The sequence below is a fragment of the Shewanella sp. P1-14-1 genome (assembly GCF_001401775.1).
GTDB classification, from domain to species: domain Bacteria; phylum Pseudomonadota; class Gammaproteobacteria; order Enterobacterales; family Shewanellaceae; genus Shewanella; species Shewanella japonica.
In genome coordinates this window covers 1-57,671 of sequence record NZ_LKTL01000010.1, presented here as the reverse complement: position 1 = coordinate 57,671, position 57,671 = coordinate 1, and the positions used below count along the sequence as shown (strand labels likewise).

Below are 57,671 nucleotides of genomic sequence, written 5' to 3'. Positions count from 1 at the left end.
GATAAAGAATCAGCTAGAAGTGACTCATCTTTGAAATCAACACCAGCGCCAACATGTTCAATGAATCCAGCTGGCATTTTGGCAATATCAGCAAATAAGGTCATATCACCATTGGTTGATAATAATGCACAGCCCAATGTGACAGGTAGACGTGGAACGTCATTGCCACGGATGTTAAGTAGCCAGCAGAAAGAATCTAACGCAGCAATCAATGCCATATCTGCGCCTTCTTTAGCGACTAGTGCACCAATCTGTTGACGTTTTTCAAGGCTATTTCGCCCGGCGCCTTCATGGCTAAATAGGGTAATAGGTTCACTAGGTAATACTGGGCGGTCATGCCAATGAATATCAATTGGGTTTTCTGCAACACTGATTAGCTCAAGTCCCGCTTTGGTAAGTTTATGCTCAGCTTGTTGGTACCAAGCTAATGTATGCAGTCGAGTGTCGATTCCAACACGTTTACCTGAGCCTAATTGATCAATGAGCCATTCAACTTGCGGGGTATCGTATAAGCTTTCGTAACTAAATAGTTCGCCATTAACCTGTTGCTTAACTTGTACGGTATAGCGACCATCAACAAAAATTGCCGCAGAATCTTTTAAGACAATTGCCATCCCAGCAGATCCAGTAAATTCCGTTGCCCATAGTAGGCGCTCATTTCGCTCAGGGACATATTCTCCGAGGTATTCATCAGCTCTAGGAATAATAAACGCATCGAGATTATGTTTAGTTAGTTCTTCACGAATGGCCTGTAGGCGCTGATTAATAATGTCTGACATGATAACTCCGTTGGAGAGGGCTGATTGATTCAGTCTTATTGATGAAAGGCGATTATCGCAATTGCCCGAGGCGCTTTGCAAGTTAAAGACTATATTGGGCAAATGTTACATGAGCGATAAACCAGTAAATACTGATATGAATTTATATTGTATACATTTTCAAATTGCAGTTTACACTAAGACAAAAATCTCATCACCCTTAACTTTTTTTGGAGTCATTTATGACGATTGGAGTTGGTACTCAAACTCAAGAGCAAGCGCTGGCAAGTTTATCGGACATGACAGAGGATGTAGTTAGTATTGCACTTGTGGAATTTGAACAACGTATTGCTAAAGCGCAACAGTTAATGCAGCAGCAGGGCATAGAAGCCATTTATGTTAATGCTGGTACCAATTTATACTATTTTACTGGGACTAAATGGTACGCCAGTGAGCGCATGGTTGGAGCCATCATCCCAGCAACAGGTGATGTTGAATATATTGCACCTGCGTTTGAGCTAGATACTTTAGAAGGCTTCATGGCGATTAAAGGTAAGGTAAATACGTGGCATGAAGATGAAAGCCCTTACGCACTTTTTGCCAACACAGTCAGCCAGATGGGTATATCTTCCGGTAAAATTGGCATCGATGAGTCAACTGCGTTTTTCATTTTTGATGGCATGCGATTAGCGAACTCTGAGCTTGAATACGTCAATGCTAAAAGCATTACAGCTGGCTGCCGGATGATTAAGTCAGCATCAGAGCTTGCTTTATTACAACGTGCCAAAGACATGACTTTGGCTGTTCATATTGCAGCAGCTAGCATATTACGTGAAGGGATCACGACTGCTGAAGTGGAGCAATTCATTCATGAAGCGCATAAAAAGGTTGGCGCCTCTGCTGGTTCTTATTTCTGTATTGTGTTGTTTGGTGAAGATACTGCTTATCCTCACGGGGTTAAGTCGCCTAAATCTCTTGAGGTAAATGATACGGTACTTATTGATACTGGCTGTCAGCTACAAGGCTACAATTCTGATATCACTCGTACTTATGTTTTTGGTGAGCCTAATGAGCGCCAACGTGAACTATGGCAGCTAGAGCAACAAGCTCAGTTAGCTGCTTTTGAGGCTGCTCAAATTGGTAAAACCTGTGCGAGTGTCGATAAAGCCGCGCGTGAGGTCATTGTAAATGCGGGGTTTGGCCCTGGTTACGATGTACCAGGTTTACCCCATAGAACTGGTCATGGTGTTGGACTAGACATCCATGAGTGGCCTTATTTGGTATTAAATGATCATACTGAACTGACTGCTGGAATGTGCTTTAGTAATGAGCCTATGTTATGTGTGCCGGGAGAGTTTGGCGTGCGCCATGAGGACCATTTTTACATGACCGAAAAGGGAGCGGTTTGGTTCACTGAACCCGCTAAATCAATCGATGATCCTTTTGGCCTAGCGTAGATTTAGTTATCATTTGATTAAATCGACATCAGGCAGTAAACGTTGATATTTACCTAATGCTGAAAAACGCCCATTAGCAATGACTAATGGGCGTTTTGTTAAGTGTTAGAGTGATAATTGAGTTAATACTTTGATTTAGTTGAACGCTTGATTTAGTTGATCGCGAGTAATTCAACTTCAAAAATTAACACTGAACCGCCTTCAATTTTACCTGCCGCGCGGTTACCGTAAGCCAAGGTGCTTGGTACAAAAAATTTAAATTTATCACCAACTGTCATTAGCTGAACACCTTCAGTCCAACCTGGAATTACACGATTAAGTGGGAAATCGATACTTTGACCACGCTCCACTGAGCTATCAAACACTGTGTCATCAATCAAAGTGCCATGATAATGCACAGTAACTGTGTCCGTTGCTTTAGGATGCTCAGTTCCTTCACCTTTATGCATGACTAAATATTGAAGCCCTGACAGTGTTGTTACAACCCCTTCTTTTTTCTGATTTTCTAGCAAGAACGCATCACCTTTAATAATGTTTTCTTGAGCTGCTTTTTTATTATTTGATTGAGTAAAAAAGTAAAAGATGAGTCCAGCGATGACGCAAATAGCCAATAAGACTTTCATAGTAAGTTCTCGTGTGTATTCTGGTGGATTGTCGTTTTACGCATGTTACTGATTGATAGTGCTGGGGTAAAGTTTCACGCTTGCTTAAGGTGACTTTGCGTTAATTTATGCCTGTGTGTCTTAACTGCAAGTAACACATGCTTATAACTAATAAAATATTTAGAACAATCATCACCCAATAAATCCACTTAAAGGGCGTTTTTTGCGTTTTATGGCGGAAATATTGCTGCGCAAGAACGCCCGCAGGCCAGGCGCCAATGAAGGCTAAAATATATAAGGTACGCTCTTTCACTCGCCATGTTTGCTTACTGGCAGCACGTTTATCATGCCAAGTCACGGCGGCACAAATCAGGTTTATGAGCAGCACGTAATAACCTAAATAGCTAGATAGGCTAAAGCTTGCAATGATGAGTGCTAGGCAAGATATCAATCCAAATAGTTTCATTGGTGCTCGTTTGGTTAAATGTTCAAGGCGATGTTAATAAGGGGTACTTTACATAAGGGATGCCATAAAAGGGCTATTTTAAACAAGAGCCGCTTTAAGCAAGAACTATTTTAAAAATTCAGCATAAATTTCTAAATCTATTTCATCACCGACAATCGGTATATAACTGCTCATGTTAAAGTCAGAACGCTTAATGCGAGCTATTGCACTAAACCCTACAGTGTACTTACCTGTCATCCAATTATCTGCGCCGCCATGAAAGGTTGCTTTGAATGTGACAGGTTGATTGACCCCTTTAAGCGTTAAGTTGCCTGTAAAATTAAATTGGCTCTCAGATATTGGAGTGACTGTATGGCTTGCAAATATCGCTTGAGGAAAAGTTTCAGAATCAAACCAAGTGGATTCTTGTAGGGTCTCAGCTAAGTCTGGATTGTTGATATCAACAGATTGAATATCGACTACAGCGGTTAAGCTCGCTGCGGTCATATTGTCTGGGTCAAAAGTCAGTTCAGCATCAAACTGATTAAAACGCCCCACATAAGTCGATAAACCAAGGTGCTGAATTTTAAAGAGAAGTGCAGCATGATTCTTATCGAGTTGATATTCACCGGGCTGCAGTGCAACCAGTTCAGATTTAACATTGGGGGCCACCCAGCTGACGCAGCTTGATAACATCAATATTGCGCCGATTGAGCATATAAGCGACTTGTTAATAATCCATTTATTCATAAGGTAGCTCACAGTGAGGTCATCTTGCTTTGACTATGGCGAACTCGATTTCGCCATAATGCTTCTAATGGCCCTTGCTTGAAGAACCGCAAATACAATGGGGCAAACACTAGCTGTAATCCAATAATTATCCCAGCAATAAAGACGTAATCAATTCTATTCAGAATCAAATGTAATTCAGGTGCATAGTATTGAATAATATAGCGAAATAATATCACGCCAATAACGGATTGGATAATGTAGCAACTCAAGGCTAGTTTACCGACATCTTGCAAACGACTTAATGCATGTGGACTGTTTTTGCACAGGTTAACAATCAAATGGATATAAATCATCGCCATGGGAATGGCGCTTATTATCACTGTGGTTGCGGATAGCTCTTTTAGCACCGGATTAGATGAAAAACCCAATAAAGTATCAATAATAGAAAATATAATGGTCCACGTAATGCATTTTAGTAACGTGACTCTATCTAACCCGTGTTCAAATATCCCTTGCCTGTAAAGCGCCATTCCCCACATCATCAAACCGCCAATAAACCAAATGAGTGTAAAGGGCGTTATGATAAGCATGAATCCCACTTGAATAAGCTGCAATATGACGGTGTTGAGATAGCCAGCTGACCATTCTTGTAATTGCTCAAGGTGCAGTTCGGAGCCCCGAAAGTACAGATCATCTTCAATTGTTAAACTAAACAAAGCGACTAAAATAAGTGAAAGAGCAACAAATTGAGTTGCGCGCTTTTTGAGTATTTCGAGATCGCTATTGATATAATTAAGCGCTAAAAAAGCGCTGATACCGTAAGTTAATAATATATCGCCAGCCCAAATAAATACGCCGTGCATTAGCCCAATTAACATAAGCCATAAGAGGCGTTTTTTCATTAATGGGTAAGCAGGTAGACTTTGCGATTCATAGCGCTGAAATTGCACCAATAAACCTGCACCAAATAAGATGGAAAGAAGGCTTAAAAATCGGCCTTCCAGAAATACATTACTAACTACCTCTGTGAATATATCCATCTTTGGCTGAATTAAATGCGGGGCATAACCGTAAAAACTATCATTCATAAAAAATATATTCATGAATAAGATGCCAAGAATAGCTAATCCCCTTAAGGCGTCGATATTATGGTTACGGTTTCCATGGCTTTCGTTGATGGTATTGACTTGATTTGGGCCAGTATTGGTGACGCTGGTAGGCGTACTAATATGAGCTGCAGAATCCATTTCGCTATTCATATTGTTTTTGTGTGGTGATCGATGATTAAAAGCCTAACAGTCACTGAATCAAAAAGATAGCAACAGCTAGGCTGTAATAGAAAGGCTTATTTTTGTGGTTTTTCAGAGATCCACAATTTAATTGTGCCGCGAACAACCACATTACCATCGGTGTCATAGGCATTGACAGGAACCAGTAAGTCACCAACTTGCCATTGTTCGGGTGTGACTTCTGCAACACATAAAATATCACTGCCTGCCTTGGCGGTATAATCGACTGTCATTCCTTTTGGGATCCAGCGTAGGTGCTTAGGTATCGATGCTTCGGCCATCACACCCATTGCCATTTCTAAGCCATTACAAATAGCAATCACATGTACAGTTTTAATATGATTGTGCACCGCTTTGCGCTTTTTGATTAAACAAGCACAGCGATTGACTTTTAGTTCAGTAACGAGAGGCTTTACCGTGGCAAAATAGGGAGCCATTCGTGACACCATAATCGAGAAAATTTTATTCCCGAATGGGTATTTGGTTACTTTGTTATATAAAGCTAATACATGGTTAGGCTTGTTGCTCATATCGATCCTTCTCTTATTAGAATTATTTTGACATCTGGTCTGATGAGTTGGTTTGGGTTAGTTTAACATCCTTGTAACGCCTTGCACATATGCCAATGAAATTGAAAAAAGATTAATGACAGAGATTAGAGAATATCGAGGTATAATTTATTTAAATTAATGATGAGGTTTGAGAACTTTACTCATAGGCCTAGGTCATAGGACGCATCAAGAACATCATACAAGCTACCACTGAGTCAAAGCGCATGTTTTGACAAGGTAATGCAATTTTAAATAATTAAATTCAGCGTTTTATTAAGGATTAGCTTTGCAGCAACTATTAAATTTTTTCAAAGGAATGGCGATGGGCGCCGCGGATGTTGTACCGGGCGTATCAGGCGGCACGATTGCGTTTATCACAGGGATTTTAGATCCACTTTTAGACGGTATTCGAAAGATCAATCCGTCTTTGTTTGGAGTGATAAAACAACAAGGTATCAAAGCGGCTTTTTTACATATTAACGGTCCATTTCTAGTCGCTGTTTTTGGCGGTATTCTGACCAGTATTTTTACACTGGCTAAGCTCATTTCATGGTTACTGACAAATCACCCAATCCCTGTGTGGTCGTTCTTTTTTGGGCTTATTCTCTTTTCTGTTGTGCACATGCTCAAACAGGTGAGCAGGATTAATTTGATACGTTTTATTTTGTTTGTACTCGGTGTGGCGTTCGCTTGGTTTATCACCGTACTTAACCCTATTGAACTTGATGTCAGTTACCTTACCTTTTTCTTTGCAGGCTGCATTGCCATTTGCGCCATGATTTTACCAGGGATCTCAGGTAGTTTTATTTTATTACTTCTAGGACTTTATCCTGCGGTATTAGCGGCAGCTAAAAGCTTTGATGTGCTTATGCTTGCGTGTTTTGCATTAGGCTGCGTAGCAGGTTTATTGAGTTTTAGCCATGTATTGTCTGCCATGTTACGTAAGTTTCATGATGAGACATTGCTATTTTTAACTGGATTGATGCTGGGCACCTTAGGGAAAATCTGGCCATGGAAAGAAGTACTAACTTGGCGTGAAAATTCGAAAGGTGAGCAAGTCCCTCTAACTGAGCAAAATTTATCACCGATGCAGTTTGAGCAGTTAACTGGGGAGTCGTCACAACTGCTTGCCGCTATTGCCTGTTTATTAGTCGGTATTGGACTGGTGTGGGGCTTGGAAAAATTTGGTAAGCATTCTGCTAAGTAGGCAGACTAATATTGAGAATTAGCCCGTAATGGGCTAATTCTCGCTAATGTTACTTTGAGAATAAATTAATTTTACTTTTTATTATAATTTAATGAGTTAAAGACTAATATTTAAAGACACAAGTGATCTCAATAGCATGACATGACGTAATGCTTATTAAGCCACAAGGAGTTGTATCGTGAACAAAGAAATCTTTAACCCTGAAAAAATTCAAATTGGTATTAGCAGCTGCCTATTAGGTCAAAAAGTGCGTTTTGATGGCGGCCATAAAAATTCTAACTATTGTAATATCGACCTAGCACCATTTTTTGACTACATCAGTGTATGTCCTGAAATGGCGATTGGAATGGGGGCTCCACGAAAAAGTATACGTCAAGAGCGTGATGGCGATAAAATCTTCGTCAAAAGTGCAGACGGTTCAATTGATGTTACTGATAAATTAAACGAATACAGTGAAAAACGAGTTGGCGAGCTCGATTTTATTGGCGGATATATTCTCTGCGCTAAATCACCGACTTGCGGTATGGAACGTGTTATCGAATATAAATACGGCACCAATAACGGGACTAAAAGTGGCGTTGGTGTTTTTGCCAAAAAGCTGATGGACAAATATCCTCATCTTCCAGTTGAAGAAGAAGGGCGTTTACATGACCCTTTACTTAAAGAAAACTTCATTACTCGTGTTTATGCATATCATGAATGGCATTGTTTACAGGCTGAAGGTTGGACAAAGCACAAACTGATGCAGTTTCACGCTCGTTACAAGTATTTACTTATGGCGCATAGCCCGCAATGGTATCGAGATTTAGGTCCGATATTAGCCAACATAGAAGATCTAAATGAGTCAGCTCAAACTTATTTTGAAGGGTTTATGACGGCGCTGAAACTTATCGCATCACGAAAAAATCACACCAGCACACTGCAACATATTCAAGGATACTTTAAAAAGCATCTGTCAAAAGAGCAAAAGCAAGAGTTGAGCGAATCAATTATGAAGTACCGTGAAGGTGTGTTGCCTTTGTTGGTACCAATAACCTTGATTAACCATTACTTACGTGAGTACCCAACGCCTTACATTGAAGGCCAGGTGTACCTAAATCCTCATCCTGAGGCATTACGACTACGTTACGCCTACTAAATTTATCTCACTGATAATATTAATAATTGTTCCTATTGAGATAGAGGCTTAATGATGAAAACACTCATTTGGTTTAGGCAAGACTTGCGTCTTGCTGACAACCTAGCGCTTTGTGAAGCATTTGCTTACGCGAAATCTGCGTTATCAAGTCCAACAAAAGCGAACAACGAACAAGTCGAAGCTTTGTACGTTGTCAGCACAGAGCAATGGCGCCGCCATGATGTTGCTCCTATTCAAATTGATTTTATTGAACGACATGTCAATATTTTAGCCAAAGGGTTAGCAACACTTGGGGTTAAACTTCACGTAGTGCACCTTCCTTTATTTGATGATGTTGTTGAGTGGATGCCATCGTTTTTGGCGCAACACCAAATAGAAAAAGTGTTTGCGACTCAAGAACCCGAAATTAATGAACGTCAACGTGATGAGAAGCTGCTTAAATTAGGACTTCCAATTGATTTTGTGGCTCAAGATTGCATTGTTAACGCTGGTTGCGTGAACAACCTATCAGGGCAAATGTATAAAGTTTTTACTCCCTTTTCTAAAAAGTGGCGTGAGATCACTGCAGGTATGGCTATAGCACCGCTTGCTGTTCCGAAACCAATTGCTGCGGCCTTACCCGAGCCAAGTGCAATTGTCTTTGATGCAGAAAAAAAGTCGAGTCATCTTTGGCGTGCAGGGGAAGGAGAGGCAAAACGCATTTTAGATCAATTTTGCTCGCAGAGTATTCAAGATTACCATTTAGAGCGAGATTTCCCTGCTTTAGACAGTACCAGTAAATTATCCCCCTATTTAGCGATTGGAGTGATTAGTGCTAAGCAGTGTTTAGTCTCTGCCCTTAATCGATTTCCTGAAGCGCTGGTGGACGACACCAGTCCTGCGAAAACTTGGATTAATGAACTGGCATGGCGTGAGTTTTATCGTCATTTATTAGTGGCTTTTCCAAGGCTATCAAAAGAAAAAAGCTTTAATGAGAAAGGAGATTCCGTTCAATGGCGGAATAACATTGAAGAGTTTTCTGCTTGGTGTGAAGGACGAACAGGTTACCCGATTGTTGATGCTGCCATGAGGCAACTTAATCAAACTGGTTGGATGCATAATCGATTAAGAATGGTGGTGGCAAGTTTTTTAACCAAGCACTTACTCGTAGATTGGCGGTGGGGAGAGCGCTATTTTAGACAACATTTAATTGATGGTGATTTAGCCGCGAATAATGGTGGTTGGCAATGGTCGGCAGGAACAGGTTGCGATGCACAACCTTATTTTAGAGTGTTTAACCCGATGAATCAAAGCAGTAAGTTCGATCCCGATGCGAGTTTTATTAAACACTATGTACCTGAATTGAAAGATGCGCTGCTAAAAACAATTCACCAACCTACCTTTACTAAAGACACTCAAATGTTTGATGATTTGTTTAGTGATAAGCAAGCCAAGTCAGTGAACTATCCTTCGCCTATTGTTGAGCACAGCTTTGCACGCAAGCGAGCTATAGAAGTATTAAGTTCGCTAAAGCGTTAATGCCTTATCTAATTTTTATCAATACAAGCCACTTTTAAGTGGCTTTTTTTGTTGTTAACACTGCCTTTTCAAATCTAACTTAAACCAAAGTCATCAAGATAGTTCATTGCCTTTATTTGCGAGAGATCACAGTTTCAACTAGGTTAGTAACACTGACCATTTTTAATGATTGCTGGAATAGAATTAACAACATACAATAAACATATATTTTAAATGCATCTTTAAAGCGATTCCTCACGTTAAGTTAAAAGGTTTGAATATCATGCTAAATATTGACGATCCGGCAGAAACTGAAAATACCGCAGCAATATGGCGATTAGCATTTAGGCCTTTTTTCTTAGGCGGTGCGGCGTTAGCTATGCTTTATATTCCATTGTGGTTAATGGGTTGGTACATTCCCGAATACAGTTTGTTTAATAGTCAATTTTGGTCAAATGTATTGCCTTTATGGTGGCATCCACATGAACTGTTATTTGGCTTTGCAATGGCTATCGTGTGCGGTTTTTTACTGACGGCAGTACAAACTTGGACTAATCAACCTAGCTTGAAAGGGCCTATGTTGGCTTTAACATTTACCAGTTGGTTTTTAGCCAGACTATTGTTGTTATTGCCTTTTGATATTCCACTATTTTTACCTGCTTTTTTTGATAGCGTGTTTTTAGGCATTGCTGCCTTCACCATGTGGCGGAATGTTTATCGTGTGAAGCAATGGCAAAATATTGGTTTTTCTATCATGCTTACAGTGGCGCTTGTGGTTAATCTTGTGAGTTATTACGCATTACAAGAACGTAATTTCATTTTAGCTAATCAAATTTGGCAAGGAATGTTATTTTGGTTGGCTTTGTTGATTACGATAGTAGGTGGTCGAGTCATTCCTTTTTTCACGGCGATGAGAGTAAAGCTGCCAAAAGCTGAACCAATTTTTGCCATTGAGAAAAGCTTACTTGTGTTAATGATTACGCTTGTTATACAAGCCATTTTTGAAATCTTTCCAATAGCGGTTGAGCAAGTGCTATTGCTAAGTGCTGGCGTATTGCACTTAGTCAGAATCAGCCGCTGGTTACCGCACAAAACAGTGAAAGAGCCAATGCTATGGTCATTACATCTATCTTATCTATCCTTGCCTATTTCATTGTTGGGTTTAGGTTGGTTTATCAATGATGAATTTGCCTATCGGAGTTTATTGCACCTGTTTGCCATTGGCTGTTTAGCTTCATTGTGCTTATCAATGATTTCAAGGGTGTCACTTGGACATACCAGCAGAAACATTTATCAAGGTCCAAACATGGTATTAGCATTTGCGTGCCTACCTATTGCAGCTTTATTTCGAGCGGTGATGCCGCTATTTATGCCGGCTAATACACAGGTTTGGTTATGGATTGCGGGTGGCTTTTGGTTTACGGCCTTTGCGCTATTCGTTTGGCATTATAGTCCTATTTTATCTCGTCCAAGAATTGATGGACGACCTGGTTAATAGCCTGATGAGCTATGACATTTTATTACGTTGGAAGGAAAAACTGTGAATAAGCAATTAGCTTTGTTTAAACAACATAACAGCAAGGTGTTGGGGATGACTAAAAAGTGTGTAGCGAGTTTTGTTGCTGTATTGGGCTTAGCTTCATGCTTCGCTGCAAGCGCCAAAACAGATATCAATCAAACTAAGTTTCCTGACCAATATAAAACTTGGGCCGAAACAGAAGAGCAAACAGAGCGAGAAGATATGTTAGCAAGTTACCCTGCTAACATTATCTTATGGGCAGGCTCTTCATTTGCCAAAGAGTATCACAGTCCCCGTGGGCACCAATTTGCGGTTGCAGATGTCACCCTCACATTACGCACTGGCGTGCCACCTAAGGAAGGTGAAAAAGGCACGTCAGCAAGCTGTTGGACATGTAAAACACCTGATGCACCTCGTTTAATTAAAGAGATGGGGTTTGAAGGGTATTCAGCGTCTAACTTTACTGACTTAGGTACGGAGATTAATAGTGTTGTTTACTGTACTGATTGTCATGTAGATGGCAGTGCTGAACTCGCACTACCTCGTCCGCATGCTCAAAATGCAATGAGCAAAACAGGTATTCCGTTTGAAAAACAAGATGCATCAATGCAAGGGGCACAAGTATGTGGTCAATGTCATGTGACTTACTACTTCCAACCTGAAAAAAGTAACGTCGTTAACATGCCATGGATTTTTGGCAGTGATACTGACAACATTTTAAAATACTACGACACTCGCCGATTTTATGAGTGGATCCATCCTATTTCTAAAACGCCGATACTCAAGGCGCGTCATCCTGAGTTTGAACACTGGAGCCGCAGTAAACATGCAGAGGCGAATGTGACTTGTATTACTTGCCACATGCCAGTTGAAGAAAATGCAAAAGGTGAAGAGTTTACCAACCATAAAGTTGATAAAGCATTACCGCACTTTGATAAGACATGTATAGCGTGCCATGAAAGCAAAGAAGCGATCACAGCCCAACTTGATGCTGATAAGCATGAAATTGAAGCAATGGCTCGTGAGGTTGAAGGCTTGTTAGTGAAAGCCCATTATGAAGCGAAAGCAGCTTGGGATGCTGGTGCTAATTGGGAGCAAATGAATAGTGCGATTATGTCTATTAGGCATGGTCAATGGCACTGGGACTTTGCGATGGCTTCACACGGTTTATATGCCCATAACCCAGACGAAGGCCGTATGCTGCTGAGCCGAGCAACATCTCAAGCTAAAATGGCAAGAGCGGTACTTGCACAAGTATTAGCAGGTCTTAAAGTGGACAAGGTTGAGTATCCAGATATTAGCTCGAAAGAGTCAGCACATGCCGCTGTGGGAATTAATGAAGCTAAACTAAGTGAAGCTAAACAGATGTTTATTAAAGATGAAGTTGAAAAGCATTGGAACCCAATTGCTGTAAGAGGCTATCAATAAGCTATTCAGTCAATTTTGGCAAGCTGGTGAATCAATACTAAGTTGATCATTTAGCTGAATAGCATTAGTAAAAAGCACCTAGGGTAACCTAGGTGCTTTTTTTTGATCTTTAGAAGCTAATTCAACGTACTTAAGGGTATATAAAATATTTAGGTTTTGTTTGATTATTTTTAAGACAAATCCAGTAACTAAGCTTATTATCAATAGATAACTATTCGTTTTAATTGCTTTTTGTTTACTGTACTTCAGCTTTTAAAAATTAAACATGATGTTTAGTGAAATGGTTCAAGGAGAGTTAAATGCACAGTAGCACTAATACCGTTAGTGAGTTACCTGAGCCGATGAATTTCGATACGCCTGTTCAGGCGCAAATTGTTGATGACTTCATTAACATGTATCAACAGCTCAATAAGAATACTTTGCACCTTCTGAATCAGGTCTACAGTGAGAATATCGTGTTTCAAGATCCACTACATAAAGTAGAAGGATTAGCTGATCTGACCCAGTACTTTGCGAACATGTATGCCAATGTTGAGGCTATCAACTTTGATATACAGCAAGTAAGTGCCTCTGCAAGCCAAGCTTCAGTTTTTTGGATCATGACTTACCAGCATTCTAAGCTGAATCATGGCCAGCCTATTAATGTTGAAGGCATGAGCCATCTGCAATTCACAGATAAAATCTATTCTCACCGTGATTACTTCGATCTTGGCCAGATGCTATATGAACCCATTCCACTATTGGGAAAATTGATTCGTATGGTTAAGTCTAGGGCATCGTCATGAAAACCAATACAGCTAAACAGGAAGCGATTTTAATCACAGGTGCAAGTTCTGGTATTGGGCTTGCGTTAGCACGTCATTATATTGAGCTGGGATACCATGTGTTTGCGTGTGGTAGAAATGAGCAATCGCTCAACACCATTGGCGGTGCATATCCGTTGATGTTTGATATCAATGATAAATATCAAATAGAACAAGCATCAATGCAACTTAGCACTATGCTAAATAATAAAGGATTAACGCTAACAACCGTTGTTCTCAATGCGGGGAGTTGTGAGTATATAGATAATCCGCTTCAATTTGATGGCGCTTTATTTGAAAGAGTGATTAACACTAATCTGATTGCAATGGGGTATTGTTTACAGTTTTTTTTACCACTTATTGCTGCTCATGGCCGTATCGGTTTAATGAGCTCAAGTGCGACCTATTTACCTTTCCCTCGTGCGGAAGCTTACGGCGCGTCAAAAGCCGCTGTCAATTACCTTGCAAGTAGCTTGCGGTTAGATTTAACGCAACACGATATTGGAGTCAGTGTGATATGCCCAGGCTTTGTATCAACGCCACTAACTGATAAAAACGATTTTTCGATGCCGATGAAAATCTCTGCGCAACAAGCGGCTATTGATATTTTTAGTGGATTGAAAAAAGGTCGTGATGAGATTCATTTCCCTAAACGTTTTACCTATATATTGAAATGTTTAGCTTGTTTACCTTCGGGATTGATTAACAATTTACTTGCGCCTAAAGCGCAGAAGCACTCTTAAAATGGTTAAAACTGAGATTTTGACCTCTAGAACAGTATAAATGGTCTAAAACAATAATAATCATAAAGGATTAATATGAAAAAAATTGCAGTGGTTGGATCAGGTATTTCAGGGTTAACATGTGCTCATTTACTCAGTCAATTACATGAAGTGACTGTATTTGAAGCGAATGACTATATCGGTGGGCACACGGCAACAATTGATGTCGAGGTGGGAGGGAAACCCTACGCTATTGATAGTGGTTTTATTGTATTTAATGACCGTACTTATCCAAGATTTCAGAAATTAATGGCACGTTTAGATGTAAAGTCTTTGCCTACAGAAATGAGTTTCAGCGTTCAAAACACCCAAACAGGTTTAGAGTACAATGGCCACACGCTTTGGAGCATGTTTGCTCAGCGTCGTAACTTATTAAAACCTGATTTTTATCGATTTCTAGCTGAAATCGTTAAGTTTAATAATCAATGTAAAGCCATTTATGATGCAGAAGACTATCAAATTGACACGTTAGGCGAGTTTTTAGATAGCCAAGGGTTTTCTGATTTTTTCAGTGAACACTACATTTTACCTATGGGCGCCGCCATTTGGTCTGCCAGCATTAACGATATGCGTGCCTTCTCGTTACGATTTTTCATTCGATTCTTCCATCACCACGGATTGTTGAATATCAGCGACCGTCCGCAGTGGTATGTACTTGAAGGTGGCTCTCGTAGTTATATTCCTGCACTTATTGAACCATTCAAACAGCGCTTGTTTCTCAATTCTCCGGTAACGTCAATTGAACGTAAGCATGATGGGGTCAATATAAAAATTAACGATGGAGAAGTGCAGTACTTCGATGAAGTCATATTGGCTTGTCACAGTGACCAAGCGCTAGCTATGCTAACTGACGCTTCTGAAGATGAGCGTCAAGTTCTGGGGGCGATGGCTTATCAAGATAATGAAGTTGTATTACACACCGATGTGAACCTATTGCCAAAGCGAAAAGCAGCATGGGCAAGCTGGAATTATCGTTTACAAGGGGTTGATGCGAGTGATATTGCGAATAAACCCGCCAGTGTGACTTACAATATGAACATATTGCAGCGTCTTCCTAAAGATGCCCCCACCTTTTGTGTCACCTTAAATCAAACTCATTTGATTGATGAGAGTAAAATTCTTCGCAAATTTAACTATGCTCATCCGGTATTTAATGAAGCGAGTATGGCAGCTCAAAAAGAGCGAAGCCGAATTTGTGGCGTGCGTCATACTCATTTTGCTGGTGCATATTGGTATAACGGCTTTCACGAAGATGGTGTGCGCAGTGGCTTAGATGTATGTAATAACTTCGGTATTAGCCTATGACATCAGTGGTAGAGTCTGACAAATTCCATAGTGGTATTTACCAAGGCGAGGTAAGCCACAGACGGTTTACGCCTAAATCTCATTCTTTTGAATATGAGATGGCTTTGATGGCAATAGATTTAGATGAGGTTAACCAACTAGAAAAAGTCAGTAAAATTTTTGGTTTGTCTAAATGGAGTTTGCTGAAGTTTAATCCAAGTGATTATTTAAACAATCTCACTAGCCAATTTTCTAATGAAGCAGTGATTGAATTAATGGCAGATTGTGATGTTATGTCTCCTGAGGCTGGTTTAAAGCATCGAGTGCTTTGGACCATTACACAGTTGGGGGCAAGCACTCAATGTGACTCGGTTATCTTTGCTGGGCAAATCAGGCATTTTGGCTTTTACTTCAGTCCTGTTAACTTTTACTTTTGCTATCAAGACGGCAAACCTATCTATATGCTCGCAGAGGTGAGTAATACACCATGGGATGAGCGACATTGTTATTTAGTGGACCTGCAAGATACTCAACACACTGATAAAGTGTTTCATGTTTCGCCTTTTCTTGATCTTGATATGCATTATCAATGGAAAATTACCCCACCCAGTAAGCGACTTAACGTCACGATTCAAAACCGAGATGACGCTAATAACAAACTATTTGATGCGAGTCTTTACTTAAAGCGTCGAACATTTACTGCCGCAAACATTCGCAAGATGTTGATAGGGTTTCCTATTATGACAGTGAAAATAATGTGGGGTATTTATTGGCAAGCTTTAAAACTGTTTGTAAAGCGGATCCCGTTTGTGGTTCACCCGCAAACTTAAATTAAACCAAATGACAACTTGTTACGTATATCAACATCATAATGATAAACAGATTAACGTAGGACGCGGAGAGTGATATGGAAAATACAGCAACAGGTGCCAACTTAGCTCAAGCAACTATTTCCGAAGGTTTTGCCAAGAAAATTTTATTAAAAGCATTAACGCACCTTTCTGATGGCTATCTAACGATTGTGAGCTCCGATGATCAAGCTAGCGCAGAACAAAGTGTGAGTTTTGGCAATTTTGATTCAGATTTACATGCCACTATCCAAGTCTCTCATCCTAGTTTTTACAAGCAAATTATTTGGGGTGGTTCAATTGGCGCTGGTGAAGCCTACATCCAAGGGCATTGGTCTAGTCCAGACTTGACTAAAGTGGTTCAATTGTTTGCTCGAAACCTTGCACTTTTAGACAATATTGAGCGCTACTTTTCATGGTTTAGTGTTGGTGTTAATCGCATCAAACACGTATTCAACCGTAACTCTACATCAGGCTCTAAGCGTAATATTCTAGCGCATTATGACCTAGGTAATGCAATGTATGAGCAATTTCTGGATAAAGAAATGCTCTATTCAAGTGCGTTATATCCGCATAACAGCGCCAGCCTAGAAGAAGCGCAACTACACAAATTGCACACCATTTGTGAGCGATTGGATTTAAAACCTGGCCAAACATTGCTTGAAGTGGGAACGGGTTGGGGAGCGTTAGCGATTTACGCAGCGAAACACTTTGATGTCAATGTCACCACAACCACAATTTCAGACGCTCAGTATGAATACGCAGCTAACAGAGTCGAGCAAGAAGGCTTGAGTGATCGTATTACGTTACTTAAACAAGATTATCGATTATTGACAGGTGAATATGACCGGGTTGTATCGATAGAAATGATTGAAGCGGTGGGTCATGAGTATTTACCGAGCTTCTTTAAGAAGCTTGAAACCTTATTAAAGCCTGAAGGAAGAATGCTTATTCAGGCTATTACTATTGCCGATCAGCGCTATGACAGCTACCGAAAAGGTGTTGATTTTATTCAACGTTACATATTCCCTGGTGGCTGTTTACCATCAGTAAGTGAAATGAACAAACATGTTGCAAAACAAACCGATATGGTTGTTTGGTCAATTGATGACATGGGGAAAGATTACGCACAAACATTACTTCACTGGCATCAACGTTTTGATCACGCGCAGCAAAAAGTTAAACAGCTTGGGTACGGTGAAGACTTTATTCGTATGTGGAAGTTTTATCTAAGTTATTGCGAAGGTGGCTTTTTAGAGCGCACAACGAGTGCGGTGCATTTGGTGGCTGTTCGTCCCAAGTATCGTACTGCTTTAGCAAGCGGTGCTTAACAATGAAAAGCCATACTAACATTATTAATGCTTGTGCATTTCAGGTTATTTGGTGGGCCGGTGTATTAGCCGGAAACCAATTAATTGTCATACCCGCATTGTTAATCGTATGGCATTTTGTGGTGAGTCAGCAAAAGAAGTGGGACCTTAAGGTTATGCTGGTAAGCGCCATAGCGGGCTGTTTAGTCGACTCATTGCTGACGGTATTTGGAATATTTGAGTTCGCTTCATTCCCTATTTGGTTAGGGCTACTTTGGGCATATTTTGCTATCTCATTAAATTACAGTCTGGCACTGTTTAACCATTTGCCCGTTGCTATTCAAGCACTGCTAGGTGGCGTATTTGGCAGCCTAAGTTATATCGGTGGTGCTAACCTTGGGGCAGTGACCTTACCTCAAGGAACTGCTACAACGGCGATTGTATTGTTTGTAATTTGGTTTGTGTTGTTTCCATCTTTTTTGCATCTAGCAAAATCTATCGGTCTAAAGCAAGCCAAACACTATTCAAATAACGTCTTTAATCAGCTGTCACAAAGGAGGAAGGAGCATGAAACTATATAGTAGAGCGGCAATGTTAACGTCATCAATAACGACAAAAAAACGTTGGTTAGCCAGTTTTAATATTAAACATGATACTAAGAATTCTTTGCGAACAATCGCTGCGACTTTATGTCTGACTCTGAGCCCATTTTCTTCAGCCGCAGTTACCGCTGATTTTGAAGCTGCAACGACAGCTATAACAGTTCAAGAATCAATGCCTGCGACTAAACAAGATACTAATGAATCAAGTGTGTTGAAAATGGTAGGGCAGGCAGATATGGACTTACTGTGGTTTTCTATTTATAGCGCAAAATTGATGTCTGTAGATGGAGAATACCAACAAGACCAATTTCCGCTAAAGCTTGAGATTGAATATCACCGCGATATTGATGCTGAAGATTTAATTGAAGCGACGGTCGACCAATGGCTGCACATAGGTATCGACAGTGAAGAAATTGTGCGATTGCAACAGCAGATCGAACAAGCATGGCCAGATGTTAAGGAAGGCGATAGATTAAGTTTTATGATGCACAGCCAAGATAAAGGGCAGTTTTACTTCAATGAGCAAGCATTACCAATTATTCAAGAACCGGGTTTTGCTGCCGCATTTTTGGATATTTGGCTTTCGGAGCAAACCAGTAGACCAGAACTTAGACAGCAATTAATTGGAGCCAATAAATAATGACTCAACTAAATAGAATAAAGTCATTTTGCATAGCAACCTTGGCAGCTTTATCTTTAATGTCTTGCTCATCGGCTTCAATCGAGGATTACGATAAAACTACCCCTGTATTGGATTTGCAGCAGTTTTTTGCTGGTAAATTGACTGCTGCCGGCATTGTTCAGGATTTTTCAGGCACTGTGACTCGTAAATTTACAGTCTCGATGGATGCTAGCTGGCAAGGTAATCAAGGTATTATTGACGAGCGATTTATTTATGATGATGGGGAAAAACAAACCCGAATTTGGCATATTACCGATTTAGGTAATGGCCAATATGAAGGAAAGGCTAACGATATTTTAGGTATTGCTACAGGCGAAGCTAAGGGCAGTGCGTTACGTTGGGCTTATGACATGAACTTGATTGTAGATGAGTCAGAATATGAAGTGCACTTTGATGACTGGATGTTCTTAGTGGATGAAAATACTATCATTAACAAAAGCGATATTATTAAGTTTGGGGTAACAGTTGCCCAAGTGACTTTGGTTATTCAAAAGCAACCATAGTTATTAAAAGAGTTATTAAAAGAGTTATTTAAAAGCTAGCTAACTGTCTAAAATATCTATAGCAGATTGAGCAAAACTAAGGTTATTAAGAAGACAATAACCTTAGTAGTATCGCAATCAGCCTTTTAATTTTGAATTATCAGGCTGTTTTTTATCGTAATATTCAAATGGAAACACATTTCTAATTCGTTGGGTTAACTTATCTGATACGTTGGCAGATACGTGTAATCTGACATCACCTTGCTTTTCAGCACGTACTGTACAAGTTAACTTTTCAGCTTTTGCTATGGCTTTACATTCTCTTGAGAAACGCTCAGGTATTTTGCCCGAATGTTTATTCAGTTTCCCTTCTTTGAAATGCATTTCAAATATTGTTAGTCCACGAGAACCTGAAAAAATAAGTTTGTAAGCAATGACAAAAAAAACTAATACAAAGAGGACTTTAAAACCCGATTCAAGCATATATCGATCCTTTTAATTTCAATCCTTTAAAGACACACTATCAATAATAAAGATACTCCGCTGATATAAGATTGCAATCCATTTAGGGCATTAATACGTTGGATGACGGTTAGATCACATCGCTGAAGCACGACATTTGAAGCATCATTGAATACACAATTGATCTTGGGTCGTTATGTCTATGAAACTTAGTTACTATTAACTTATTCGAGTAAGCCATCCCAATTATTGATGAGTCAGTTTTTGAGTGTTGGTTAGGTACTTATTTTCGTTAAAAGGTCATGCTATGCACCGAGTTCAAGATGCCTCTCTTTTTCGTCAACAAGCTTATGTTAATGGTCAATGGATTGATGGGGATTCTGGTTTCACTCAAGATGTAATCAATCCCGCGACCAATGAGCTTGTTGCCTGTGTGCCACAACTTAGTGAATCACAAGTTCATTCTGCGATTAGCGCAGCGCAGCAGGCATTAGCCCCTTGGCAAGCGTTAACGGCTAAAGCACGCCAACAAATACTGCTCAAGTGGCATCAGCTTATACTGCAGCATAGTGACGACCTTGCCAGGATTATGACGTTAGAGCAGGGAAAACCCCTCGCGGAAGCTCAAGCTGAAGTGAATTATGGCGCATCATTTATTGAGTGGTTTGCTGAGGAAGCAAAGCGAGTCTATGGAGAGACAATTCCGGGGCACCAAGCAGACAAACGCATAACCGTCATAAAGCAAGCCATAGGTGTGACCGCGGCTATTACGCCATGGAACTTCCCCTTAGCAATGATTACTCGCAAAGCTGCACCTGCATTAGCCGCAGGCTGCAGCATGATTGTCAAACCTGCACCACAAACGCCATTAACTGCGCTTGCCCTAGCCGAGCTTGCTCATAGGGCAGGAATTCCTAACGGGGTGTTTAATGTGGTTATCGGAGAGGCAAAGAAAGTAGGTCAAATCTTGTGTGAAAGTCATCAGGTAAGAAAGTTATCTTTTACTGGCTCAACAGCCGTGGGGGTTAAATTAATGCAACAATGTGCCCCCACAGTAAAAAAGTTATCACTAGAGCTTGGCGGCAATGCGCCTTTTATTGTGTTCAATGATGCAGATATTGAAGCTGCTGTAGCTGGGGCGATACAAGCTAAGTTTAGAAATGCTGGGCAAACATGCGTTTGTGCAAACCGTATCTATGTGCAATCAGGGATCATAAAACAGTTTACTGAGAAGTTCGTCAAAGCGGTTACAGCGCTTAATGTAGGAGATGGCTTTGATGTAGAGACTGATATTGGACCGCTGATAAACCAAGATGCCGTTGATAAAGCCAAATCGCACATTGCTAATGCCTTATCACTTAATGGCAAAGTATTAGTTGGTGGTCAGCCACTTACAGACTCTGGTCACTTTTTTGCTCCCACAGTGATAAGCAATTGCCAGCAAAACATGTTAGTAGCAAAAGAAGAAACCTTTGGACCCATCGCCCCTATTTTTGAGTTTGATGATGAAGCACAAGTGATAGAAATGGCTAATGATACAGATTTTGGTTTAGCTGCATATTTTTATGCAAACGACATTAGTTTAGTTTATCGGGTTTCAGAGGCGTTAGAGTTTGGCATGGTTGGGGTTAATACAGGGCTGATTTCAACTGAAGTTGCTCCGTTTGGTGGGATTAAGTCTTCTGGTATTGGTCGAGAGGGATCCAGACATGGTTTGGATGAGTACCTTGAAATGAAGTATGTTTGCGTTTCAATATAAAGCGTTTCTCTTTTTATCGAGCGTTTAGCGTTATATGCAGTAGCGCGTTTACAGCAAATAGATTGAATACGTAACACTAACCACTCAATTAACCGAATAATGTTTTATTAATAAAGCGGTTTAAGCGTTAGAGAATGTGATGCATAATTAAACACATCACCAATAACCAATTGAGAGCGATGCTTTTTTCTTTATTCGATATTTTAGCGCTTGTCTGTTTCTTCCTTTGTTGGGTGGGATACACCATTTTTGCTCGAAAAAAAGCAAAAAATACTAACTGTATTGCTCGATGCTTACACCAACACCGAATTCATTGGATGGCAGAGGTTATGACCAAGGAGATCCGCGTAGGTGAAGCGTCTTTATTGGCCAATTTAGAACGAAATATCGCATTTTTTGCCTCGACAACCTTACTGGTCTTAGCAGGTGTGTTAACGCTGTTTGCGCAAGTAGAGCGACTTGAAGACGTCATTAGCTCGATACCATTTGCTGCAGAGCCCAATCATGCATTAGTGCAAGTTAAGCTCGCTTTGCTTGCGGGTATTTTTGTATTAGCTTTTTTTCAATTTACTTGGTCAATGCGTCAATATGGCTTTTTGAATGTGATGATAGGCGCAGCACCCATAGACCCAACAGGTCAAAATAAAAATTTAGCTGCCTATTCCCGACAAATGGCCACTGTAGGTGATCAGGCTGCTCATTCCTATAATTATGGTCTACGCTCTTATTATTTCTCAATGGCGGCGCTGTGTTGGTTCTGGAACCCTATGCTATTGATTGTGGCGAGCTTGCTGGTGGTATATACCCTTTATCAACGAGAGTTTAAGTCTAGAGCGGTCAGAGCGATTACGGCAGCTCAAACTCATTTAGAGATTGCCAAAGCAGTCAAAGACAAAGCTCATGAAAGGTCAACGTTATAAGCTGTGACTATTTGATTGGGAGTGTTGAACTCCATTTTGTTGAAAAATAGACATGAAAAAGCCGCTTAAATTTCTTTAAGCGGCTTATCAAAATTGGTGGCCCCTCCCAGACTCGAACTGGGGACCTGACGATTATGAGTCGTATGCTCTAACCAACTGAGCTAAGGGGCCGACTTAAGTTAGTCGTCACTACCAAAAGCGGAGGGAAGTATACGAAGTTTATTGTTACTTGTCACCACTGAATTTGCCAGAAATTGACTTCTGAGGATCGTTTGGTTATCTGTTAAGCAATATAGGAAGGCTATTGAATAGATATTGCTGATTTATAACAACAAAAAAGCCCGCTTTATGCGGGCTTTTTAATCTTTCGATTATCTTAGTTCTATTAAGACTTACTCGTCTAAGAACGACTTTAAGATTTCTGAACGAGAAGGGTGGCGTAGTTTACGCAATGCTTTCGCTTCAATCTGACGAATACGTTCACGTGTTACGTCAAACTGTTTACCGACTTCTTCAAGCGTATGGTCGGTGTTCATATCGATACCAAAACGCATACGTAATACTTTAGCTTCACGAGCTGTTAGACCTGCTAATACTTCGTGAGTCGCATTCTTTAAACTTTCGCTTGTCGCTGAGTCTAAAGGAAGCTCTAAGGTATTATCCTCAATAAAGTCACCTAAGTGCGAATCTTCATCGTCACCAATTGGTGTTTCCATTGAAATCGGTTCTTTAGCGATTTTTAACACTTTAAGAATCTTATCTTCAGGCATTAGCATACGCTCAGATAATTCTTCAGGTGTTGGCTCGCGACCCATTTCTTGTAACATTTGACGTGAAATACGATTTAATTTGTTAATCGTTTCAATCATATGTACTGGAATACGAATAGTACGCGCTTGATCAGCAATAGAACGAGTAATTGCCTGACGGATCCACCATGTTGCATAAGTCGAGAACTTATAACCACGACGGTATTCAAACTTATCTACAGCTTTCATCAAACCAATGTTACCTTCCTGAATCAAATCCAAGAACTGTAAACCACGGTTGGTGTATTTTTTAGCGATAGAAATTACAAGACGTAAGTTTGCTTCAACCATTTCTTTCTTCGCACGACGAGCTCTAGCTTCACCGATTGACATGCGACGGTTGATGTCTTTAATAGCACGGATGATTAAGCCGGTTTCTTCTTCGATTGCAGCGAGTTTAGTGCTACAACGAACAACGTCTTCTTCAACCATTCTTAAGCCTTCAGCGTAAGGCTTATTACTGTCTTTTTCAGCGTGGAACCAAGCTAAATCAGTTTCATTACCAGTGAAAAACTTAACAAAGTTTTTCTTTGGCATTTTAGCTTGTTCAACACAAAGCTTAAGGATTAAACGCTCTTGAACACGAACACGATCCATCATGGTGCGCATGCTTTTAACTAAGCGATCAAACTGTTTTGGGATTAAACGGAATTCTTTGAAAAGCTCGCCAATCACGAATAAAGCGCCAATGGCTTCAGGGTGATCACGACCTTTCTTTTCGATTACCAATAAGCCTTTTTCGTAAGCTTCACGCAATTGGGTGAATTTTTCTTTGGCTTCTTCAGGATCAGGACCTTTTGGACCTTCTTCTTCATCGTCCTCGTCATCACCGTCATCATCTTCGTCTTCTAGTTCTTCTTCTGATAACTCAGAGCCTACGTGTGTTGCTGTTGGCGCAACATCGTCATCATCTGGGTTAACAAAGCCTGAAATAATATCAGTTAGACGAAGTTCATCAGCTTCATACTTATCAAATTGCTCAAGAATCATCGCAATGGCTTGCGGGTATTCAGATACAGAGCTTTGAACCGTATTAATGCCTTCTTCAATACGTTTTGCGATGACAATTTCGCCTTCGCGGGTCAATAGCTCAACCGTGCCCATTTCACGCATGTACATACGGACTGGATCGGTTGTGCGACCTAATTCGCTCTCTACCGTTGCAAGTGCAGCTGCTGCTTCTTCTGCTGCATCTTCATCGGTGTTGTCCTCAGACATCATCATTTCATCGGCATCTGGCGCTTGTTCATAAACGCGGATACCCATGTCATTGATCATCTGGACAATATCTTCAATCTGATCTGAATCGACCATGTCAGCTGGCAAGTGGTCATTGACTTCAGCATAGGTTAAATAACCTTGCTCTTTACCTTTAGCAAGCAACAATTTAAGTTGCGACTGCGGAGTATGCTCCATAGATATCATCCAAGTTGGGTAACTGAAATAACGACTGGACACTAGCCGAAGCATAAGTGCCAAGCAAATCGTCAATTATAGCTGTATGAACTAAAGTACGCTAGTCCATGACATTGCTTTACTGAACATTTTTGAAATAAAAAATGTGCTTACGCAATGCCTTTCATGATAGAAATCAGCTTCGTTAGCTGAATTTTTTCAGCTTTTGTTAGAGTTTGTTTAAGACTCAGTTCTTGATAGCGCTGTTCAATATATTGATTGTTCAGCCAGATCAAGGTTTGCTTAAACTCCTGAACTAAGTTTTCATCCGCCACTTGGTGGTCCCATTGGGCCAATTTTATCAAGGCACTTTTTTGTTCGTGCTCTCGATACATCTCAAGTAGTTGTGCGCTGTTAAACTGTTGTTCACGAGTTAAGTTTAGCAAATCAATGAGCAATGCAATGCCAGGGATTTGCAAATGGGCTAATGCGGGTTGAGCAGCTAGGCCAAACCCTAATTCAGGACGTTGCACTAATAATGCAATTGCTAATCGCAATGGCGTACCACGACCTTGTAAGCCCTTTTTATTCATAGGCTGCTGTTGTTTAACAGCAAAACCCAATTTTTTCTTTAAATCATCTGCGCTATTCATACCAATTTTATGCGCAAGATTCTCTAAGAGTAAATTCTGTAGAACGGTATCTTGTACTCGTTCAATGAGTGTAATGGCTTGTTTGGCCAGTGCACTTTTATCTGTGCCATATTGGGCTGTTAATGTCTCAAATAAGAATGCGGGCAAGTCGAGCGCATCGAGCATTAATTTTTCAAAACCGTCTTTACCAATTTGACGAACCATCGTATCTGGATCTTCGCCTTGGGGTAAAAACATAAACCGAACCACATCACCTGGTTTTAATAAGGGCAGTGCAGTTTCAAGTGCACGCCAAGCAGCGGCTTTACCTGCTTTATCACCGTCGTAGCAACAAATGACTTCTTTAGCACTACGTACAAGTAACTGAAATTGTTCAGCTGTTGTCGCAGTACCTAATGAAGCAACAGCATAATCTACATCAAATTGGGCTAATGCAACAACGTCCATATATCCTTCAACAATCAACACTTGTTGTGGATCTCGATGACGCTGTTTTAACTCATAAAGGCCGTAAAGCTCGTTGCCCTTATGAAATATGGGCGTTTCTGGCGAATTCAAGTACTTTGGTGTTCCATCGCCTAAAACTCGACCACCAAAGCCAACTACACGACCTCTGCGGTCGCGAATTGGAAACATTAACCGATCTCTAAACCGGTCATAGCGCTTACCGTTATCATTGGCGATTAGCATGCCAGCAGTTAGCAACTTGTCTTGTGCAGCTTGGTTTTGACGGTATCTACCTAATAGGCCATCCCAGCCATCTGGCGCAAAGCCTATTCCAAATTGTTCTACTACTTTTGAAGACAGTCCGCGAAAATCTAAATAGTCGATGACTTTTTGTTTGTCTGAGTGCTGGCGCAATTGACTTTGATAGTAAAGATTGGCTTCTTCCATCAATTGATATAAGTCGCGACTCAAACCTTGATCTTTTTTGGGACCCGTACCTTGTTCTCTTGGTACATCTAATCCCAATTTACCAGCGAGTTCCTCAATGGCATCAACAAACTCCAATCGATCATATTCCATAATAAAATCGATGGCATTGCCATGGGCACCACAGCCAAAACAGTGATAAAACTGCTTATCTTGACTCACGGTAAATGAAGGTGATTTTTCGCTATGAAAAGGACAACATGCAGAGTGATTTTTCCCTGCTTTTTTCAAAGGAACACGATGATCAATCAGATCAACAATGTCTGTGCGAGCTATGAGCTCATTGATAAAGTCACGAGGTATCGCCATAAATGCTATAGGTCTCGCATTACCATGTAGATAAAACAAACAAGCCGCGCAATAATGCACGGCTTATTCAACATTAAAATTTAACTAGTTTAATTTAGCACGAATTTGGCTGCCAATGGCACCCATATCTGCACGGCCTTGAACTTTAGATTTTAATGCTCCCATTACTTTGCCCATATCCGCCATGGATGATGCACCTACCTGAGCGATAGCTTCATCAATAATTGCCGCAACTTCTTCTTCTGTTAAAGGAGAAGGCAAGAAAGTTTCAATAACTTGAATCTCTTCTGCTTCAGATGCTGCTAACTCCGGGCGACCTGCTGACTCATATTGAGCAATAGAATCGCGACGTTGTTTTACCATTTTGGTTAAAACGGCTATTGTTTGTTCGTCAGTCAGAGTTTCGCGGGTATCCACTTCAATCTGTTTAACGGCAGACAATGCCATACGAATAGTCCCCAAACGTGCCTTATCTTTGGCACGCATGGCTTCTTTCATTTGGTCTTTTAGCTGTTCAACTAGGCTCATAATGAGATTAGTATAAACGTACGCGACGTGCGTTTTCGCGAGAAAGCTTCTTAGCTAGACGCTTAACAGCGGCAGCTTTTGCGCGCTTACGTGCAGAAGTTGGCTTCTCGTAGAATTCACGAGCGCGAACATCAGCTAAGATACCTGCTTTTTCACAAGAGCGCTTGAAACGACGAAGAGCTACGTCGAATGGTTCGTTTTCACGTACTTTAATAATTGGCATACGCCATCACCCCTTAGGTGTAGTTAATTTGGCACTACCATCAAAGGTAGATTAACCAAGGCTATTTAAAATGGTGCGAAATTCTACACCGATAATGATGCTTTTGTAAACCCCCTTTATGGGCGACTTTGTGTAATTGGCTTGTCATATTTTGCAGTTAGTCCCTTGATGACTGGAATAACCTCTCATCAAGAGGTAGAATTGCCGCCCTTACATTTTTAGGAAGATGAGCTGCTATGCGGGTTTTAGGTATTGAAACATCTTGTGATGAAACAGGAATTGCTGTGTTTGATGACGAGCAAGGATTGTTATCACATGCTTTATATAGTCAAGTAAAGTTACATGCTGATTATGGCGGCGTTGTACCTGAGTTAGCCTCACGAGATCATGTTCGTAAAATTGTCCCATTAATTAAGCAAGCGTTAAAAGAGGCCAATTCAACGGTCGATGACATTGATGGTATTGCCTTTACCAAAGGCCCTGGCTTAATTGGTGCTTTATTAGTGGGGGCATGTGTAGGTCGCTCTTTAGCCTATTCATGGGATAAACCTGCGATTGGTGTACATCACATGGAAGGGCATTTACTTGCGCCGATGCTTGAAGATGATGCGCCAGAGTTTCCTTTTCTTGCTTTATTGGTATCTGGCGGACACTCGATGCTTGTTAAGGTCGATGGTATCGGCCAATACGAAGTGTTAGGCGAATCAGTGGATGATGCGGCAGGTGAAGCGTTCGATAAAACCGCTAAATTAATGGGGCTAGATTATCCTGGCGGACCTCGCTTAGCTAAGCTTGCATCAAAAGGTGTCGAAGCGGGTTACAAGTTCCCAAGACCAATGACAGACAAACCAGGCTTAAATTTCAGTTTTTCAGGTTTGAAAACATTTACTGCCAATACAATTGCTGCAGAGCCTGATGATGAACAAACACGTGCTAATATTGCGCGTGCGTTTGAAGAAGCGGTAGTGGATACGCTTGCGATAAAATGTCAGCGAGCCCTTAAATTAACCGGTTATAACCGACTTGTCGTCGCAGGTGGAGTCAGCGCCAATACTCGTTTAAGAGAAAATCTCGCGACTATGATGGCAAAGCTCAATGGTGAGGTATTTTATCCGCGTGGTGAATTTTGTACCGATAATGGCGCTATGATTGCTTTCGCTGGTTTACAGCGCCTAAAAGCAGGACAAACCGAAGATTTAGAAGTGAAAGGTCAGCCTCGCTGGCCTTTAGATACGTTAGATGCCATTTAATATTTATAACGTGTAATAGGCTTGGTGCTTTAAATGTAAGCGGCTAAAGTACCCGTAAAAAAACCTAAGCTACGGCTTAGGTTTTTTTATTTGATTTTTTATCTATCCAGTGTGAAGGGGATTAAATCAATTGTGTTCAGTTGATGCTTTCTTTTTTCTCGATAACTTACTTTCTTCACCAATACGTAAGCGCTTTATGTTGTCTTTATGCCTAATTACAATTAGCAGTGACAGCATAGCAACAGGAATGGTAAACCTGTCATCAAGCCACCAAGTATAAACGGGAGCGAGTATGGCGGTTAAGATAGCTGCAAGAGATGAATAACGAGTCAAAAAGACAAAGACTATCCATGTGGCAATTAAACATAATGCTAAATCCCCGCCAATCGGTGCCATAGCACCAAATGCTGTAGCAACACCTTTACCGCCTTGGAAATTAAAAAATATCGGGTAGATATGGCCTAAACAGGCTGCAATAGCGATTAAGCCTAACGAAACGGCATCTTGTCCTAGCACATAGCTAAAATAACTTGGGGCTGCTCCTTTGAGCATGTCAAAAAATAACACTAATGCCGCTGAACTGGCACCACCAATCCTGAGCACATTTGTTGCGCCTGGATTCCCCGAGCCTTCCGTGCGGGGATCTGGCAAACCACGTAATTTACATACGAGAATTGCACTTGAGATAGAACCGGCTAAGTAGGCGGTTATAATCATCAAAATAGTGATTGTAACTGCGCTCAAATTGGTTTCCTTTCACTTCTTAGGGTATCATCGCCCATTAATTTATTTCACTTGAGACGTAACCTGATAATTGGGTTAATACGCTCTGTTACATCGTGACACGTTCAAAGATTACAGCCGTTATCCTACTGCGTAAATCGCTTAGGAAAAAGACGAGATCTATAATAACTGCTATTTGAGTTAATTTTCAGCCTTTTCAGCTGAAATATTTATGAAAAGACGTGTAAACCGTGGAGTTCACATGGATAAAGTATTAATACGCGAACTAAAAGTTGAAACTGTTATCGGTATTTATGAGTGGGAAAAGAAAATACACCAAACATTACTGATAGATTTAGATATGGCTTGGGATAACAAACTGGCTGCCGCTTCAGACGATTATCAACATGCTCTGTGTTATGAAACTGTCTCTAATCGTTTAACTGCGCTAATTACTGAAAAGCCGATAGAGTTGATTGAAACCGTTGCTGAAATGGTCGCTAATTGTTTAATCAATGAATTTAATGTTTTGTGGGTAAAGGTCGCTGTTATGAAACCGGGTGCAGTACCAACGGCAAAATCAGTCGGCGTAGTCATTGAACGTGGTCATATATGATGTCCATCGTTAATGGACTTTATTTAAGTGGTAATCACATTTAATTGACAGTTAACATGTTTCAATTAATCAAATATTCATAATCGCTCTGTATAATTTCGGATGAGTTAATGGCACGTATTTATATCAGCTTGGGCACCAACATTGATCCTGTTGAGCACATGCAGTCGGGACTAATTGACCTACACGAACAATTTGGTCAATTAACCCTATCAAGAATGTTTGAAAGTGAAGCTGTGGGCTTTAATGGCACTAACTTTTTAAATATGGTTGCTGCAGCAGATACTGAAATGAGTATTGCGGATGTGGTTGCCACTTTTAAACGTATTGAAAAACAAAATGGACGTATTCGTGGCGAGAAAAAATTTAGTCCGCGAAGTTTAGATATCGATTTACTGCTTTATGACAACGAGGTTTGCCAATTTCCAATTGAGCTTCCCCGTGGTGAAATTCTTTATAATGCCTTTGTATTATGGCCGCTTGCAGAAGTTGCGCCGAGTTTACAGCATCCAAAAAACACTAAAACATACCAGTCATTGTGGGAAGAGTACGATAAAACGAGTCAGAATATCTGGCCTGTAGAATTTGACTTTCCAGCAATACTGACTCGTTAATTATATTTAAAGGAACAACATGGAAACGCTTCAGGTTATCTTTTTAGCGCTTATTCAAGGGCTAACAGAGTTCTTACCCATTTCAAGTTCAGCTCATCTTATTTTACCTTCGCAGATTTTAGGCTGGGAAGATCAAGGTTTAGCCTTTGATGTTGCAGTGCATATAGGTTCATTGTTGGCTGTTGTTATTTACTTTAGAACAGAAATTTGGGCCATGTTGAAAGCCTGGATTGCCAGTATAACGAAAGGTGTTCACACCGATGACAGTAAATTAGCTTGGTGGATTATTCTAGCGACACTTCCAGCGGTATTTTTTGGCTTCATGGCAAAAGACTTAATTGAGACTTACTTACGTGGCCCTGGTGTGATTGCTATTACGACGGTTATTTTTGGTCTGCTTTTATGGGTAGGTGATAAAATGGCTCGTAATGAACTCACTGAATATCAAACGGGTTGGCGTAAAGCGTTATTAATAGGCTTCGCGCAAGCTATGGCAATTATTCCGGGTACTTCACGTTCTGGTATCACCATTACCGCAGCATTGATGCTAGGTCTTAATCGCGACGCAGCGGCTCGCTTTTCATTTTTAATGTCTATTCCTGTCATTTTAGGTGCGGCTATTTTAATGAGTAAAGACGTGATTTCTGGCGATCTCACCATGGATTACACTGAATTACTATTAGGCGTTGCCGTTTCTTTTGTTGCTGCATATACCTGTATTTTCTTCTTCCTAAAAATCATTAGTAAGATTGGTATGACACCATTTGTGTTGTATCGATTAATGCTAGGCGCCGTATTATGTGGCTTTATTTTCCTGTAAAATAAGCTATCTTGAAAAACGGGTGCTAGCACCCGTTTTTTGTTTCCTACACTTTTTCTTCGAAAAACTCATACCCAATACTGCCACTGTAAGGATGTTTTCTCGTTATGGATTCAATATTAGTTTGCCCGATTTGTGCTGAATCGCTGCAGTTACATGAGCAATCTCAAGGTTATTATTGCAATAACAAACATCACATTGATAAAAATGCTCAAGGCTATTGGTCGTTTGTCACATCGCCTAAATTTAAAGGCAGTTCCGAGAGTAGGCAGCAGCTTAGAGCAAAACGTTTTTTGAAGGCATCAGGTATTTTATCGCCGTTAGTTAAACAAGTATCGAGCGTATTTTCTGACGTAGCGGAAGGCAAAGACGAAGTTAATCATTTGAATTATCAGTGTAATGATGGTTTTTATATTCGATCATTATCAACACTATCAGCACAAGCTGAAGATAATGTTACACATTGGGGCGTATCTGAGGCGGACAATGCCTTATTTGCAGCGAGTAAAGATACCACTCCAGCAAATTTATTGTTAACACCGTTTAAAAAGCTTCCTTTTAAATCTGACGCAATAGATATTGTGACTGTTTTTGAGGCGCAGCTAAAAGGTAAAGAATGTTTACGAGTGTTAAAACCAGATGGCGCTTTATTGTTACTTGTACCAGGCGCGAGACATTTATGGCAGCTGAAGCAAAAAATCTATCAAAATTTGCTTGAAAAACCACAGCAACTCAATCTACCGAAAGATGTTGAAATAATTAACACAACCGAGATTAAGTTTAATGCAGATGTATCGGGTGAACAGGCAATAACTTTATTAGATATGAATAACCTTAGCTGGCGAGTAAACGACGAGTTGGCGCATCAAATTAAACAAACAAGCTTTGAACAACTAGAGTTTGATTATGTGTTACTGCACCTAAAGAAGCGCTGATAGGGTTATGTTGTTACTATTGAATTACTGCTAGTGAAGATGAATGAAATAGCAAAAAAGATGTCGCACTAGAAACAATTAAGGCTTGAAATATTCAATGACGGTTAAGTCAAATCAGTATTATCAAGCCTTAATAATCAACCTAAATAAATAAGCTAATTTTCATGTATTCTTACTTTTTGTAAGAAGAAGCCATGTTGTCGATACGGTCGTTAGCACGCTTAGCTTCTGCTTGTGCGTCCATTGATGCAGCTTTTGCATCTTTAACATCAGCAGCGATTTTGCTTTGATCAGATTTTAAAGAGCTAACTTCAGCAGATAGTTGATCTACTTTGTTACCTAGGTTAGCAACACTTTCTTCAAGAGCAGTAGTGTTAGCACAGCCACCTAAAAGAGCAGTCATAGCAACACCAGCAATCATTAATACTTTCTTGTTCATGGAAAATCCCTTCATTATAGGTTGTATAAATTGCTGAGGTACAATACCCAGCAGCCGTTTAATTATGTCACAGCTTTTAAATTTTGCTATACCAAATAACAATAAAAGTGACAAAAAACATCGTAAATCTAATGGATTGAAGCATATTTACTTATCATTTAGGCTAAAACTGCTTAAAACGGCACCAGATTCAGATTTTAATGGCTTCAACATTTAGCTGATTAGTTTAGGTATTGAATTCATTGAAAGAATACATCAAGGCGCCATTGGTACTAAGTTTGGGCTTGCAAAGTTTGCTTAAATTGCTTTATTGCCTCAATTCTTCGAACCGATAATTGTTGTTTGATCTCTTTACCTTGAAAGCCTGCTTTAATCACCTCTTGTACATTGACTTCTTGTGCAAGAATGAAACACTTTTTCAGGTAATCACTTTGAGGGTAATCAGCATTTTCAAACCCCGTTCTGCCTTGAATATCCGCTTGGCAGCATATTAATAAGTCATCTAAGCGATGTGGTTTACGCCAAAAATCTGCTTTATCAAAAATTTTGATAATGGTTTCAGGCCTTAGCTCATCAGCATTGTGTATATTTTGATGTTGGTCACTACACAATAGTGCAAGCTCTTTGAATTCATTGGGTGTTTTAAGGCGCTGACATAGCTTTTTGATAATAGGTAAGCCTTTTTGGCCATGACCATGATGCTTAGGCCATAACTCTTTTGGTGTGATGCCTTTACCTAAGTCATGAACCAAGGCTGCAAAACGTATTGCTTTATTAGTGCTCAGTTTCGTCGCTGCTTGCAATACCATCATAGTATGAATACCACTGTCGATTTCAGGGTGCCATTTTTCAGGTTGTGGAACGCCAAATAAGCAATCGATTTCCGGGAATAAAACCGCTAAAGCGCCACACTTTCTAAGTTGTTGGAAAAACACTTCAGGTCGTTCGGTTGATAACGCTTTATCTACCTCTTGCCACACTCTTTCAGGGGTGAGAAATTCAAGTTCTCCTGACTCGGTGATCTGAGTCATCAATGCCATTGTTTCACTCGCGATGTCAAAATCCAAATGAGCAAATCTAGCGGCAAAACGGGCAACCCTTAATACCCTTAACGGATCTTCAATAAATGCACTTGATACATGTCTAAGGACACGCGCTTCAATATCTTTTTGGCCACCATAAGGGTCGGTAATGTTACCTGACTCATCCTGAGCCATCGCATTAATCGTTAAATCTCTTCTGAGTAAGTCTTCTTCTAATGTCACGTTTTGGTTGGCATCACAACTAAAGCCTGCATAACCCTGTCCGTTTTTTCGCTCAGTTCGTGCTAACGCATATTCTTGTTGAGTCTTAGGATGTAAAAAAACAGGAAAGTCTTTGCCTACTTGGCTATAGCCTAAGTCAAACATTTGCTCTACGGTACTGCCTACAACGACAAAATCTTTATCTTTGATAGGAAGTGATAAAAGTGAGTCACGTACCGCGCCGCCCACAAGATAGGTTTTCATAAAGTGACATATCCAAAGTATGATAATGAAACAGATAAATAGAAGCAGGTTGTGTTACTGGCTTCGTCATTATAATTTTATACCTAAAGCTTATCACGAGTAACATTTCTACGGCTAAATTTTGACAAGTATCAGCGCAAGCTATAACGTGAGCCGTCAGTTTTAAATAAGGATTTTTGGCCAGATGTATAAAGCATTTTATGGATTAAATGATAATCCATTTTCAATCGCACCCAACCCGCATTATTTGTTTCTCAGTGATCGTCACAGAGAGGCCTTAGCGCACCTGACCTATGGACTAGGTGAGACGGGTGGCTTTGTATTATTAACGGGTGAGGTTGGAACAGGGAAAACGACAGTATCACGTTGTTTGCTGAAACAGCTCCCTGAAAATACCGATACAGCCTTTATTCTTAACCCATCACTGACTGAACAAGAATTGTTGGCAACCTTATGTGATGAGCTAGGTATTAGCTATGGTGAGAACCCATCTATTAAGCAGTTAACAGATTTAATCAGTCAGTATTTGCTAAATAATCATCAAAATAATCGCAACACAGTGTTAATTATTGATGAAGCACAACATCTTCGTGCTGAGGTACTTGAGCAACTGCGCCTGTTAACTAATTTAGAAACGGACACCAAAAAACTATTGCAGGTCATATTAATTGGCCAGCCTGAGTTGCAGCAATTATTAAAACGACAAGAACTCCGTCAATTAGCACAGCGTATTACAGCGCGTTATCATTTATTACCCTTAACTGTTGAAGAAATTCAATTGTATGTTCAGCACCGATTACAAGTAGCGGGGCGTTTTGAACCGTTATTTACCAAAAAAGCGTGTAAAGCATTGCATAAATTCAGTGGCGGGATCCCTAGATTAACCAATCTGTTATGTGAAAGAGCTTTAATGGCGGGTTATGGCCAATCTAAAGTGCCGATTGATCACCATATGGTTAAGCTAGCTGCTGCCGAAGTTTTAGGTGATTTACCCACTGAAAGTTCAAATAAATGGCCGATGATTATTGCAGCTTCTTTAGTGTTAGCTTTTGGCTCATCTTTATACTTCTTTATTGGCAATTCATCAGATATGTCTTCGAGTGGTGAAAGGGCTAAACAGTCAATTCCTCAAACTCAATCAAGCGAGTCATCTCGACAGCCAAGCGGTAATCAAACCATATTACGAGCAGCTATGTCTCAAAGCCGCAGTATTGATAACGCCTTCGCGGGTTTATTTGCCTTGTGGGAAAAACAACCCATTATCGGGCTAACCGCTTGTCAGGCTGCGCAGCAACAAGGCTTAATGTGTCATCAGCAGCAAGGCAATTGGAATAGTATTTCAAGGTTAAATTACCCAGCAGTTGTATATCTTCAAGATCAACAAGCACAGCCTTTTTACGGAGTTGTGGTTGCAAGAGAAGGTGAACAAATTTTACTGCAACTCAGTGAACAACAATTGTGGGTGAGTAAAGACTGGTTTAATCGATACTTCAGTGGCACCTTTGAACTGTTATGGCACTCAGACAGCACGTTGCCTCGAGAAATAAGCCGCACATCGAGCTTGTCTCAAATACAATGGTTAGAGAACAGTTTGGCATTGATAGAGCATAGAACGGCAAGATTAGTGAATGATTTTGATTCTACTCTAGAGCAAGCCTTGATGGATTTTCAAAGATTGCATGGTCTAAAGGCTGATGGTATTGCAGGGAATCAAACATTAGTGCAACTTAACCTGTATCTGAGCCAGAAAGGGCCAAGGTTAACTCAAAGATCAGGACGTAGTTAATGTCTATTTTATTAGATGCTGTGACGAAAGAAAAACAGCAACAAATGGGTGAGCTTCCTGATGCAGTATTAACTCCAAGGGCAAATTACCAGCAAGTTGGCGCTGCTAAATCTTGGGTTAAATATTTACTATTAATTGCGGTCATTATAATAGGTATTTTGGCAGCGTGGGGACTGGCAAAATTATTAAAGCCTGATGTGTCCGGCACGCCTGCGGTTACAAGCTCGCAAGTTAACGTTAATTCAGCTGAAGAAAAGCAAGCTGAAATTAGAATCGCTAATAAAGTGGCTTTACCAGTTGCAAAGCCGCTAAACCAACCTGAATATCGTTCAAGACAGGCGGTAAATCAAAGAGAAGAACAGTCTGTGACTGATGTGGTCTATGATTATCGGTTGAGTGATAATCGAGGCGTTGTGACGGCGAGTCAAGCAGAGCCAAGTTTATCTGCGCCAGCAAAATCTCGAGCTGTACCAAGAGATACCACATCGAACTCATCAACAGAAACGCTTGCAGCATCGGTATCAAGAGCTGCTCAAGCGGAAACTCGTCTTAATGAATCACCTAGCGCTAATGCTGCCAACAATGACATTCCGTTAACGGCTGCTGAGCTGCAAGCACTGTATGGTGAAGATGCAATTATTCTTGGTGCAAACTCAAATTACAAAACTGCCTCAGACTTAGATGCCCTGAAATTAAAAGTGAGTGCTGCGGCAAGTGATGTCAATTTTGAGCAACAAGCTCAAGCGCCACTACAGGCGTCAATCAACCCAGATGAAAATGCCAATGTTGTAGATAATTCCAATAACTTAATGGCAGCGTTTGAAGCTGCTTTAAAAGAAGTTGAATATGAGCAATCAGCGAATGCACCTGTGACAGAACAAAAGCTTGACCCGATCCCTGAACCGAAAAAAGATGAAATCCCTCGCTATGGTCAATTACCTGCCAGTGTGCAACTACAAGTGCCAGAGTTTTCTATTCAGGCCCATGTGTATTCTTCTGCAGCAGAAAATCGTTGGTTGAATGTTGACGGTAAAGAGCTTCAAGAAGGTGACAGTATTAAAGGCAAGTTAAAGGTCATCGAAATTAGACCAAGAGATGTTGTACTTGAGATTGATGGTGAGCAGTTCAAGGTGCCAGCGATATAATCATTTACCTGAATGACTTGTGAATCAGCAAGATTTAGCAGAATAAAAAAGGCGCATAATGCGCCTTTTTTCTATTTTAACTCATTGCTCAAGCAAAGGGTTATAACGCCTTTAATGCAGCAAATGCTTTATCTGCAGCAGCAAGTGTTAATTCAAGCTCTTCTTCACCATGAGCCATAGATAAGAAGCCAGCTTCATAAGCACTTGGTGCTAAGTAAACGCCTTCATCAAGCATTAAGTGATAGAAATGACGGAAATGATCCATGTTACATTGAGTCACTTGGTCAAAGCTGGTGATTGGGTTTGTGTCTTCAGTAAAGAAGAAACCAAACATACCGCCCACTTGGTTAATGCTTAATGGAATACCATGCTTATCAGCAGCCGCTTTAAAGCCTTCAGCAATGCGCTTGGTCTTAGCGGTTAATTCTTCGTAAAGGCCAGGCTGACATAATGCGTCCATTTGCGCTAGACCCGCAGTCATGGCAATAGGGTTACCTGATAACGTACCTGCTTGATACACAGGGCCCGTAGGAGCAATGTACTGCATCACATCTTTACGGCCACCAAAAGCACCGACTGGCATGCCGCCGCCAATAACTTTACCTAGCGTCGTAAGATCTGGCTTCACATTGTAGTGGCCTTGTGCACCGCTTTTAGATACGCGGAAACCCGTCATGACTTCGTCAATGATCATTAATGCACCGAACTCATCACAAATTGCACGTAAGCCTTCAAGGAAGCCCTCAACAGGAGGGATGCAGTTCATGTTGCCAGCAACAGGCTCAAGAATGATACAAGAGATAGCCTCAGGATGTTCATTGAAGATAGCTCTAACTGAGTCTAAGTCATTATAAACAGCTGTTAGTGTGTGTTTAGCAAAGTCTTCAGGAATACCAGGAGAGCTTGGTTGACCAAGGGTTAAAGCACCAGAGCCAGCTTTAACTAATAAGCAATCAGCATGACCATGGTAACAACCTTCAAACTTTAAGATTTTGTCACGGTTGGTGAAACCACGTGCTAATCGAATCGCACTCATTGTGGCTTCAGTACCAGAACTGACCATACGAACTTGTTCGATTGATGGCACCATTTCAATAACTTTTTCAGCCATTTTAACTTCAAGTTCAGTTGGCGCACCAAATGATAAACCGTTCTCTACCGCTTCTAATACTGCTTGGCGGATTTGCGGGTTGTTGTGGCCTAAAATCATCGGGCCCCAAGAACCAACATAGTCGATATATTTTTTGCCATCAGCATCGTAAATATAAGCACCATCAGCTTTTTCGATGAATAGTGGCGAGCCACCAACACCATTAAAGGCACGGACTGGTGAGTTTACGCCACCAGGGATGGTTTGTTTTGCTTGTTCAAAAAGCGCTTCTGAGCGGGTCATGTGAAATCCTTCTAATTTCTTCAGCTGACTATCTATCAGCTTTTCGTGAATACCAATTAACTGGGCACTCGTGTTGTTTTAACTCGTTTTCAACACCAAGCGTTAACGCAAAAAGTGCCATTCGAATAAGTAGCCCATTGTCCGCTTGTCTGAATATGGCCAGACTTGGGTGGCTATTTAAATCATTATCTAATTCATTTGCTGCCGCGCGTGAGTCACGAGGTAATGGATGCATAATCACAGTATTGGATTTACAGTGTTGCGTGTAAATACTGTGGTTTAATCTAAACTTACCGCGATATTTGTCCGCTTCATCTTGTGATGGGAAGCGTTCTTCCTGAATACGAGTCAGATAGAGTATATCAGCTTGATGTAAATTACCTTCTAACTGATCTGTTATTGTGATCTTATGACCAGCATTTTCAATGTCACTGATCACATAGTCAGGCATTGCTAGGTCAGTTGGGGAAATTAATGTGAATTGAATGTCTTTATACATGCAAAGTAACCGTGATAAAGAATGCACAGTTCGCCCATGTTTTAAGTCACCAACCATCGCGATATGCATTCCGCTAATATCTTGTCCATGATGGCTTAATTCTTTTTGGATGGTAAATAAATCCAGTAGTGCTTGAGTTGGGTGCTCGTTTGAGCCGTCACCACCATTAATGACCGGTACTCGACTGCCTTCGGCAAACTCTTTTACTGAAAAAGGTTCAGGGTGACGCATTGCAATAACATCGGAGTATGTCGATAACACTCTTGCGGTATCGTATAACGACTCACCTTTAGATAAAGATGATGAGCCCATACCGACTGTTTCTCTAACATGACCGCCAAGTAAGTTAAAAGCACAACCAAAACTGACTCGGGTACGTGTGCTAGGTTCAAAAAACAAATTACCTAAAATTGCACCGTCTAACACCTTAGTGCGCTTTTCTCGTAAAGCGTAAGGCGTCATGTCTTCAGCGACATTAAAAATAGTATTGATTGCATCAAGATCCAGTTGATTAACTGAAAGAATGTGAGAACCGCTAAACTGTGTCATCAGCCTGATTTCCAATTATTAGGAGAATAAATAGGGCTATTATTCTGTGGTTATGTAGGGTGGCTGAGGCGAGATTTTAACAGAGAGTGAATGAATATTAAATCTCGCTAATGATTATTTATCACTTTTTAGACATAACACAGATTAGCGATACGAGAACAATAGGTAATGACGATGAACTAAGAGCAATTCAGTGTTTTGATATACTGATTACACCTGACCTGAGCGGATTTCTTGCCATAGGTTTGCCCAGCTAATAACCCCCACAATATGCTGATTATTGTCTCGGTAAATATACACTTCGCCACGACGCTTAATCGACAGCAACTCATATACTTCATTGAGAGTGGCAGTATCTGGAAATCCTTGCATAACATGGCGTGACAAGGTGGTTGAATCTTCAAAGGATTGCATTTCAAGGCTCAACATTTGAATTTGAGATTCTGCATTTCTGACTAATACCGGTCTGCCTTCTGCCCGTTTCATGACTTCTAGCAATAGATCGTCATTATCATTGACGATAACAAAACGTCTATCCATTAAAGCACGCACGCCTTTTTTCTGTAATCCTTGATTCACCGGTGGGACTTTATATCCAAGCCCCATAATATCCAGCTGTTTTAAAAAGACTGAGCTGGTATTAAAGCCCTGATAGGCAATCAAAAATGCAGGAATGGTCACAAACATTGCAGGAAGGATGATTGAGGCGTCGTTGGTCAATTCTAATAGTGCAACTAAAGCTGCTAAAGGCGCACTGAGACATACGCCCATCATGGCAGTCATGCCAATGACGGTATATAGGCCCACATATGGTGCAATAGATGGAAAAAATATCGCACTTACTAGTGCGAGTATTGCCCCAATAAGCGCGCCAATCCCGTAAAGCGGGCCGATTAAACCACCTGGAATACCAAAGCCTATTGCTGCAATAGTGGCAATAATTTTACCCACTAATAGTGCGAGTAAAAACAGTAAACTCGGATTATCAATAATGGTTGCCTGAATCGCTAAATCACCAGAGCCTAACGCTTGAGGCAAGAACAGTCCAATAAGCGTTGTGACACTTGCTGCTATCATTAAGCGATAAATAAGTGGCCAATGTTGGCCAATTGCCGTCATCTTTAATAATGAATGATTAAACCCTGCGGCTGCGCAGCCAAGTACGATGCCCCCAAGCGCTAGGATGGGGTAATGATCAAGCGGGATACGAGTCACCGTAATGAGATCGTATTCGTGGATGTTACCAAACACCAGTTGGCTTGAAAGTGCTCCGCAAATTGCTGATAGCATAATGGGGAAAAAATAATGGATTTTGTATTCACGGACTATGACTTCAAATACAAATAACACGGCAGCCAGTGGAGCGTTGAAAATGGCGGCGATACCAGCAGCAATGCCGCTAGCGCACATAATGCGTACACTGTTATCAGGAAGCTTGAATTTTTCAGCAAGGTAACTCGCGCTGGTCGCTCCTAGGTGAATCGCTGGGCCTTCTTTACCCACTGAGAAGTTGGCGATTAAAGCAATGAGCGCTTGAAAAAACTGGCCAGGAGCCGATTGAAGCGGCACTTTGCCATAATGTAGCTTGAAACGATGCAGTACATAAGCAATGCCCATTCGACGGTACCGCTTTGAACCAATGCCTGCCACAATCCATATGAGTAAGGCACCAACAATAGGCAAATAAGTTCGCCAATCACTTACAGCGCTTGAAAAATCTGTTGCTTCTGGAATGGTATGTTCTTGAGCCCAACCCAGCGCAAGCCGAAATAGGATTATGACCCCAGATGCAATAATGGCAAATAGCAGTGCTATGACGCAAAGTTGCGCACTAATCTTCGCTTGAGAAAGCTTATCTCTCAAATCATTACGAAGATATTTGCGTGTCGCAGCTTTGGCGTGAATAATAGCGGCTTTATTTATCTTAATTTGCACTGTATTGCCTAAGATCCATTTAAGGGCGAATTGTTGTCATTGTATTTTATTAAGGGCTTGTTACCTAATGCTAAATTATCATCGCTTGCTTGACCGCTTGCAAGTTCAAGAACGTAAATTTCGCTCGTCTGGCTTATATCTAACTGCACTCATTGCCGTGAGCTTTCTTATTGGTGTGTTAAGCCACACGGTGTTTATTGCTGAGGTGGTGGAACCAGAGCAAACATCGGCAGAAATCACTAGCCTAAATACTGAACTTAAACGTCAATCCCATGTGGTTTCTCGCCTTGAAATGGCATTAGCGATTGAAAAAGAAGCCAATGCAAATATGAAGCAAATGTTCAGTAAACAAATTCAGAAACAGAAAAACCTAGAGCAAGAGTTGGCATTTTATCGCAGCTTGATGTCGCCGGAGAAAGAAGTCGATGGCATTGCCATTCATGGTCTTGAACTTTCTAAAGGTTTATTGCCAAACCGTTATCAATTACGCTTGATTTTAACTCAGCTACAAAAACGTAAAAATAGCGTGAAGGGTGTGGCTGATGTGGTTCTTGTTGGCGTTCAAGATAATGAACAAATTGAAATTTCATTAAATGATCTCGACATTGAAAAGTTTAATTTTGGTTTTCGTTACTTCCAAATGTTTGATGCAGAGATTAGCTTACCTCAAGGGTTTGATTTACAGAGAATTAAAGCTGTCGTTCAAGTCAATGCAACCCGAGGTGTGAAAGGGGGACGTATTGAGCAAACGTTTGAGATCGCAGAGTTACTAGAAAGCTAAAAAAGAACTAAGAGTAATACTTGAACAAATTAGTCAGGTAATAGATAATTCCGACCTGAAACTGAAGTAAGAGGTAGTAATGACTGAACAAACAGATGCAGCAATGCCAATTCAATTTACAGACGCTGCGGCAACGAAAGTGAAGGGACTGTTAGAAGAAGAGCAGAACCCTGAATTAAAGCTTCGTGTATATGTAACAGGTGGCGGTTGTTCAGGTTTTCAATACGGTTTTACTTTCGATGAAAAAGTGAACGAAGGTGACTTCACGATTGAAAAGCAAGGAGTTCAACTGGTTGTCGACCCTATGAGTCTTCAATACTTGGTTGGGGGCGAAGTTGATTACACTTCTGGCCTTGAGGGTTCACGCTTTTTTGTTAAAAATCCTAATGCAACAACCACCTGTGGTTGTGGTGCGAGCTTCTCGGTTTAAGCTTTTAACAGTTTACAAGTCATAAAAAAGCCGTCTAAAGACGGCTTTTTTCATATCTGAATGGCAGGGTTTAGCTGTTATTAGCTGATAATATTAAAGTTCATTCTAGGTTTGAACCACTTTAAAACTGCTTTATCAAAACTTATCCATACCTGTATTAATGCAAGTACGATTAAAACTGTAAAGATGACCCAGTCAGATAACACCATTTGCATAAATCCAAAATCAACAGTCGTGGGGCCTGCAACGATATTATCGGGATCATACATGATGGCTGGTAAAGCGCTGTATAACGCGAGTTGTAATATGGCATAGGCTCGCAGCATATAAAGTGCAGCTTTTTGTCTACCAGCAACACCTAGCACCATCATCAAGGTCAATATGCATAATAAAACCCCTTGTTGAGCCATCAAACCGCTGACAGAGGTAATAACATACACACACATTAACGCGATGAGTCGCTTAGGAAAGAGAGGTTTGTCTTGCTCTTGAGGTGCTGGTGCGCTGTCTGTCACTTCTGAAAGTTGATCAGACGTACGGTTGTCAGTGTTAAGTTCAGTTTCTTGTTGAGGGTTGTTTTTATTATCAGTCATAACGCCTTAACTTTATTGTTTATTATTCTTTTGTTTATTACTTTGACAGTTACGCCTTGTTTTACTTCATCATTTGCGCTGCAACGGCTGAGGGCATTAAAAACTAAGCTTATTAAGCACGCTTCATAAATGCTCATTATAAGTACTCATTATAAGTGCACTGATTGAGCATTTAGCCAGCTACAGCGTAAATGATAAAACTCGATTAATGTTTAGCTTGCTTCTTTGGCGTTAAACGTTGGTCAAGTTCATAAGGTGGGATAACAACACCCAGATCTTCTTGAACGGGGAAAACGGCAACAAATAGGTCATCTTCTTCCATACCAGACACCCAACGTTGTTGGAATTCACTTAATGGAATTGATAGTGGTTCACAATCTTTCCACTCTTCAACAGCCCAAAGTTTTGCCGCTTCTTCAGATGGCCACATCGGGATACAATCTTCATCTTCTGTTGTTAGCATGACACAGCCATCTTGATCTTGCAGGCTCCAGATTTGTTGTTCTTGTTTAACTTGCTCAACTAAATAGTCATAGCGTGCTTCAGGGGTCATATTAAGTTGGTCGGCAATTGATTTCATTTTGCTGCTCATGGTTGGCTCTCATAACAAGGTGTCGCAAATGTGGCGTACAGTAACGCAATTGAGTCATGATAACATTGACTGCTAAATTGAAAAAGAAAAGAGCACACTCGGTGCTCTTTGATAGATATAGTCTCACTCAATATATTAATGCTCGGCGGGTTGCTCAAAAAAGCGGAAGATCATACCTGCGAGAATCGCCCCAGCGATTGGCGCAACCCAGAATAACCATAACTGCGACAATGCCCAGTCTCCAACAAAAAGCGCAGGACCAGTACTTCTAGCTGGATTTACAGATGTGTTAGAAACAGGAATACTGATTAAATGGATTAAAGTTAAGCCTAAACCTATGGCAATGGGAGCAAAGCCAGCTGGAGCACGTGCGTCTGTCGCGCCAAGTATGATTAATAAAAAGAATAAGGTCATGACCACTTCTGTGATCAGCACGGATGTCATGCTATAACCGCCTGGTGAATGTTCGCCAAATCCATTTGATGCAAACCCACCTGCAAGACTAAAACCATCTTGACCACTCGCGATTAAAAACAACACCCCTGCACCTGCAATCCCCCCCGCGACTTGGGCAAGGATATATGGCGCTAGTTCCGCAGTCGGGAAACGACCGCCAGCCCATAATCCAAAAGATACAGCTGGGTTTAAGTGGCACCCTGAAATATGACCAATTGCAAAGGCCATCGTAAGAACGGTTAACCCAAATGCTAAGGCAACACCTAATAACCCAATGCCGACATCCGGAAATGCCGCAGCGATAACGGCACTACCACAACCTCCTAATACGAGCCACAAAGTACCAATGAACTCTGCTAACATTTTTTGCTGAATACTCATTTAAATGTCCTTATAAAAATTGAATACTGCTGTTTAAAACACAATTTACGTCCACAAAGAGTTAAGCAGTAAACCTTTATAAATTCAATTGAACATCATTGATAAATTGATGGGAGCTTGAGTGATGCAAATGGGAAGGCTGCAGCGATGTATTTTCATTCGTCGCTGCATCATGTTATTGAGTGAAGGTAATGGTTAATAAGCGCTGTAAAAATTACCTAAAATAGCGGCCCGTTTGGCCCCTGTCACTGCGGGTAAGTTCCCTGTTTTGCCTAATACATGGCGCATTGCAAGCCATGCAAAAGCGATTCCTTCAACCCATTTAGGGTCGATACCAATGTCGCTGGTGGTAGAAAGTGACAATTGAGGCAGTAATTGCTTAAGTCGCTTCATTAACTCTGAATTTAAAGCGCCACCACCGCAGACAAACACTTCTCCATTTTTAGCAATGGCCTGAATGTCGTTAGCAATAGAGTAACAGGTTAAGTCAAGTAACGTGGACTGAATATCAGCAGGTTGCAGATGAGAGAAGTTAGCCAATTGCTGTTCAAGCCACGCCTGGTTAAATAACTCTCGGCCCGTACTTTTAGGGTAATCCAATGCGAAGTAGGGGTGAGATAAAAGTTGCTTTAGAAACGCTGGGTCGGTGTTACCAGAGGCTGCCCATTGTCCTGATTCATCAAAAGGGCGTTGTAACTCTTGATTAATATACGCATCCATCAAAGTATTACCTGGGCCTGTGTCAAACCCAATGACTGCTTCACTGTCTCCATTGAGGTAAGTAATGTTCGCTATGCCTCCAATATTGAGAATAAAGCGGTGACAATCTTTCTGAGCAAAGCTGGCATGATGAAATGCTGGAACAAGCGGTGCGCCTTGTCCACCTAAAGCAATATCTTTACGACGAAAATCTGCAATAACATTAATATCGGTTTCAACGGCGATGGTTTCAGGATCGCCAATTTGCAGCGTAAAGCCTTGCTCTAAATTAGGCATATGCCGAATTGTTTGCCCGTGACTGCCAATGGCAGTAACTGCTGACTTATCAATTCCCGCACGGTCGACTAGCTCATTAACTGCTTGGGCAAATAACAGTCCCATTGCGCGATCTGTTCTTCCCATAATATTAATTTCATCAGAATTTGGGGAGCATAAACGATGTAGGTTATTTAATATATGAGCAGGAATTTCAAGGGTATGAGTTGCTATTAGCTCGATTTGATTATTTGAGAAGTCAACCAATACAGCATCAATGCCATCCATGCTAGTGCCAGACATTAACCCTATGAAGTAACCTGACGACTGCTTGTTGTTGCCGTCAGTTTGAGTTGTGTGAGTTTGTTTCTGAGATATAGCGTTCGTTGCATTCATGGTAATGCTCATTATCTTTGTAGTCATAAAAAAGGCAGCCAATACTCATGGTAAATACTCGCCGTAAATATTAACTTCTAGTATTACGATAAGAGGTGGATTCAAGGCTGCGCATTGAATGCTAGTTTGTCGAGTTACTGGCGTAATGCAATTGCTTGTTTTGCTCGATTTTAGCCATTAATTGCTTACTTAACGCATCAAACTGTGACTTCTCTTTTTTATCAATAGGCTGTGATTTTGGCAGCTTTATTGTGCGGGGATTACGGTGCACACCATTAACGATAAATTCATAATGCAAGTGTGCGCCAGTCACACGGCCCGTTTTACCTAAGGTACCAATAATTTGACCTTGTTTTACGGTATCGCCACGTTTTACTTTTCTTTTGGTTAAGTGCAAATATTTGGTTGTGTAAGTATCGTTATGCTTAATGAAAACATAATTACCGTTGTATTTGTTGTAGCTAGCCTCAACCACTTTACCACGACCTGCAGCTTTAATTGGCGTACCAATAGCGGCAACATAGTCGACACCTCGGTGCGCTTTCACTTGCCCTGTCACAGGGTGTAGTCGGCGTGGGTTAAAATTAGAGCTGACGTACTTAAAATCAACTGGAGAGCGTAAGAATGCTTTACGCATGCTATCACCTGATTCTGAATAATATTCTCCGTCAGTGTATCTAACTGCGGTATATCGTTCGCCTTGGTTGTAAAACTCAGCAGCAAGAATATTCCCTGTGCCGATAAATTGACCATCAACGTATTCTTCTTCAAACATCAGCGCAAAATGATCGTCCTTACGGATATCCAGGGCAAAATCGATATCCCAACCAAAAATGTTTGCCAGTTGCATAATGTGATTTGCTGATAATCCAGCAGTGGCGGCAGCATTCCAAAAGTTACTGCTTATATTGGCTGTGATAAATTTAGTTTCTAAGGTGATGGTTTTAACCGTTACCTTTTCTTCGAATTTATCTTGGTTCTTCGTTATCACCAGGGTGGAAATCTTATCCATCTGATAACTCAGTTGCGTCACTTCGCCCTGAGCATCCTTTGTCACAGTGAGCTCTTCACCGGGCATAATTTTTAATAAATTTTTCTTGGACTTTGGCAAGCGAGTGATTTGATAAACATCTCGTGGTGTTAATCCTGCTCGGTTTGCCAGTCCGCCAAAGGTATCTCCTTTGGCCACTTTATAGCTTTTATGGGACAGTAAGTCAGCTTCTAGGTACGGGACTGCGTTTTCTTGGTCTTTTGGGGTTGATAGTAGGGTATTATCCGAAACCGCTAATGGGTCAAGGTTAGCAATAGGATTACTGTCTTTAGATGGCGTTAAGGTATCCGTCTCTTGTCGTGTCATTTCAGGCGTAGTGGATTGACGAGATTGGCCTGGCGGAGTGGGCGTTCTAAATGCAAGTGGCACAGAATATTCAGACTGTTTATTTGGTGATGATGACTGAGTATTATCTTGATTAGTGTGTTGTGCATTAATGCGAGCAGAGATATCAACACTACCAGAAGTGACTTGTTTTGACGCTTGGACATCATCAGAGGGGAATAGCACGATAATCATCGTGAAAATTACTAATAAACTGAGTGCAATTTGATGCGCTTTTGGCAGTAATTTGAATAAAGTGATTAACTTTGCCATTGACCTGAGTACCAATTTCTCTTTTTCGTTGTAATCCCCTTAGTGTACACACTTTCAATTAATGTGGCTAACAAGTAACATAGGCCTCTTATTTTTTTAAAGCTGCAGGAGTAGGTGCCGAAATGGCTGATTTAGACCAAGTGTTAGCAGAACTTAAACGTGGTACCGACGAAATATTAGTCGAGTCTGAGCTGCTAGAAAAACTTAAAGAAGGGCGTCCTTTAAGAATTAAGCTAGGTGCAGATCCTACCGCTCCAGATATTCACCTAGGCCACACTGTTATTTTGAATAAGTTACGTGCTTTTCAAGAGCTAGGTCATGAGGTTATTTTCTTGATTGGTGACTTCACCGGAATGGTAGGTGACCCAAGTGGTAAGAATAATACTCGTCCTCCGTTAACTCGTGAAGATGTACTTGCAAATGCTGAGACTTACAAAGAGCAAGTTTTCAAAATCCTTGACCCAGCCAAAACTCGCATTGAGTTTAACTCAAGTTGGTTAGAGCCATTAGGTGCTGCTGGTATGATCCGTCTAGGTTCTAAGCAAACCGTTGCACGTATGATGGAACGTGATGATTTTAAAAAGCGTTATGCAGCGGGCCAGTCAATTGCTATTCACGAGTTTATGTATCCTTTACTACAAGGTTACGACTCTGTCGCATTAAAGGCAGATGTAGAATTGGGTGGTACCGATCAAAAATTCAACTTATTAATGGGCCGTGAGCTACAAAAAGCGGAAGGGCAAAAGCCGCAATCAGTCATTATGATGCCGCTATTAGTTGGACTTGATGGCGTTAAGAAAATGTCTAAGTCTGCTCATAACTATATTGGTGTGAGTGAGCCTGCGAATGAAATGTTTGGCAAAATCATGTCTATTTCAGATGATTTAATGTGGAGCTATTTCGAGCTGCTTTCATTCCGCCCATTACAAGAAATTGCTCAGTTTAAAGAAGATGTTACCAATGGTCAGAACCCGCGTGATGTGAAGATTGCTTTAGCAAAAGAAATCATTGCAAGGTTTCATGACCAAGCACAAGCTGATGCAGCACATCAAGAGTTCATCAACCGTTTCCAAAAAGGCGCGATGCCGGAAGATATTGATGAGCTAGACCTTGAAGCTGGTGAAGGCTTAGCGATTGCTAACTTACTTAAAAATGCAGGTTTAGTAGGTTCTACGTCTGATGGTATGCGCATGGTTAAGCAAGGCGCTGTGAAAATGGATGGTGAAAAGCTGACTGATACTCGTCAAGTCTTTGAGGCGGGCGTGAGCGCTGTGTTCCAAGTTGGTAAGCGTAAATTTGCTAAAGTGACTCTGGTTTAATTTGAACTAAACGAGAAACGTTAAACTAAAAAACGACTCAAATGAGTCGTTTTTTTATGTCTTGCTGCCAATAAACCCTTTGGCTACTGTGATTGTAATTGATCAGACATCGTTTGGTAGTCCATTAAATCAACTTGTTCTGTCATTCTTTCAGTATTCAAATCAAATTTAAGCGTGGTAACTCCGGGCACTGCTATTTCAATTATTTTACCTGGTTTGCCAAATTGATCACCTGGACCACGTAAATGATAATTACCAATTAGGACAACCAACGAGCCAGTATTGAACATATGCTCGATATTGAAACGATACTCTAATACACCTTCGTGAGCACGCTCTAAAAACTCAATGATATGTCGACCGCCAGTGTAAGTGACGTTAGCCGTTTTATCGTAAAATACACTATCACGATTATAAAAACGCCTTAACTGACGATAGTCATGATCGGTTAATGCTTGAATATATTGCACTGCTAATTGTTGTACTTTTGGCATCTCGCCGACAGCGGCTTGTGATGAAAAGCTCATCAAAAAAAGATACGCACTACATAGTAAACCAATTAATCGCACTCAGGGCCTCTTACTTTTTAAATCAAATGCAGGTAAAGACAAATGCCAGCGAATAGCACTTAGGCGAATAATTAAGGTGCTAAACATTGCAAAAAATAATGCGTCAATGCTATCCATTCCGACTTCAATACTCAAGGTATAACAAATCCCGCCTACAATTGATGCTGTCGCATAGATTTCAGTTCTTAAAACCATAGGGACTTGGCGACATAATAAATCACGAATTATACCGCCGCCAACGCCTGTAATTAATCCCATTATTACTGCAGACATACCGGATAATCCGAGCATTAAGGCTTTCTCTGCACCGATAACGGTAAACAGTGCTAATCCAAGTGCATCAGCGACAGGTAAAGTAAGAGTAGGGAGCTTATGGGGCTTTCTAACGAAAATAAAACATGCAAGTACTGTCGCAAGAATAACAATGATGTAATTAGAATCAGTAATCCAAAAAACCGGTGTTGAGCCTGTTATCGCATCTCGAATGCTACCTCCACCAACAGCGGTAACAGATGCGAGAACAATAACGCCAAAAGGATCCATACGGTGTTTACCCGCAGCAAGAGCACCAGACAGGGCGAAAACAGCAGTTCCACATAAGTCGAATAGGTATATCCACTCTATGTTAATCATGGTTTTGCTCTGAACTTGCACGTTGCTTTTGGCTAAATTCTTCAATATGGATATTCAATGCATCTACGGATATGCGGATTTCGATAACCGATAAGATTAAAGAATAAAGCAAAAACAATAAGCTAACGCCAAAAACAATAGAGCCTGTATGGAAGAAACCTAAATAAATGAAAATCATGCTGATCACACAGATAGCAAAACTTACAACACCCGCTTCTTGCATGCGTCTAATGATACTGATGCGTTGGCGTAAATTTTTAATTTGCTCATTATCAACAGGCTTGCCTGAGGCACTCAGGCTGCGGATCAGTGCAGCAAGTGAAAAAAAACGGTTGGTATAGGCTAACAACAATAATGAAATTGCAGGAAATAATAAGCCGGGTGTTGTTAACGAAATTTGGATGTTATCTAACAAAAAGGTTTGCCTCTAAATAGTGCTAACGCACGTCTAAGTCCGATATGATAACGCTTTTTCGCTAAAAATTACATTGATTGAACCCACCTTAATGCGGTCCATAAAATAGGAATAGCGATGGTAAAAGATAACCAAAAAGTGACAGCCCAAGTCGTTAAGCTAATTGCATTACGGACATCTGCAATGGTAGGCACTCTTGATGGGTTAATCTTAGTAATACTGACACGATATTCAGTATTTCCTATCGTCATCTTTTGGGGGCCACCAAGTTCAATTTGCAGGATCTTTGCGCCAAGATACAAGCTAGAAGCGCCATACACGCCTTGAATGTTCTTTGATTTTTTAAACATCGCGCCAAGATTACTAAGGCCGCCCTGAAGGACTAATGTTAGGTTCCATAACCACTGAGGAACAGCAAATGCGATACGGTTAATCCAGTATATTGCTGCACCAAAGTAACGGTACTGCGGAACGTAATTAGGCCAACAGTGTTCAAGTTGTTTGAATAAATGCAGTAACAATACTAACGGAGTACCACCTAACGCATAGAACAAAATTGTTGCGACAGTGCCGTAACTTGGGCTTATCAGCAACCGTTCTATTGTGGCTTTACATATCCCCATTTCAGATAAACTGGCTGTATTTTGCATCAACCAAGGGGAAAGGTAAGTTTTAGCTAAGCCTTTTTGTCCGTGCTCTAGTGCGCTAATGACATCTTTTGCAACGGGCTTAAATCCAGCGTCACTGATACAGAAATACAGCACGAGAAAGTCAAAAAACCAAGGGTAAGCAGCTAAAGAAAGAATAAAGTAAATAATAAACCAAATTGGTATAACTAATAGCGTGGTAGCCATTATTCCAGCAATTAATTGCTGCTGAGCTGAACGCTGCGGATGGTTTACTTTTTTACTGAGCAGTAAAGCAAATTGATGAAACCACACAATAGGATGTAGGTGGCGAGATAAAGGCGCAACTCTTGAAATGAGCAGCGCCATAAAGAGCACCAAGCAGCTTTTTAGTAAGTTGCCATCTGAGCGAAGCAGTTGTTCATAAAACGTGTTATCAGTGATTATGCTATCAAACATTCATCTTCACCCAGATATGCTAACAATGAATTGCTACAAGACAATTATAGTTGTTTTAATAATGCGATAACCATTAGCGCTGAGTAATGGCCTGCTTTAACAATATAAGAGTCAAAATCAACAGGTGAGTCATTATTTGCATTGTCTGATAATGAACGAATCACGACAAATGGCACGTTAAATTGATGACAAACCTGTGCAATCGCCGCCGCTTCCATTTCACATGCTGCCATTGTCGGGAAATTGTTTAACATGACTTTAGTGCGTTCAGGATCGCAAATAAAGCTGTCACCAGTCGCAATTAACCCTTCAATCACTTGTGCTTCACCTAGGGATGAAATTGCAGATTTAGCGGCATTAACTAACTTTTCATCAGGAATGAAAGCGGCTGGTTGAGAGGCCATTTGGCCAATTTCGTATCCAAATGCGGTAACGTCTACATCGTGATGACGAACTTCTGATGAAATGACAATATCGCCAATATTTAAGCTGTCGACAAAACCACCTGCTGAGCCTGTATTGATAACGGCATCAACCTTAAAGTTATTAATCACTAGTGTCGTAGCAATACTGGCAGCCACTTTACCGATGCCTGAACGAGTAACGACGACGTTTTGTCCCGATAATTGACCTTCAACAAATTCGATTCCAGCAACAGTTGAGTGAACTGGATCTGTCATTGTCTCAATTAAATGAGCAACTTCTGGTTCCATGGCGCCGATAATAGCGATTTTCATAATTAAACTCTCAGTATGTGTAATTAGGCCAATGTTAAATGAGAATTGGCAAAAGGATAAAAGGCTTAAATTTGCTAAGGAAGACCGTCAATGGTTCGAACAAGGTTAAGCGGAACTTAATGGGGGCTAATATAGCATAAATGAAATTTGCAGAAGTGATATAGGTAAATTATTTCTAATAAAAAAGCGCATTTTTCAATGCGCTTTTTAGTGTGTTTGAGGTGGATTAACACATTAAAACATGATGTGTTTTTGTTTAAGCATCTTCAAAAGCGTTAAGTATTCCTTGGGCCGCATCACGACCTTCAGCAATGGCTGTTACCACAAGATCTGAACCTCGAACCATATCACCACCGGCAAAGACTTTCGGGTTTGTGGTTTGGAACGGATTATCATCAAACTTACTCGCTTTCACTAATCCCCATTCATTGGTTTCAATACCGTAGTCTTTAAACCAAGGGGCAGGGCTTGCTTGGAAGCCAAACGCAATAATAATGGCATCAGCTTCCAGTACTTGTTCACTACCTGGAATGATTTCAGCTTTTTGACGTCCAGATTCATCTGCAGCGCCCATTTGGGTTTCGACACACTCAATTCCAGTTACAACACCATTTTGCTCTTTAATCGCGACAGGTTGGCGATTAAATAAGAAGTTTACCCCTTCTTCACGAGCATTTTGTACTTCACGGCGTGAACCTGGCATATTGGCTTCATCACGACGGTATGCACAAGTGACGTTTTTAGCGCCTTGGCGAACGGCTGTGCGGACACAATCCATGGCAGTGTCACCACCACCTAGTACAACCACATTCTTGCCTTCAAGGCTTTGATATGGATTTTCTGTGCATTGGGTTCCCATTAACTCATGGGTGTTGCCAATAAGATACGGTAAGGCTTGGATCACACCTTCACTGTCTTCTCCCGGAAGACGTGCTTTCATTGCCGTATATGTGCCCATACCTAAGAATACTGCATCGTATTCATCTAATAGGGTTTGGAATGGGATGTCTTTTCCTACAGTAACGCCCATCTTGAACTCGATTCCCATTCCTTCAAGAACACTTCGGCGAGTCTGCATGACATCTTTATCTAATTTAAAGGCTGGAATACCGTAGGTAAGCAAGCCACCAATTTGTGGATATTTATCGTATACAACAGCTTTAACACCATTTCGACTTAAAATATCTGCACAACCTAAACCAGCAGGACCAGCGCCAATGATTGCTACACGTTCTTTACGTGGAGTAACCTTGCTCATATCTGGTCGCCATCCTTGGCTAATTGCGGTATCAGTAATGTACTTTTCAACATTACCAATAGTGACAGCACCAAAGTCATCGTTAAGGGTACAAGCACCTTCACATAGGCGGTCTTGCGGACACACTCGACCACAAATTTCTGGTAGCGTATTGGTTTCGTGGACTAAGTCTGCCGCTTCAAGGATACGCCCTTGTTCAGCTAACTTAAGCCAATTAGGAATATAATTGTGAAGAGGGCACTTCCATTCACAATATGGGTTACCACAATCTAAACAGCGATCAGCTTGCTCTGCCACTTGGGGCTGAGAAAAAGGCTGATAAATTTCGATAAACTGTGTCGAACGCTCTGCTGCAGAGTGTTTAGTGGGATCTTTACGATCTACCTCAATAAATTGAAAATCATTACTCATCTAAATTACCCCGCCTTAACAGCTAGTTCCGGGCTCTTTTGCTCTATTTTCAGCAAGTCGGCAACGGCAATATTCTTAGGCTTAACTAAAACAAAACAGTCTAACCAGTTTTCGAAATCACTTAAGATCATCTTGGCATGTTCACTTCCTGTTGCAGCGACATGGGCTTCAATCAGTTCTTTTAAGTGTTGCTGCTGGATTGACGATTCTAATTTTTGAGTATCGACGAGTTCGTTATTAACGCGACGACTAAAGTGATTGAAACGGTCAAATATATAGGCAAAACCGCCAGTCATACCGGCACCAAAGTTAACCCCAGTTTGACCTAATACCACTACAATACCGCCAGTCATGTATTCACAGCCGTTGTCACCCACGCCTTCAACTACCGCGATAGCGCCAGAGTTACGAACAGCGAAACGTTCACCTGCTTGACCAGCTGCATAAACACGTCCGCCTGTTGCACCATACAAACAGGTGTTACCCATAATGGCACTTTCTTCACTTTCAAATGGGCTACCCACTGGTGGATGAATAATAATTTCACCACCTGACATACCTTTACCGACATAGTCGTTGGCATCACCAATCAATGTGAGATTCAGTCCTGGGCTATTCCATACGCCAAAACTCTGACCCGCACTACCGTTAAACTGCAGTGATAACGGAGCTTTAGCGCCCTTAAGGCCAATGTTCGTTGCAATAAAGCCTGATAATGAGGCGCCTACTGAACGATCGGTATTATTAATATTGTACTGTTTAGTGAAACTTGAGCCTTCAAGTACCGCTTGACTGCTATCGGCAACAATTTGTAGATTTAAGTCACCTTTGTCATCCGGTGGATTAAGCTCTTTCCAAGTAATATCGGTGCCAGCTGGGACTTTAGGTTGATAAAGAATAGGGGCTAAATCTAATCCTAGTTGCTTGGCTGTTTGACCTTCAAGGGCATATAACCAGTCGGTTCGACCGACGAGATCTTCAAACTTGGCAACACCAAGTTTTGCCATCCATTCACGAACCTCTTCAGCAACAAACTCGAAATACGTCATTACTCGCTCAGGTAACCCGTGATAATGGTTGTCACGTAGGTTTTTATCCTGTGTTGCCACACCTGTTGCACAGTTATTTAAATGACAAATTCGTAAATACTTACACCCAAGCGCAATCATTGGCACTGTACCAAAACCAAAGCTTTCAGCACCTAATAACGCAGCCTTGATGATGTCCATACCTGTTTTTAAGCCGCCATCAACTTGCAGGCGGATCTTGTGGCGCAATCCGTTTTCAACAAGTGCTTGATGTACTTCTGCTAAGCCTAATTCCCAAGGAGAACCTGCATACTTAACAGACGTAATTGGACTAGCACCAGTACCACCGTCATAACCAGAGATGGTAATCATGTCAGCGTAAGCTTTAGCTACACCCGTCGCAATTGTGCCTACACCCGGCTCTGAAACGAGCTTGACTGAAACTAATGCTCTTGGATTGATTTGCTTTAAATCGAAAATAAGCTGGGCTAAATCTTCAATTGAGTAAATATCATGGTGTGGAGGCGGTGAAATCAACGTAACCCCTGGTCTTGCATGGCGCAGACCAGCGATTTCTACACTGACTTTATGACCAGGAAGTTGTCCACCTTCACCTGGTTTAGCGCCTTGTGCAACTTTAATTTGCAATACATCAGCATTCACTAAGTAATGAGCTGTCACACCAAAACGACCGGATGCAATTTGTTTGATTGCTGAATTACGTTCGCTATTAAAACGACTAGGATCTTCTCCACCTTCACCAGAGTTAGAGCGTCCTCCTAGACGGTTCATAGCTACAGCTAGTGCTTCATGCGCTTCAGGACTTAATGCACCAATACTCATTGCAGCACTATCAAAGCGCGGGAATAAGTGCTCAGCACCTTCAACGCTTGCAGCATCGATTGCAGCTTTGTCACCTTTAACACCAATTAGATCTCTTAATGTCGCGATTGGTCGATCATCAACGAGCGCTGCAAACTTCTTATATTTTGGATAATCTTTATCTTTTAAGCTTTGTTGAAGTGTATTAACCACATCAGGGTTAAAGCTATGGTACTCGCCGCCCTCAACATATTTCAGTAAGCCACCTTGTGGTAATGGCACATGGGCACGATAGGCCGCTTTATGAAGTGCTTTTTGATCTGCAGCTAAATGCTCAAAGCTTGCCCCTTCGATACGGCTTATGACACCTTTGAAACATAATTCAATCACTTCAGATGACAAACCAATAGCTTCGAATTGTTGGCTGCAACGGTAAGAACCTACAGTACTGATGCCCATTTTGGACATAATCTTACGAAGGCCTTTTTCGATGCCTTGGCGGAAGTTCAGCATCAATAAACTATCATCTTCAACTTGGTTCTTTTTCGCCATCGCTGAAATAGATTCATATGCTAGATATGGGTAAATAGCGGTCGCACCAAAACCAAGTAACACAGCAAAATGATGTGGGTCACGAGCCGAAGCCGTTTCAACAATGATGTTAGTATCGCAGCGTAAGCTCTTATCAACTAAGCGTTGCTGCACTGCGCCAACAGCCATAGCTGCTGGAATGACTTGTACATTTTTAGCAGTGGCTCTGTCAGATAAAATAAGTAGCGTTGTTCCGCTTCTTGCCAAGCGCTCAGCATCATCTGTTACACGTTCAATGGCTTGCTGTAAGCTTTCGTGTGCATCGTAATTTAAATCAACGGTGTTTGCTCGGTAGTAAGAACTATCTAGGCCTAATAATTGGTTGAAATCACTAAATAGCAGCACAGGTGAGTCAAACATCACTCGATAAGCAACACCTGTAGTCTCGCAAAATAGGTTTTGCTCACGCCCCACACACGTGGTTAATGACATTACGTGTTTTTCACGTAGAGGATCGATTGGTGGGTTAGTTACCTGGGCAAACTTTTGACGGAAATAGTCATATAAAGAACGAGACTTCTTAGACAATACAGCCATTGGGGTATCGTCACCCATTGAACCGGTTGCTTCTTCGCCTTTTGATGCCAATATCCAAATGACTTGTTCGAGCTCTTCTCGGCTATATCCAAACTGCTTTTGATATTGAAGCAATACTTCAGGTGTAAACTGACTAGCACCTTGTTGAGCTGCTTCAATTTGATTTGCAGGGATAAGTGTTTGACTATTTTTAGCCATCCACTCTTTGTATGGATGGCGACGTTTTAAATCATTATCAATTTCAAATGATGAATATAAACGGCCGTTCATCGTATCTAGGACTAATAGTTCACCTGGACCAACACGACCTTTTTCTACAACCTCATCAGCTGAGTAATCCCAAATGCCGACTTCTGATGCCAAGGTTAGAATTCTGTCTTTAGTAATCACATAGC

Annotated in this window: 55 protein-coding genes and 1 tRNA gene (1 of these 56 running past the window's edge); 26 read left to right on the top strand and 30 right to left on the bottom strand. The window is 40.9% G+C overall.

Annotation, left to right across the window (positions count from 1 at the left end):
* Positions 1–779: the beginning of an aminopeptidase P family protein gene (locus tag AN944_RS09005; RefSeq protein WP_055024274.1), read on the bottom strand. It extends 1,009 nt beyond the left edge of the window; only the first 779 of its 1,788 coding nucleotides appear in the window; its start codon is at positions 777–779; the stop codon falls past the left edge of the window.
* A 221-nt stretch (positions 780–1,000) separates the two neighbouring features.
* On the opposite strand from AN944_RS09005, the gene AN944_RS09000 reads away from it, so the two are divergent.
* Positions 1,001–2,215: a Xaa-Pro peptidase family protein gene (locus AN944_RS09000; protein WP_055024273.1), complete on the top strand. Its 1,215-nt coding sequence runs from the start codon at positions 1,001–1,003 to the stop codon at positions 2,213–2,215.
* 152 nt (positions 2,216–2,367) lie between these two features.
* On the opposite strand, the gene AN944_RS08995 is transcribed toward AN944_RS09000, so the two are convergent.
* The 5 genes from AN944_RS08995 to AN944_RS08975 form a co-directional block, all read right to left on the bottom strand.
* Positions 2,368–2,838 carry an FKBP-type peptidyl-prolyl cis-trans isomerase gene (locus AN944_RS08995; RefSeq protein ID WP_055024272.1) on the bottom strand — a complete coding sequence of 157 codons (471 nt, stop codon included), beginning with the start codon at positions 2,836–2,838 and terminating at the stop codon, positions 2,368–2,370.
* A 100-nt stretch (positions 2,839–2,938) separates the two neighbouring features.
* Positions 2,939–3,283, bottom strand: coding sequence for a DUF1294 domain-containing protein (locus AN944_RS08990; RefSeq protein WP_055024271.1), 345 nt, complete (start codon positions 3,281–3,283; stop codon positions 2,939–2,941).
* 105 nt (positions 3,284–3,388) lie between these two features.
* Positions 3,389–4,012 carry a YceI family protein gene (locus AN944_RS08985; RefSeq protein WP_055024270.1) on the bottom strand — a complete coding sequence of 208 codons (624 nt, stop codon included), beginning with the start codon at positions 4,010–4,012 and terminating at the stop codon, positions 3,389–3,391.
* Positions 4,013–4,020: 8 nt separating this feature from the next.
* On the bottom strand, positions 4,021–5,241 hold the full coding sequence (locus tag AN944_RS08980) for a DUF418 domain-containing protein (RefSeq protein ID WP_235530879.1): 1,221 nt from the start codon (positions 5,239–5,241) through the stop codon (positions 4,021–4,023).
* Positions 5,242–5,339: 98 nt separating this feature from the next.
* Positions 5,340–5,813 carry a hotdog fold domain-containing protein gene (locus AN944_RS08975; protein ID WP_055024269.1) on the bottom strand — a complete coding sequence of 158 codons (474 nt, stop codon included), beginning with the start codon at positions 5,811–5,813 and terminating at the stop codon, positions 5,340–5,342.
* 337 nt (positions 5,814–6,150) lie between these two features.
* Between AN944_RS08975 and AN944_RS08970 the strand changes: the two genes are divergently transcribed.
* From AN944_RS08970 to AN944_RS08910, 13 genes are all read left to right on the top strand, one after another.
* Positions 6,151–7,041, top strand: coding sequence for a DUF368 domain-containing protein (locus AN944_RS08970; RefSeq protein WP_408005080.1), 891 nt, complete (start codon positions 6,151–6,153; stop codon positions 7,039–7,041).
* Between the two features lie 178 nt (positions 7,042–7,219).
* Positions 7,220–8,179 (top strand): DUF523 and DUF1722 domain-containing protein, encoded by a 960-nt coding sequence (locus tag AN944_RS08965; protein ID WP_372037444.1) that lies wholly within the window; start codon positions 7,220–7,222, stop codon positions 8,177–8,179.
* A 51-nt stretch (positions 8,180–8,230) separates the two neighbouring features.
* On the top strand, positions 8,231–9,697 hold the full coding sequence (gene phrB / locus AN944_RS08960) for a deoxyribodipyrimidine photo-lyase (RefSeq protein WP_055024267.1): 1,467 nt from the start codon (positions 8,231–8,233) through the stop codon (positions 9,695–9,697).
* A gap of 262 nt (positions 9,698–9,959) precedes the next feature.
* On the top strand, positions 9,960–11,171 hold the full coding sequence (locus tag AN944_RS08955) for an NnrS family protein (protein ID WP_055024266.1): 1,212 nt from the start codon (positions 9,960–9,962) through the stop codon (positions 11,169–11,171).
* 96 nt (positions 11,172–11,267) lie between these two features.
* On the top strand, positions 11,268–12,623 hold the full coding sequence (locus AN944_RS08950; RefSeq protein ID WP_055024365.1) for an ammonia-forming cytochrome c nitrite reductase subunit c552: 1,356 nt from the start codon (positions 11,268–11,270) through the stop codon (positions 12,621–12,623).
* A 341-nt stretch (positions 12,624–12,964) separates the two neighbouring features.
* Positions 12,965–13,408: a nuclear transport factor 2 family protein gene (locus AN944_RS08945; protein WP_055024364.1), complete on the top strand. Its 444-nt coding sequence runs from the start codon at positions 12,965–12,967 to the stop codon at positions 13,406–13,408.
* Entirely contained in the window at positions 13,405–14,169 is a 765-nt protein-coding gene (locus tag AN944_RS08940; protein WP_055024265.1) for an SDR family NAD(P)-dependent oxidoreductase, read from the top strand. The genes AN944_RS08945 and AN944_RS08940 overlap by 4 nt, the downstream gene beginning before the upstream one ends.
* Before the next feature lie 75 nt (positions 14,170–14,244).
* Positions 14,245–15,513 (top strand): NAD(P)/FAD-dependent oxidoreductase, encoded by a 1,269-nt coding sequence (locus AN944_RS08935; RefSeq protein ID WP_055024264.1) that lies wholly within the window; start codon positions 14,245–14,247, stop codon positions 15,511–15,513.
* On the top strand, positions 15,510–16,322 hold the full coding sequence (locus AN944_RS08930) for a DUF1365 domain-containing protein (RefSeq protein ID WP_055024263.1): 813 nt from the start codon (positions 15,510–15,512) through the stop codon (positions 16,320–16,322). The genes AN944_RS08935 and AN944_RS08930 overlap by 4 nt, the downstream gene beginning before the upstream one ends.
* 77 nt (positions 16,323–16,399) lie before the next feature.
* On the top strand, positions 16,400–17,671 hold the full coding sequence (locus tag AN944_RS08925; protein WP_055024262.1) for a cyclopropane-fatty-acyl-phospholipid synthase family protein: 1,272 nt from the start codon (positions 16,400–16,402) through the stop codon (positions 17,669–17,671).
* 2 nt (positions 17,672–17,673) lie between these two features.
* On the top strand, positions 17,674–18,231 hold the full coding sequence (locus AN944_RS08920; RefSeq protein ID WP_055024261.1) for a DUF2878 domain-containing protein: 558 nt from the start codon (positions 17,674–17,676) through the stop codon (positions 18,229–18,231).
* Positions 18,218–18,892, top strand: coding sequence for a chalcone isomerase family protein (locus tag AN944_RS08915; protein ID WP_055024260.1), 675 nt, complete (start codon positions 18,218–18,220; stop codon positions 18,890–18,892). The genes AN944_RS08920 and AN944_RS08915 overlap by 14 nt, the downstream gene beginning before the upstream one ends.
* A complete protein-coding gene (locus AN944_RS08910) occupies positions 18,892–19,437 on the top strand; it encodes a DUF3833 domain-containing protein (RefSeq protein ID WP_055024259.1) in 546 nt (181 codons plus the stop codon). The genes AN944_RS08915 and AN944_RS08910 overlap by 1 nt, the downstream gene beginning before the upstream one ends.
* 117 nt (positions 19,438–19,554) lie before the next feature.
* Here AN944_RS08910 and AN944_RS08905 read toward each other — a convergent pair whose 3' ends face one another.
* Positions 19,555–19,899: a DUF3634 family protein gene (locus AN944_RS08905; protein ID WP_055024258.1), complete on the bottom strand. Its 345-nt coding sequence runs from the start codon at positions 19,897–19,899 to the stop codon at positions 19,555–19,557.
* A 286-nt stretch (positions 19,900–20,185) separates the two neighbouring features.
* On the opposite strand from AN944_RS08905, the gene AN944_RS08900 reads away from it, so the two are divergent.
* Complete coding sequence (locus AN944_RS08900) at positions 20,186–21,637, top strand: NAD-dependent succinate-semialdehyde dehydrogenase (RefSeq protein WP_055024257.1); 1,452 nt, start codon at positions 20,186–20,188, stop codon at positions 21,635–21,637.
* A 179-nt stretch (positions 21,638–21,816) separates the two neighbouring features.
* A complete protein-coding gene (locus tag AN944_RS08895; protein WP_055024256.1) occupies positions 21,817–22,557 on the top strand; it encodes a DUF599 domain-containing protein in 741 nt (246 codons plus the stop codon).
* Between the two features lie 94 nt (positions 22,558–22,651).
* Here AN944_RS08895 and AN944_RS08890 read toward each other — a convergent pair.
* From AN944_RS08890 to rpsU, 5 genes are all read right to left on the bottom strand, one after another.
* Positions 22,652–22,728, bottom strand: a tRNA-Ile gene (locus AN944_RS08890).
* Between the two features lie 221 nt (positions 22,729–22,949).
* A complete protein-coding gene (rpoD, locus tag AN944_RS08885; RefSeq protein ID WP_055024255.1) occupies positions 22,950–24,782 on the bottom strand; it encodes an RNA polymerase sigma factor RpoD in 1,833 nt (610 codons plus the stop codon).
* Between the two features lie 149 nt (positions 24,783–24,931).
* The gene (gene dnaG / locus AN944_RS08880; protein WP_055024254.1) at positions 24,932–26,656 is read right to left on the bottom strand and encodes a DNA primase; all 1,725 of its coding nucleotides are present in this window, start codon (positions 26,654–26,656) and stop codon (positions 24,932–24,934) included.
* Between the two features lie 84 nt (positions 26,657–26,740).
* Positions 26,741–27,184 (bottom strand): GatB/YqeY domain-containing protein, encoded by a 444-nt coding sequence (locus AN944_RS08875; RefSeq protein ID WP_055024253.1) that lies wholly within the window; start codon positions 27,182–27,184, stop codon positions 26,741–26,743.
* A gap of 7 nt (positions 27,185–27,191) precedes the next feature.
* Positions 27,192–27,407: a 30S ribosomal protein S21 gene (rpsU, locus tag AN944_RS08870; RefSeq protein ID WP_055024252.1), complete on the bottom strand. Its 216-nt coding sequence runs from the start codon at positions 27,405–27,407 to the stop codon at positions 27,192–27,194.
* Between the two features lie 236 nt (positions 27,408–27,643).
* Here rpsU and tsaD point away from each other — a divergent pair, with 236 nt between their 5' ends.
* Positions 27,644–28,657 carry a tRNA (adenosine(37)-N6)-threonylcarbamoyltransferase complex transferase subunit TsaD gene (tsaD, locus tag AN944_RS08865; RefSeq protein ID WP_055024251.1) on the top strand — a complete coding sequence of 338 codons (1,014 nt, stop codon included), beginning with the start codon at positions 27,644–27,646 and terminating at the stop codon, positions 28,655–28,657.
* 126 nt (positions 28,658–28,783) lie between these two features.
* Here tsaD and plsY read toward each other — a convergent pair whose 3' ends face one another.
* Complete coding sequence (plsY, locus tag AN944_RS08860; RefSeq protein WP_055024250.1) at positions 28,784–29,401, bottom strand: glycerol-3-phosphate 1-O-acyltransferase PlsY; 618 nt, start codon at positions 29,399–29,401, stop codon at positions 28,784–28,786.
* 241 nt (positions 29,402–29,642) lie between these two features.
* Between plsY and folB the strand changes: the two genes are divergently transcribed.
* The 4 genes from folB (at position 29,643) to AN944_RS08840 (ending at position 32,365) form a co-directional block, all read left to right on the top strand.
* On the top strand, positions 29,643–29,996 hold the full coding sequence (folB, locus tag AN944_RS08855; RefSeq protein WP_055024249.1) for a dihydroneopterin aldolase: 354 nt from the start codon (positions 29,643–29,645) through the stop codon (positions 29,994–29,996).
* 110 nt (positions 29,997–30,106) lie between these two features.
* Positions 30,107–30,610 (top strand): 2-amino-4-hydroxy-6-hydroxymethyldihydropteridine diphosphokinase, encoded by a 504-nt coding sequence (folK, locus tag AN944_RS08850; protein ID WP_055024248.1) that lies wholly within the window; start codon positions 30,107–30,109, stop codon positions 30,608–30,610.
* 19 nt (positions 30,611–30,629) lie between these two features.
* Positions 30,630–31,430: an undecaprenyl-diphosphate phosphatase gene (locus tag AN944_RS08845; protein WP_055024247.1), complete on the top strand. Its 801-nt coding sequence runs from the start codon at positions 30,630–30,632 to the stop codon at positions 31,428–31,430.
* Between the two features lie 107 nt (positions 31,431–31,537).
* A complete protein-coding gene (locus AN944_RS08840; protein WP_055024246.1) occupies positions 31,538–32,365 on the top strand; it encodes a hypothetical protein in 828 nt (275 codons plus the stop codon).
* A 172-nt stretch (positions 32,366–32,537) separates the two neighbouring features.
* On the opposite strand, the gene AN944_RS08835 is transcribed toward AN944_RS08840, so the two are convergent.
* Together AN944_RS08835 and AN944_RS08830 are read right to left on the bottom strand one after the other, a co-directional pair.
* The gene (locus AN944_RS08835) at positions 32,538–32,804 is read right to left on the bottom strand and encodes an Lpp/OprI family alanine-zipper lipoprotein (RefSeq protein ID WP_055024245.1); all 267 of its coding nucleotides are present in this window, start codon (positions 32,802–32,804) and stop codon (positions 32,538–32,540) included.
* Between the two features lie 272 nt (positions 32,805–33,076).
* On the bottom strand, positions 33,077–34,312 hold the full coding sequence (locus tag AN944_RS08830; RefSeq protein ID WP_055024244.1) for a multifunctional CCA addition/repair protein: 1,236 nt from the start codon (positions 34,310–34,312) through the stop codon (positions 33,077–33,079).
* A gap of 184 nt (positions 34,313–34,496) precedes the next feature.
* Between AN944_RS08830 and AN944_RS08825 the strand changes: the two genes are divergently transcribed.
* Complete coding sequence (locus AN944_RS08825) at positions 34,497–36,098, top strand: ExeA family protein (protein WP_055024243.1); 1,602 nt, start codon at positions 34,497–34,499, stop codon at positions 36,096–36,098.
* The gene (locus AN944_RS08820) at positions 36,098–37,243 is read left to right on the top strand and encodes a general secretion pathway protein GspB (protein ID WP_055024242.1); all 1,146 of its coding nucleotides are present in this window, start codon (positions 36,098–36,100) and stop codon (positions 37,241–37,243) included. The genes AN944_RS08825 and AN944_RS08820 overlap by 1 nt, the downstream gene beginning before the upstream one ends.
* Positions 37,244–37,343: 100 nt before the next feature.
* On the opposite strand, the gene hemL is transcribed toward AN944_RS08820, so the two are convergent.
* The 3 genes from hemL to AN944_RS08805 all read right to left on the bottom strand — a co-directional run bounded on the left by hemL (position 37,344) and on the right by AN944_RS08805 (position 41,619).
* Positions 37,344–38,636, bottom strand: coding sequence for a glutamate-1-semialdehyde 2,1-aminomutase (gene hemL, locus AN944_RS08815; protein WP_055024241.1), 1,293 nt, complete (start codon positions 38,634–38,636; stop codon positions 37,344–37,346).
* Between the two features lie 28 nt (positions 38,637–38,664).
* The gene (locus AN944_RS08810) at positions 38,665–39,684 is read right to left on the bottom strand and encodes an aspartate carbamoyltransferase (protein ID WP_055024240.1); all 1,020 of its coding nucleotides are present in this window, start codon (positions 39,682–39,684) and stop codon (positions 38,665–38,667) included.
* Between the two features lie 210 nt (positions 39,685–39,894).
* Positions 39,895–41,619, bottom strand: a complete 1,725-nt coding sequence (locus AN944_RS08805; RefSeq protein ID WP_055024239.1) for a chloride channel protein — start codon at positions 41,617–41,619, stop codon at positions 39,895–39,897.
* A 67-nt stretch (positions 41,620–41,686) separates the two neighbouring features.
* On the opposite strand from AN944_RS08805, the gene AN944_RS08800 reads away from it, so the two are divergent.
* Together AN944_RS08800 and erpA are read left to right on the top strand one after the other, a co-directional pair.
* On the top strand, positions 41,687–42,400 hold the full coding sequence (locus AN944_RS08800) for a DUF6776 family protein (protein WP_055024238.1): 714 nt from the start codon (positions 41,687–41,689) through the stop codon (positions 42,398–42,400).
* Positions 42,401–42,479: 79 nt separating this feature from the next.
* Positions 42,480–42,830 carry an iron-sulfur cluster insertion protein ErpA gene (gene erpA, locus AN944_RS08795; protein WP_055024237.1) on the top strand — a complete coding sequence of 117 codons (351 nt, stop codon included), beginning with the start codon at positions 42,480–42,482 and terminating at the stop codon, positions 42,828–42,830.
* 80 nt (positions 42,831–42,910) lie between these two features.
* Here the strand turns inward: erpA and AN944_RS08790 are convergent, their stop codons facing one another.
* The 5 genes from AN944_RS08790 to AN944_RS08770 form a co-directional block, all read right to left on the bottom strand.
* Positions 42,911–43,423: a hypothetical protein gene (locus AN944_RS08790; protein WP_225442193.1), complete on the bottom strand. Its 513-nt coding sequence runs from the start codon at positions 43,421–43,423 to the stop codon at positions 42,911–42,913.
* A 205-nt stretch (positions 43,424–43,628) separates the two neighbouring features.
* The gene (locus AN944_RS08785; protein ID WP_055024236.1) at positions 43,629–44,015 is read right to left on the bottom strand and encodes a DUF2750 domain-containing protein; all 387 of its coding nucleotides are present in this window, start codon (positions 44,013–44,015) and stop codon (positions 43,629–43,631) included.
* 135 nt (positions 44,016–44,150) lie between these two features.
* Complete coding sequence (gene aqpZ / locus AN944_RS08780; RefSeq protein WP_055024235.1) at positions 44,151–44,852, bottom strand: aquaporin Z; 702 nt, start codon at positions 44,850–44,852, stop codon at positions 44,151–44,153.
* Between the two features lie 195 nt (positions 44,853–45,047).
* Positions 45,048–46,223 (bottom strand): anhydro-N-acetylmuramic acid kinase, encoded by a 1,176-nt coding sequence (locus AN944_RS08775; RefSeq protein ID WP_082419965.1) that lies wholly within the window; start codon positions 46,221–46,223, stop codon positions 45,048–45,050.
* 121 nt (positions 46,224–46,344) lie between these two features.
* Positions 46,345–47,871, bottom strand: coding sequence for a peptidoglycan DD-metalloendopeptidase family protein (locus AN944_RS08770; protein WP_055024234.1), 1,527 nt, complete (start codon positions 47,869–47,871; stop codon positions 46,345–46,347).
* A gap of 122 nt (positions 47,872–47,993) precedes the next feature.
* Here AN944_RS08770 and tyrS point away from each other — a divergent pair, with 122 nt between their 5' ends.
* On the top strand, positions 47,994–49,190 hold the full coding sequence (gene tyrS, locus AN944_RS08765; RefSeq protein ID WP_055024233.1) for a tyrosine--tRNA ligase: 1,197 nt from the start codon (positions 47,994–47,996) through the stop codon (positions 49,188–49,190).
* Positions 49,191–49,273: 83 nt separating this feature from the next.
* On the opposite strand, the gene AN944_RS08760 is transcribed toward tyrS, so the two are convergent.
* The 7 genes from AN944_RS08760 to gltB form a co-directional block, all read right to left on the bottom strand.
* A complete protein-coding gene (locus AN944_RS08760; protein WP_055024361.1) occupies positions 49,274–49,717 on the bottom strand; it encodes a nuclear transport factor 2 family protein in 444 nt (147 codons plus the stop codon).
* 42 nt (positions 49,718–49,759) lie between these two features.
* Positions 49,760–50,392 (bottom strand): trimeric intracellular cation channel family protein, encoded by a 633-nt coding sequence (locus AN944_RS08755; RefSeq protein WP_055024232.1) that lies wholly within the window; start codon positions 50,390–50,392, stop codon positions 49,760–49,762.
* A complete protein-coding gene (locus tag AN944_RS08750) occupies positions 50,385–50,807 on the bottom strand; it encodes a DUF2721 domain-containing protein (RefSeq protein ID WP_055024231.1) in 423 nt (140 codons plus the stop codon). Before AN944_RS08750 ends, AN944_RS08755 begins: the two co-directional genes overlap by 8 nt.
* Before the next feature lie 68 nt (positions 50,808–50,875).
* Complete coding sequence (locus tag AN944_RS08745) at positions 50,876–51,892, bottom strand: cobalamin biosynthesis protein (RefSeq protein WP_055024230.1); 1,017 nt, start codon at positions 51,890–51,892, stop codon at positions 50,876–50,878.
* A 44-nt stretch (positions 51,893–51,936) separates the two neighbouring features.
* Positions 51,937–52,629, bottom strand: a complete 693-nt coding sequence (locus tag AN944_RS08740; protein WP_055024229.1) for a 5'-methylthioadenosine/adenosylhomocysteine nucleosidase — start codon at positions 52,627–52,629, stop codon at positions 51,937–51,939.
* 256 nt (positions 52,630–52,885) lie between these two features.
* A complete protein-coding gene (locus tag AN944_RS08735; RefSeq protein ID WP_055024228.1) occupies positions 52,886–54,298 on the bottom strand; it encodes an FAD-dependent oxidoreductase in 1,413 nt (470 codons plus the stop codon).
* Between the two features lie 5 nt (positions 54,299–54,303).
* Positions 54,304–57,671, bottom strand: a 3,368-nt coding sequence (gene gltB / locus AN944_RS08730; RefSeq protein WP_055024227.1) for a glutamate synthase large subunit, incomplete at its 5' end; no start/stop codon positions are given.

Bases quoted from the DNA above. Each gene is read 5' to 3' on its own strand.
- AN944_RS08950 (WP_055024365.1), top strand. From the start codon at position 11,268: ATGACTAAAAAGTGTGTAGCGAGTTTTGTTGCTGTATTGGGCTTAGCT.
- AN944_RS08845 (WP_055024247.1), top strand. From the start codon at position 30,630: ATGGAAACGCTTCAGGTTATCTTTTTAGCGCTTATTCAAGGGCTAACA.
- AN944_RS08955 (WP_055024266.1), top strand. From the start codon at position 9,960: ATGCTAAATATTGACGATCCGGCAGAAACTGAAAATACCGCAGCAATA.
- AN944_RS08905 (WP_055024258.1), bottom strand. From the start codon at position 19,899: ATGCTTGAATCGGGTTTTAAAGTCCTCTTTGTATTAGTTTTTTTTGTC.
- hemL (WP_055024241.1), bottom strand. From the start codon at position 38,636: ATGACCCGCTCAGAAGCGCTTTTTGAACAAGCAAAACAAACCATCCCT.
- tsaD (WP_055024251.1), top strand. From the start codon at position 27,644: ATGCGGGTTTTAGGTATTGAAACATCTTGTGATGAAACAGGAATTGCT.
- AN944_RS08790 (WP_225442193.1), bottom strand. From the start codon at position 43,423: ATGACTGATAATAAAAACAACCCTCAACAAGAAACTGAACTTAACACT.
- AN944_RS08975 (WP_055024269.1), bottom strand. From the start codon at position 5,813: ATGAGCAACAAGCCTAACCATGTATTAGCTTTATATAACAAAGTAACC.
- AN944_RS08740 (WP_055024229.1), bottom strand. From the start codon at position 52,629: ATGAAAATCGCTATTATCGGCGCCATGGAACCAGAAGTTGCTCATTTA.
- AN944_RS08895 (WP_055024256.1), top strand. From the start codon at position 21,817: ATGCTTTTTTCTTTATTCGATATTTTAGCGCTTGTCTGTTTCTTCCTT.
- AN944_RS08910 (WP_055024259.1), top strand. From the start codon at position 18,892: ATGACTCAACTAAATAGAATAAAGTCATTTTGCATAGCAACCTTGGCA.
- folK (WP_055024248.1), top strand. From the start codon at position 30,107: ATGGCACGTATTTATATCAGCTTGGGCACCAACATTGATCCTGTTGAG.
- AN944_RS08915 (WP_055024260.1), top strand. From the start codon at position 18,218: ATGAAACTATATAGTAGAGCGGCAATGTTAACGTCATCAATAACGACA.
- AN944_RS08935 (WP_055024264.1), top strand. From the start codon at position 14,245: ATGAAAAAAATTGCAGTGGTTGGATCAGGTATTTCAGGGTTAACATGT.
- folB (WP_055024249.1), top strand. From the start codon at position 29,643: ATGGATAAAGTATTAATACGCGAACTAAAAGTTGAAACTGTTATCGGT.
- aqpZ (WP_055024235.1), bottom strand. From the start codon at position 44,852: ATGAGTATTCAGCAAAAAATGTTAGCAGAGTTCATTGGTACTTTGTGG.
- AN944_RS08945 (WP_055024364.1), top strand. From the start codon at position 12,965: ATGAATTTCGATACGCCTGTTCAGGCGCAAATTGTTGATGACTTCATT.
- AN944_RS08810 (WP_055024240.1), bottom strand. From the start codon at position 39,684: ATGACACAGTTTAGCGGTTCTCACATTCTTTCAGTTAATCAACTGGAT.
- AN944_RS08970 (WP_408005080.1), top strand. From the start codon at position 6,151: ATGGCGATGGGCGCCGCGGATGTTGTACCGGGCGTATCAGGCGGCACG.
- AN944_RS08770 (WP_055024234.1), bottom strand. From the start codon at position 47,871: ATGGCAAAGTTAATCACTTTATTCAAATTACTGCCAAAAGCGCATCAA.
- AN944_RS08825 (WP_055024243.1), top strand. From the start codon at position 34,497: ATGTATAAAGCATTTTATGGATTAAATGATAATCCATTTTCAATCGCA.
- AN944_RS08800 (WP_055024238.1), top strand. From the start codon at position 41,687: ATGCTAAATTATCATCGCTTGCTTGACCGCTTGCAAGTTCAAGAACGT.
- AN944_RS08990 (WP_055024271.1), bottom strand. From the start codon at position 3,283: ATGAAACTATTTGGATTGATATCTTGCCTAGCACTCATCATTGCAAGC.
- AN944_RS08925 (WP_055024262.1), top strand. From the start codon at position 16,400: ATGGAAAATACAGCAACAGGTGCCAACTTAGCTCAAGCAACTATTTCC.
- AN944_RS08900 (WP_055024257.1), top strand. From the start codon at position 20,186: ATGCACCGAGTTCAAGATGCCTCTCTTTTTCGTCAACAAGCTTATGTT.
- AN944_RS08985 (WP_055024270.1), bottom strand. From the start codon at position 4,012: ATGAATAAATGGATTATTAACAAGTCGCTTATATGCTCAATCGGCGCA.
- AN944_RS08875 (WP_055024253.1), bottom strand. From the start codon at position 27,184: ATGAGCCTAGTTGAACAGCTAAAAGACCAAATGAAAGAAGCCATGCGT.
- AN944_RS08995 (WP_055024272.1), bottom strand. From the start codon at position 2,838: ATGAAAGTCTTATTGGCTATTTGCGTCATCGCTGGACTCATCTTTTAC.
- rpoD (WP_055024255.1), bottom strand. From the start codon at position 24,782: ATGGAGCATACTCCGCAGTCGCAACTTAAATTGTTGCTTGCTAAAGGT.
- AN944_RS08760 (WP_055024361.1), bottom strand. From the start codon at position 49,717: ATGAGCTTTTCATCACAAGCCGCTGTCGGCGAGATGCCAAAAGTACAA.
- AN944_RS08940 (WP_055024265.1), top strand. From the start codon at position 13,405: ATGAAAACCAATACAGCTAAACAGGAAGCGATTTTAATCACAGGTGCA.
- AN944_RS08930 (WP_055024263.1), top strand. From the start codon at position 15,510: ATGACATCAGTGGTAGAGTCTGACAAATTCCATAGTGGTATTTACCAA.
- AN944_RS08920 (WP_055024261.1), top strand. From the start codon at position 17,674: ATGAAAAGCCATACTAACATTATTAATGCTTGTGCATTTCAGGTTATT.
- dnaG (WP_055024254.1), bottom strand. From the start codon at position 26,656: ATGGCGATACCTCGTGACTTTATCAATGAGCTCATAGCTCGCACAGAC.
- AN944_RS08775 (WP_082419965.1), bottom strand. From the start codon at position 46,223: ATGAATGCAACGAACGCTATATCTCAGAAACAAACTCACACAACTCAA.
- AN944_RS08835 (WP_055024245.1), bottom strand. From the start codon at position 32,804: ATGAACAAGAAAGTATTAATGATTGCTGGTGTTGCTATGACTGCTCTT.
- AN944_RS08745 (WP_055024230.1), bottom strand. From the start codon at position 51,892: ATGTTTGATAGCATAATCACTGATAACACGTTTTATGAACAACTGCTT.
- AN944_RS08840 (WP_055024246.1), top strand. From the start codon at position 31,538: ATGGATTCAATATTAGTTTGCCCGATTTGTGCTGAATCGCTGCAGTTA.
- AN944_RS08735 (WP_055024228.1), bottom strand. From the start codon at position 54,298: ATGAGTAATGATTTTCAATTTATTGAGGTAGATCGTAAAGATCCCACT.
- AN944_RS09000 (WP_055024273.1), top strand. From the start codon at position 1,001: ATGACGATTGGAGTTGGTACTCAAACTCAAGAGCAAGCGCTGGCAAGT.
- erpA (WP_055024237.1), top strand. From the start codon at position 42,480: ATGACTGAACAAACAGATGCAGCAATGCCAATTCAATTTACAGACGCT.
- AN944_RS08785 (WP_055024236.1), bottom strand. From the start codon at position 44,015: ATGAGCAGCAAAATGAAATCAATTGCCGACCAACTTAATATGACCCCT.
- rpsU (WP_055024252.1), bottom strand. From the start codon at position 27,407: ATGCCAATTATTAAAGTACGTGAAAACGAACCATTCGACGTAGCTCTT.
- AN944_RS08830 (WP_055024244.1), bottom strand. From the start codon at position 34,312: ATGAAAACCTATCTTGTGGGCGGCGCGGTACGTGACTCACTTTTATCA.
- tyrS (WP_055024233.1), top strand. From the start codon at position 47,994: ATGGCTGATTTAGACCAAGTGTTAGCAGAACTTAAACGTGGTACCGAC.
- AN944_RS08820 (WP_055024242.1), top strand. From the start codon at position 36,098: ATGTCTATTTTATTAGATGCTGTGACGAAAGAAAAACAGCAACAAATG.
- phrB (WP_055024267.1), top strand. From the start codon at position 8,231: ATGATGAAAACACTCATTTGGTTTAGGCAAGACTTGCGTCTTGCTGAC.
- AN944_RS08755 (WP_055024232.1), bottom strand. From the start codon at position 50,392: ATGATTAACATAGAGTGGATATACCTATTCGACTTATGTGGAACTGCT.
- AN944_RS08980 (WP_235530879.1), bottom strand. From the start codon at position 5,241: ATGGATTCTGCAGCTCATATTAGTACGCCTACCAGCGTCACCAATACT.